43 protein-coding genes (1 of these 43 cut by a window edge) are annotated in these 56633 nt (G+C 71.6%); 12 read left to right on the top strand and 31 right to left on the bottom strand.

Annotation, left to right across the window (positions count from 1 at the left end):
- Window positions 1-122 precede the first annotated feature (122 nt).
- From ACFYW3_RS01095 to ACFYW3_RS01070, 6 genes are all read right to left on the bottom strand, one after another.
- Entirely contained in the window at window positions 123-1640 is a 1518-nt protein-coding gene (locus ACFYW3_RS01095; RefSeq protein WP_351753360.1) for an amino acid permease, read from the bottom strand.
- A gap of 116 nt (window positions 1641-1756) precedes the next feature.
- The gene (dxs, locus tag ACFYW3_RS01090; protein WP_053684695.1) at window positions 1757-3673 is read right to left on the bottom strand and encodes a 1-deoxy-D-xylulose-5-phosphate synthase; all 1917 of its coding nucleotides are present in this window, start codon (window positions 3671-3673) and stop codon (window positions 1757-1759) included.
- 250 nt (window positions 3674-3923) lie between these two features.
- A complete protein-coding gene (locus tag ACFYW3_RS01085; protein ID WP_384614580.1) occupies window positions 3924-5213 on the bottom strand; it encodes a sugar ABC transporter permease in 1290 nt (429 codons plus the stop codon).
- Window positions 5214-5239: 26 nt separating this feature from the next.
- Window positions 5240-6028 (bottom strand): ATP-binding cassette domain-containing protein, encoded by a 789-nt coding sequence (locus tag ACFYW3_RS01080; protein WP_053684862.1) that lies wholly within the window; start codon window positions 6026-6028, stop codon window positions 5240-5242.
- Window positions 6029-6234: 206 nt separating this feature from the next.
- Entirely contained in the window at window positions 6235-7347 is a 1113-nt protein-coding gene (locus tag ACFYW3_RS01075; RefSeq protein ID WP_389385167.1) for a sugar ABC transporter substrate-binding protein, read from the bottom strand.
- A gap of 117 nt (window positions 7348-7464) precedes the next feature.
- Window positions 7465-8679: an ROK family transcriptional regulator gene (locus ACFYW3_RS01070; RefSeq protein ID WP_351753365.1), complete on the bottom strand. Its 1215-nt coding sequence runs from the start codon at window positions 8677-8679 to the stop codon at window positions 7465-7467.
- A 590-nt stretch (window positions 8680-9269) separates the two neighbouring features.
- Between ACFYW3_RS01070 and mgtA the strand changes: the two genes are divergently transcribed.
- Together mgtA and ACFYW3_RS01060 are read left to right on the top strand one after the other, a co-directional pair.
- A complete protein-coding gene (mgtA, locus tag ACFYW3_RS01065) occupies window positions 9270-11987 on the top strand; it encodes a magnesium-translocating P-type ATPase (protein WP_389385166.1) in 2718 nt (905 codons plus the stop codon).
- 82 nt (window positions 11988-12069) lie between these two features.
- Entirely contained in the window at window positions 12070-12792 is a 723-nt protein-coding gene (locus ACFYW3_RS01060) for an MgtC/SapB family protein (RefSeq protein WP_351753370.1), read from the top strand.
- Between the two features lie 8 nt (window positions 12793-12800).
- Here the strand turns inward: ACFYW3_RS01060 and ACFYW3_RS01055 are convergent, their stop codons facing one another.
- The 5 genes from ACFYW3_RS01055 to ACFYW3_RS01035 all read right to left on the bottom strand — a co-directional run bounded on the left by ACFYW3_RS01055 (window position 12801) and on the right by ACFYW3_RS01035 (window position 20393).
- Window positions 12801-13730: a carbohydrate ABC transporter permease gene (locus tag ACFYW3_RS01055; protein WP_389385165.1), complete on the bottom strand. Its 930-nt coding sequence runs from the start codon at window positions 13728-13730 to the stop codon at window positions 12801-12803.
- A 12-nt stretch (window positions 13731-13742) separates the two neighbouring features.
- Window positions 13743-14687 (bottom strand): sugar ABC transporter permease, encoded by a 945-nt coding sequence (locus tag ACFYW3_RS01050; protein ID WP_351753373.1) that lies wholly within the window; start codon window positions 14685-14687, stop codon window positions 13743-13745.
- Window positions 14688-14730: 43 nt separating this feature from the next.
- Window positions 14731-16182: an N-acetylglucosamine/diacetylchitobiose ABC transporter substrate-binding protein gene (ngcE, locus tag ACFYW3_RS01045; protein ID WP_351753376.1), complete on the bottom strand. Its 1452-nt coding sequence runs from the start codon at window positions 16180-16182 to the stop codon at window positions 14731-14733.
- Between the two features lie 339 nt (window positions 16183-16521).
- A complete protein-coding gene (gene acnA / locus ACFYW3_RS01040; RefSeq protein WP_389385164.1) occupies window positions 16522-19236 on the bottom strand; it encodes an aconitate hydratase AcnA in 2715 nt (904 codons plus the stop codon).
- Between the two features lie 155 nt (window positions 19237-19391).
- A complete protein-coding gene (locus ACFYW3_RS01035) occupies window positions 19392-20393 on the bottom strand; it encodes a LacI family DNA-binding transcriptional regulator (protein WP_389385163.1) in 1002 nt (333 codons plus the stop codon).
- A 318-nt stretch (window positions 20394-20711) separates the two neighbouring features.
- Here ACFYW3_RS01035 and ACFYW3_RS01030 point away from each other — a divergent pair, with 318 nt between their 5' ends.
- From ACFYW3_RS01030 to ACFYW3_RS01015, 4 genes are all read left to right on the top strand, one after another.
- Window positions 20712-22604, top strand: a complete 1893-nt coding sequence (locus ACFYW3_RS01030; RefSeq protein WP_351753383.1) for an amidohydrolase — start codon at window positions 20712-20714, stop codon at window positions 22602-22604.
- Between the two features lie 309 nt (window positions 22605-22913).
- Window positions 22914-24443, top strand: coding sequence for a UDP-N-acetylglucosamine 1-carboxyvinyltransferase (locus tag ACFYW3_RS01025; protein WP_053684679.1), 1530 nt, complete (start codon window positions 22914-22916; stop codon window positions 24441-24443).
- 191 nt (window positions 24444-24634) lie between these two features.
- Window positions 24635-25123, top strand: coding sequence for an NUDIX domain-containing protein (locus ACFYW3_RS01020; RefSeq protein ID WP_351758833.1), 489 nt, complete (start codon window positions 24635-24637; stop codon window positions 25121-25123).
- Window positions 25124-25405: 282 nt separating this feature from the next.
- Window positions 25406-26818, top strand: a complete 1413-nt coding sequence (locus ACFYW3_RS01015) for a cytochrome P450 (RefSeq protein ID WP_389385162.1) — start codon at window positions 25406-25408, stop codon at window positions 26816-26818.
- A 44-nt stretch (window positions 26819-26862) separates the two neighbouring features.
- Here the strand turns inward: ACFYW3_RS01015 and ACFYW3_RS01010 are convergent, their stop codons facing one another.
- The gene (locus ACFYW3_RS01010) at window positions 26863-28410 is read right to left on the bottom strand and encodes an MFS transporter (protein ID WP_389385161.1); all 1548 of its coding nucleotides are present in this window, start codon (window positions 28408-28410) and stop codon (window positions 26863-26865) included.
- Between the two features lie 83 nt (window positions 28411-28493).
- Between ACFYW3_RS01010 and ACFYW3_RS01005 the strand changes: the two genes are divergently transcribed.
- Window positions 28494-30632 carry a prolyl oligopeptidase family serine peptidase gene (locus ACFYW3_RS01005; RefSeq protein ID WP_389385160.1) on the top strand — a complete coding sequence of 713 codons (2139 nt, stop codon included), beginning with the start codon at window positions 28494-28496 and terminating at the stop codon, window positions 30630-30632.
- A 99-nt stretch (window positions 30633-30731) separates the two neighbouring features.
- Here the strand turns inward: ACFYW3_RS01005 and ACFYW3_RS01000 are convergent, their stop codons facing one another.
- The 5 genes from ACFYW3_RS01000 to ACFYW3_RS00980 are packed head-to-tail and all read right to left on the bottom strand — an operon-like array spanning window position 30732 to window position 36604.
- The gene (locus ACFYW3_RS01000; RefSeq protein ID WP_389385159.1) at window positions 30732-31778 is read right to left on the bottom strand and encodes an ABC transporter ATP-binding protein; all 1047 of its coding nucleotides are present in this window, start codon (window positions 31776-31778) and stop codon (window positions 30732-30734) included.
- Window positions 31778-32779, bottom strand: coding sequence for an ABC transporter ATP-binding protein (locus ACFYW3_RS00995; RefSeq protein WP_389385158.1), 1002 nt, complete (start codon window positions 32777-32779; stop codon window positions 31778-31780). Before ACFYW3_RS00995 ends, ACFYW3_RS01000 begins: the two co-directional genes overlap by 1 nt.
- Complete coding sequence (locus ACFYW3_RS00990) at window positions 32779-33765, bottom strand: ABC transporter permease (protein WP_351758823.1); 987 nt, start codon at window positions 33763-33765, stop codon at window positions 32779-32781. The genes ACFYW3_RS00995 and ACFYW3_RS00990 overlap by 1 nt, the downstream gene beginning before the upstream one ends.
- Complete coding sequence (locus tag ACFYW3_RS00985) at window positions 33762-34826, bottom strand: ABC transporter permease (RefSeq protein WP_389385157.1); 1065 nt, start codon at window positions 34824-34826, stop codon at window positions 33762-33764. Before ACFYW3_RS00985 ends, ACFYW3_RS00990 begins: the two co-directional genes overlap by 4 nt.
- A 32-nt stretch (window positions 34827-34858) precedes the next feature.
- A complete protein-coding gene (locus ACFYW3_RS00980; RefSeq protein WP_389385156.1) occupies window positions 34859-36604 on the bottom strand; it encodes an ABC transporter substrate-binding protein in 1746 nt (581 codons plus the stop codon).
- Window positions 36605-36842: 238 nt separating this feature from the next.
- Here ACFYW3_RS00980 and ACFYW3_RS00975 point away from each other — a divergent pair, with 238 nt between their 5' ends.
- Window positions 36843-37115: a DUF6400 family protein gene (locus ACFYW3_RS00975; RefSeq protein ID WP_351758815.1), complete on the top strand. Its 273-nt coding sequence runs from the start codon at window positions 36843-36845 to the stop codon at window positions 37113-37115.
- Window positions 37102-37359 (top strand): hypothetical protein, encoded by a 258-nt coding sequence (locus ACFYW3_RS00970; protein ID WP_351373781.1) that lies wholly within the window; start codon window positions 37102-37104, stop codon window positions 37357-37359. The genes ACFYW3_RS00975 and ACFYW3_RS00970 overlap by 14 nt, the downstream gene beginning before the upstream one ends.
- Window positions 37360-37463: 104 nt before the next feature.
- Here the strand turns inward: ACFYW3_RS00970 and ACFYW3_RS00965 are convergent, their stop codons facing one another.
- The 9 genes from ACFYW3_RS00965 to ACFYW3_RS00925 all read right to left on the bottom strand — a co-directional run bounded on the left by ACFYW3_RS00965 (window position 37464) and on the right by ACFYW3_RS00925 (window position 47671).
- Window positions 37464-38174, bottom strand: coding sequence for a GntR family transcriptional regulator (locus ACFYW3_RS00965; protein ID WP_351758812.1), 711 nt, complete (start codon window positions 38172-38174; stop codon window positions 37464-37466).
- A 55-nt stretch (window positions 38175-38229) separates the two neighbouring features.
- Window positions 38230-39147, bottom strand: coding sequence for an ornithine cyclodeaminase family protein (locus ACFYW3_RS00960; protein ID WP_389385604.1), 918 nt, complete (start codon window positions 39145-39147; stop codon window positions 38230-38232).
- A 23-nt stretch (window positions 39148-39170) separates the two neighbouring features.
- Window positions 39171-40208: a proline racemase family protein gene (locus ACFYW3_RS00955; protein WP_389385155.1), complete on the bottom strand. Its 1038-nt coding sequence runs from the start codon at window positions 40206-40208 to the stop codon at window positions 39171-39173.
- Window positions 40205-41209 carry a proline racemase family protein gene (locus tag ACFYW3_RS00950; RefSeq protein ID WP_351758803.1) on the bottom strand — a complete coding sequence of 335 codons (1005 nt, stop codon included), beginning with the start codon at window positions 41207-41209 and terminating at the stop codon, window positions 40205-40207. The genes ACFYW3_RS00955 and ACFYW3_RS00950 overlap by 4 nt, the downstream gene beginning before the upstream one ends.
- Before the next feature lie 17 nt (window positions 41210-41226).
- Entirely contained in the window at window positions 41227-42144 is a 918-nt protein-coding gene (locus ACFYW3_RS00945; RefSeq protein ID WP_351758801.1) for a dihydrodipicolinate synthase family protein, read from the bottom strand.
- 83 nt (window positions 42145-42227) lie between these two features.
- On the bottom strand, window positions 42228-43628 hold the full coding sequence (locus ACFYW3_RS00940; protein ID WP_389385154.1) for an NAD(P)/FAD-dependent oxidoreductase: 1401 nt from the start codon (window positions 43626-43628) through the stop codon (window positions 42228-42230).
- A complete protein-coding gene (locus ACFYW3_RS00935; protein ID WP_389385153.1) occupies window positions 43609-43986 on the bottom strand; it encodes a (2Fe-2S)-binding protein in 378 nt (125 codons plus the stop codon). The genes ACFYW3_RS00940 and ACFYW3_RS00935 overlap by 20 nt, the downstream gene beginning before the upstream one ends.
- On the bottom strand, window positions 43983-45155 hold the full coding sequence (locus ACFYW3_RS00930) for an FAD-binding oxidoreductase (protein ID WP_351758793.1): 1173 nt from the start codon (window positions 45153-45155) through the stop codon (window positions 43983-43985). The genes ACFYW3_RS00935 and ACFYW3_RS00930 overlap by 4 nt, the downstream gene beginning before the upstream one ends.
- A 92-nt stretch (window positions 45156-45247) precedes the next feature.
- Window positions 45248-47671: a collagenase gene (locus ACFYW3_RS00925; protein WP_389385152.1), complete on the bottom strand. Its 2424-nt coding sequence runs from the start codon at window positions 47669-47671 to the stop codon at window positions 45248-45250.
- Between the two features lie 187 nt (window positions 47672-47858).
- Here ACFYW3_RS00925 and ACFYW3_RS00920 point away from each other — a divergent pair, with 187 nt between their 5' ends.
- Window positions 47859-49229 (top strand): aminopeptidase P family protein, encoded by a 1371-nt coding sequence (locus ACFYW3_RS00920; protein ID WP_389385151.1) that lies wholly within the window; start codon window positions 47859-47861, stop codon window positions 49227-49229.
- A 37-nt stretch (window positions 49230-49266) separates the two neighbouring features.
- On the opposite strand, the gene ACFYW3_RS00915 is transcribed toward ACFYW3_RS00920, so the two are convergent.
- From ACFYW3_RS00915 to ACFYW3_RS00905, 3 genes are all read right to left on the bottom strand, one after another.
- Window positions 49267-49626 carry a hypothetical protein gene (locus tag ACFYW3_RS00915; RefSeq protein WP_389385150.1) on the bottom strand — a complete coding sequence of 120 codons (360 nt, stop codon included), beginning with the start codon at window positions 49624-49626 and terminating at the stop codon, window positions 49267-49269.
- Between the two features lie 143 nt (window positions 49627-49769).
- Entirely contained in the window at window positions 49770-50168 is a 399-nt protein-coding gene (locus ACFYW3_RS00910) for a RidA family protein (RefSeq protein WP_351758782.1), read from the bottom strand.
- On the bottom strand, window positions 50165-51286 hold the full coding sequence (locus ACFYW3_RS00905) for an acyl-CoA dehydrogenase family protein (RefSeq protein ID WP_389385149.1): 1122 nt from the start codon (window positions 51284-51286) through the stop codon (window positions 50165-50167). Before ACFYW3_RS00905 ends, ACFYW3_RS00910 begins: the two co-directional genes overlap by 4 nt.
- 180 nt (window positions 51287-51466) lie before the next feature.
- On the opposite strand from ACFYW3_RS00905, the gene ACFYW3_RS00900 reads away from it, so the two are divergent.
- Together ACFYW3_RS00900 and ACFYW3_RS00895 are read left to right on the top strand one after the other, a co-directional pair.
- Window positions 51467-53080 carry an AMP-binding protein gene (locus ACFYW3_RS00900; protein WP_389385148.1) on the top strand — a complete coding sequence of 538 codons (1614 nt, stop codon included), beginning with the start codon at window positions 51467-51469 and terminating at the stop codon, window positions 53078-53080.
- Between the two features lie 162 nt (window positions 53081-53242).
- Window positions 53243-54043 (top strand): PaaX family transcriptional regulator C-terminal domain-containing protein, encoded by an 801-nt coding sequence (locus tag ACFYW3_RS00895; protein WP_389385147.1) that lies wholly within the window; start codon window positions 53243-53245, stop codon window positions 54041-54043.
- Between the two features lie 63 nt (window positions 54044-54106).
- On the opposite strand, the gene ACFYW3_RS00890 is transcribed toward ACFYW3_RS00895, so the two are convergent.
- A complete protein-coding gene (locus tag ACFYW3_RS00890) occupies window positions 54107-54874 on the bottom strand; it encodes a hypothetical protein (RefSeq protein ID WP_389385146.1) in 768 nt (255 codons plus the stop codon).
- A 70-nt stretch (window positions 54875-54944) separates the two neighbouring features.
- Window positions 54945-56633, bottom strand: the 3' portion of a protein-coding gene (locus ACFYW3_RS00885) for a bifunctional salicylyl-CoA 5-hydroxylase/oxidoreductase (RefSeq protein ID WP_389385145.1). The gene runs 570 nt beyond the window's last position; 1689 of the gene's 2259 nt are visible here — the last part of the coding sequence; its start codon lies beyond the right edge, outside the window; it ends in the stop codon at window positions 54945-54947.

The raw sequence follows: 56633 nt of genomic DNA, 5'->3' as shown, positions 1-56633 counted from the left end.
TTCCATAGGTGCTCTCCGCGGCCCCTGGCAGACGGGGGCGCCGCGCCCCGGCCCTCACCGGGGGGCGCCCGCCCGTCGGGGCCGGGGCGGGGCGGGCCCCGCGGGGCCCCGTCCGTACGTCGCTAGTGCTGCTCCTCGTGGTGCGGGTCGAGGCCCACGCCCTCGCCCCGGCCCAGTCGGCTGTGCTTGCGCCCGTACAGGTAGTACACGGCGATGCCGATGAGCATCCATACGACGAACCGCAGCCAGGTCTCGGCCGGGAGGTTGAGCATCAGCCACACCGAGGCGGCGATCGACACGATCGGCACGAACGGCACCCATGGGGTCCGGAAGGCCCGGTGCAGGTCCGGGCGGGTCCGGCGCAGGATGATCACACCGAGGGCGACGACCACGAAGGCGAACAGAGTGCCGATGTTCACCAGGGTGGCGAGTTCGTTGATGCTGGTGAAGCCGGCGACGATCGCGATGATCACACCCAGCAGGATCGTCGGCCGGTACGGGGTGCGGAACCTCGGGTGCGTGCGCGAGAAGAAGCGCGGCAGCAGGCCGTCGCGGCTCATCGCGAAGAACACGCGGGTCTGCCCCAGCAACAGGATCATGCAGACCGTGGTCAGGCCCACCGCGGCGCCGAAGCTGATGATGCCTCCGTAGACCGGGTGTCCGGCGGATTTGAAGGCGTCGGCCAGCGGCGCGCTCACCGACAGCTCGGTGTAGTGCTGCATGCCGGTCACCACGAGGGAGACCGCCACGTACAGCACCGTGCAGATCAGCAGGGAGCCGAGGATGCCGCGCGGCATGTCGCGCTGCGGCACCTTGGTCTCCTCGGCGGCGGTGGCGACCACGTCGAAGCCGATGAAGGCGAAGAACACGACGGACGCCGCGGTGAAGATGCCCATGACGCCGAAGTTGGTCGGCTCGTACCCGAAGATCAGTTGGACCAGTGGCGCGTCGAATCCCGCGCCGCCCTCCTGGGGCACCGCCTCGGGGATGAACGGCTTGTAGTTGCTGCCCGTGATGAAGAACAGGCCCGCGATGATCACGATGAGCACCACCGTGACCTTGATCGCGACGACGATCGCGGTGATGCGGGCCGACAGCTTCACGCCGATGACGAGGACCACGGTCAGGACCAGGACCAGCAGGAAGGCGAGCAGGTCGAAGGTGCCGCCCGGCACGTCCGGCCCCTCCAGGGCCGCGGGTAGATGGATGCCGGCGTTGTCCATCAACGAACGGACGTACCCGGACCAGCCGACCGCGACGACCGCGGTGCCCAGCGCGAATTCCAGCACCAGGTCCCAGCCGATGATCCACGCGGGAAGCTCGCCGATCGAGGCGTACGAGAAGGTGTACGCCGAACCGGCGACCGGGACGGTCGAGGCGAACTCGGCGTAGCACAGGGCGGCGAGCCCACACACGATGCCGGCGGCCACGAACGCCAGGGCGGTGGCCGGGCCGGCGTTCTCCTTGGCGACCTTGCCGGTGAGGACGAAGATGCCGGTGCCGATGATGACACCGACGCCGAAGACCATCAGGTCCCAGGAGGAGAGCGACTTGCGGAGGGCGTGTTCGGGCTCCTCCGTGTCGCGGATGGACTGTTCCACCGACTTGGTGCGGAAAGGACTGTTGCGATCCGTGCTCACCGACGCACCTCCGAAAGGTGACGCGTACGCGAAACGGGCCGGGAGGCCCACCCTTCAAGGGTGATCTCCCGGCCCGTGGGACGCAACCGCGCGTCGGGGGCCCGATGCCCCGTCGGCTAGTCGACGGTGGCGGCCGGCTCGCTGTCGTAGCGCCCGTCCAGCTTGGCGACCAGGCCGGTCACCTGCCGGGCGATGTCCGGGGCGGTCAGGCCGATCTCGGCCAGGATCTCCTTGCGCAGCGCGTGGTCGAGGAAGCGCTGCGGAATGCCGAAGTCCCGCAGCGGTACGTCGACGCCCGCGTCCCGCAGGGCCTGCGATACGGCGGCGCCCACGCCACCGGTGCGGCCGTTGTCCTCGACGGTGACGACCACCCGGTGCCGCTCCGCGAGCGGGGCCAGGGCCTCGTCCACGGGCTTGACCCAGCGGGGGTCCACCACGGTCGTGGAGATGCCCTGCTTGTCGAGCAGATCGGCGATCTCCAGGCACATCGGGGCCAGGGCGCCGACGGAGACGAGCAGTACGTCCGGACGGGTGACCTCGGGGGCCGGGGTGCGCAGCACGTCCATGCCGCCGATCCTGCCGACGGCCGGCACGGCCGGGCCGACGACTCCCTTGGAGTAGCGCACGACGGTCGGCGCGTCCTTGACCTCGACCGCCTCGCGCAGTTGGGCGCGCAACTGCTCGGCGTCGCGCGGGGCGGCGAGCCGCAGGCCGGGCACGACCTGGAGGATCGACATGTCCCACATGCCGTTGTGGGAGGCGCCGTCGTCACCGGTGACGCCCGCGCGGTCCAGGACGAAGGTGACCCCGCACTTGTGCAGGGCGACGTCCATCAGGACCTGGTCGAAGGCGCGGTTGAGGAAGGTCGCGTACACGGCGAAGACCGGGTGGACCCCGCCGGTGGCCAGTCCGGCGGCCGAGGTGGCGCCGTGCTGCTCGGCGATGCCCACGTCGAAGATGCGCTCCGGGAAGGCGTCCGCGAACTTCTTCAGGCCGACGGGCTGGAGCATGGCCGCGGTGATCGCGACGATGTCCGCGCGCTCCCGGCCGAGCTTGACCATCTCGTCGGCGAAGACGGAGGTCCAACTGGCGGCCGCCGTCTTCACCGGGAGGCCGGTGTCCGGGTGGATGACGCCGACCGCGTGGAAGCGGTCGGCCTCGTCCTGGACGGCCGGCTGGTAGCCGCGGCCCTTCTGGGTGAGGCAGTGCACGATGACCGGGCCGCCGAAGCGCTTGGCGCGCTGGAGCGCGGACTCCAGGGCCTCGATGTCGTGGCCGTCGATGGGTCCGACGTACTTCAGGCCGAGGTCCTCGAACATGCCCTGCGGGGCGATGAAGTCCTTGAGGCCCTTCTTGGCACCGTGCAGGGTCTCGTAGAGCGGCTTGCCGACGACCGGCGTACGCTCCAGGAGGTCCTTGCCGCGGGCCAGGAAGCGCTCGTATCCGTCCGTGGTGCGCAGGGTGGCCAGGTGGTTGGCGAGGCCGCCGATGGTGGGACCGTACGAGCGCTCGTTGTCGTTCACCACGATGACCAGCGGGCGGTCCTTGGCGGCGGCGATGTTGTTCAGCGCCTCCCAGGCCATGCCTCCGGTCAGCGCGCCGTCGCCGATGACGGCGGCGACGTGGTGGTCCTCTCGGCCCAGCACCTCGTTGGCCTTGGCCAGGCCGTCGGCCCAGCCCAGCACGGTGGAGGCGTGGGAGTTCTCGATGACGTCGTGCTCGGACTCGGCGCGCGAGGGGTAGCCGGACAGGCCGCCCTTGGTGCGCAGGCCGCCGAAGTCCTGGCGGCCCGTGAGCAGCTTGTGGACGTAGGCCTGGTGGCCCGTGTCGAAGAGGACCTTGTCCTTGGGCGAGTCGAAGACCCGGTGCAGGGCGATCGTCAGCTCGACGACACCGAGGTTGGGGCCGAGGTGCCCGCCGGTCTTGGAGACGGCGTCGACGAGGAAGGACCTGATCTCGGCGGCGAGCTGTTCGAGCTCCTCCTGGCTGAGCCGGTCCAGATCGCGCGGTCCCTTGATGCGGGTCAGCAGCACCCGTGCCTCCTTGCAGTTGCTTGCTGGTCTGTCGAGTCTAATGTTCCGCTCGCGACGAGCGTCATCGGGCGGTACCCGGAGGGTCACGCCTTTGTCATACCTGTACACCTGATCGCCAAATCACACATCCCAAACGGGTGTATACCCGCACAGTTGTACCCACGAATGTACGCACGAGCGCCCGGCACCACTGGAAGTGGCACCGGGCACTGTGACGGGTCTTACCGCCGGGTACTGCCTGGGACGGAGGTCAGGCGCGGCCGGCCGTCTTCTGGGTCTTGCGGGTGACCGAGTCGATCACGACCGTGGCCAGCAGGACCGCACCCGTGATCATGTACTGGATCGGCGTGGCGATGCCCTCCAGGGCCAGACCGTACTGGATGGAGGTGATGACCATGACGCCCAGGAGGGCGTTCCAGGTCCGGCCCCGGCCACCGAAGAGGCTGGTGCCGCCGATGACGGCCGCCGCGATCACGTTCATCAGCAGGTCGCCGGCGCCGGCGCTCTGGTTGGCGGCGGCGATCTTGGAGGCCCAGAAGAGCCCGCCGACGGCGGCGAAGGTGCCGGCGATGGCGAAGACCGTGATCCGCACCCGGTTCACGTTGATGCCGGCGCGCCGGGAGGCCTCGACGCTGCCGCCGAGCGCGAACACCTGACGGCCGAAGGAGGTGCGGCGCAGGAGGAAGTCCGTGCCGACGAGGGCCAGCAGGAAGAGCACCACCGCGAGCGGCAGACCCTTGTACTGGTTGAACACCACGGCGGGGCCGAAGGTGAACACCGCGAGCACGCCGGTGCGCAGCAGGATCTCGGTGAGCGGCCGGGCGGGGACGCCCGCGGCCTGCCGGCGCCGGTTGTCGAAGTAGGTGGCCAGGAAGTATCCGGCCACGGCCAGGGCCGCGAGGCCGTAGCCGACCGCCACGTCCGAGAAGAAGTACGTGGTCAGTTGGCCGACCACGCCCTCGGAGTCGAGGTTGATGGTGCCGTTGCTGCCGAGGATCTGCAGCATGGCGCCGGACCAGAACAGCAGGCCCGACAGGGTGACGGCGAAGGCCGGGGCGCCGATCCGGGCGAAGAAGAAGCCGTGGATCGCGCCGATGAGGGCGCCGCCCGCGACGGCGGCGAGGATCGCGAGCCACTCGTTCACGCCGTGGGTGACGGCGAGGACGGCGACGATCGCTCCCGACACACCGCTGACCGAGCCGACCGAGAGGTCGATCTCGCCGAGCAGCAGCACGAAGATGATGCCGACGGCCATCATGCCGGTGGCGACCATCGTGATCGCGATGTTGGTCAGGTTCTCGGGGCCGAGGAAGTTCGAGTTCAGGCTCTGGAAGATGCTCCAGATGACGATCAGGCCGACGACGACCGGGAGGGATCCCAGGTCGCCCGCCTTCATCTTGCGGCCGAACTCGCTCAGGTAGCCGGCGAAGCCCTGCTCGCGCACGAGCAGACGGGGGTCGACGGCCGGGATGGCGTCGGCCGCCGCCGCCGGGTTGACCGGGTCCACGTGCCCGACGCGGTCGGCCGGGCCCTTGTCCAGCGGTCCGGCGGCAGGGTTCTGGGTGCTCACTTGCGGGCCTCCCCGGTGCGGGCCGCCCGGCGGGTCACGGCGTTGTCCGTGGCACCGGTGATGGCGGAGATGATCTCTTCCTGCGAGGTGTCGGCGACACTGAAGACGCCGTTGTTGCGGCCGAGCCGCAGGACCGCCACCTTGTCGGCGACGGCCTTCACATCGGCCATGTTGTGGCTGATGAGGATGACGGCGTGACCGCGTTCGCGCAGCCGCTCCACCAGGTCGAGGACCTGTGCGGTCTGCTCGACGCCGAGGGCTGCGGTGGGCTCGTCGAGGATGACCAGTTTGGGCTCGCCGAGCATCGAGCGGGCGATGGCCACCGTCTGGCGCTGACCGCCGGAGAGCGAGGCGATCGGGATACGGACACTGGGGATCCGGATCGACAGGGTGGTCAGGAGCTCGCGGGCACGCCGCTCCATCTCCACCTCGTCGAGGATGCCGCGGCGCTTGAGCTCGCGGCCCAGGAAGAGGTTGCCGACGACATCGATGTTGTCGCACAGCGCGAGGTCCTGGTAGACCGTCGCGATGCCCAGGTTCTGGGCGTCGTGGGGCTTGCCGATGGAGACCGGGCGGCCCTCCCACTCGATGACCCCGTCATCGATGGGGTGCACGCCGGCGATGGTCTTGACCAGCGTGGACTTGCCGGCGCCGTTGTCGCCGACGAGGGCGACCACCTCGCCGGAGTGGATCTCGAGTTCTACGTCGGTCAGGGCCTGAACGGCGCCGAACCGCTTCGAGACCCCTCGCAACGCCAGCACGGGCGCAGCGGACACATGAACCATCTCCTTCGCCGCCTGACCGGCGGGGATGTCGTGCAAAAGAGCAGGAACGCGAATGGGGGGTGGAACGTGGGGGTGGAGCGTGGGGTGGAGCCTTGGGGAAACGTTTCTGCCCGGCGCCCCGCGGTGGCGGGGAAGAGAGGGGCGGGGCGCCGGACAGGCGTGGGGGTCGGCTCGCCTCGACGGCTCGAAGAGGGAGCGACGGGGCCTTACTTCAGGCCGAGGGTGCTGCAGTTGGCCGCGTACTTGTCGGTGCAGATCTCGTCGGCCGTGTAGACGCCGTCCTTGATGACGGTGTCCTTGATGTTGTTCTTGGTGAGCGAGACGACCGGGATCAGCACGGACGGAACACCCTTGGTGGTCGGGCTGTCGACCTTCTGGTTGATGATTCCGTCGATCTTCTCGCCCTTGGCGAGGGCGACGGCCATCTCGGCCGCGGCGGCGGCCTCGGGGGCGTACGGCTTGTACACGCTCATGAACTGCTCACCGGCGACGATGCGCTGCACACCGGCGAGTTCGGCGTCCTGACCGGTGACCGGGGGCAGGGGGGACAGGCCGGCCGCCTTGAGGGCGGTGATGATGCCGCCGGCCATGCCGTCGTTGGCGGAGTAGACGCCGACGACCTTGTCCTTGCCGATCGCGGAGAGCGCGCCCGCCATGTTGGTGTTGGCGTTCTCCGGCTTCCACTCCTTGGTGTCGTACTCCTTGCCGACGTTCACCTTGCCGTCGAGGACGGAGTGCGCGCCCTTCTTGAACAGGGCGGCGTTCGGGTCGGTGACGGAGCCGTTCATCATGACGATCTGGCCGTCCTTGGCCTTGTCGCCCAGCGCCTCCAGGAGCGCCTTGCCCTGGACCTTGCCGACCTCTTCGTTGTCGAAGGAGGTGTACGCGTCGATCGGGCCCTCGGCGAGGCGGTCGTAGGCCACGACCGGGATGCCGGCGTCCTTGGCCCGCTTGACCGAACCGGCGATCGCCTTGGCGTCCACGGCGTCGATGATCAGGACGTTCACCTTGTTGGTGATCATCGTGTCGACCTGCGAGTTCTGCGTGGTCGCGTCCTGCTTGGCGTTCGCGTAGACGACCTCGGCCTTGCCGCCCGTGAGGTCGGCGACCTTCTTCTCGATCAGCGGCTTGTCGAACTTCTCGTAGCGCGCGGTCTGGTTCTCCGGGAGGAGGAGACCGATCTTTATCGCGTCGCCCTTGGCGGCGCCCGAGTCCTTCGGCTTGTCGCCGGCCTCCTTCGCACTGCCACAAGCGGCAAGCGATACGGCCATGGCACCGGCGGCGACGGCTACGGCGGCTCTACGCATACGAGTGTTCATTACTTGAACCTCCCTGACGAGGCCGCAACACTGCGGCCGAGGTGGATGTGAGTCAACCCCGGCCGCGATTTGCCGTCAAGGAGTGAATCCTTAACGAGATGACAACGGTGCCATCCGTTATCTAACTGAAGACATGGTCGTCAGCGTGCGCAGGCCTACCCCGTTCTCCGCCAAAAGCGTCGAATCGCCCATCTCGCTGAGGACGAGGGCCAACGCCCCCAGCACCTCCGCCCGCCCGCCGAGCGACCCCGTGAGGACCGACAACTGCCGGGCGGCGCTGGGGATCGCGTACCTCCCCACTGATTCACGGATGGGGGCCAGCACCAGTTCACCGGCGTCGGCGAGGGAGCCGCCGAGGACCACCCGGCTCGGGTTCAGGAGGTTGCACAGGCTCGCCACGCCGCTGCCGATGTGCCGACCCACGTCGGTGATGACCCGACGGCAGCCCGGGTCGCCCTCGCGGGCCAGCTCCACCACCCGCTCCATCGTCAGCTCCGGGCCGTGGGTGCCCTGGAGGAGGGGCAGCACGTACCGGGCCGCGGCGAAGGTCTCCAGGCAGCCCCGGTTGCCGCAGCGGCAGACCGGGCCCGACTCGTCGAGGGTGATGTGCCCGATCTCGCCGGCCGTGCCGCCGGGGCCCCGGTAGATCTGACCGTTGATCACCAGGCCCGCGCCGACGCCGCTCGCGACCTTGATGTACGCGAGGTCCTTGACCCCGCGGCCACTCCCCCAGACCAGTTCCCCGAGGGCGCCGAGGTTCGCGTCGTTGTCCACGTACACGGGTACGCCCAGCCGCTGCGAGAGCTCCCGGCGGGGGTTGATGCCCGCCCAGCCCGGCAGGATCGCGGTGGAGCCCAGGGTTCCGGACTCGACGTCGATCGGGCCGGGCACGCCGAGCCCGACGCCGATGACCTTGTCCCGACCCACCCCGATGCCCTCGATCAGCCGCCCGACCAGCGCCTCGGCCCGGTCGAAGCCGTCCACCCAGGACGCGTCCACGTCCAGCGGCTCGGATTCCTCGGCCAGTACCTGGTGCGCGAGGTTCCCGACGGCCACCCGCAGGTGGGTGTGGCCGAAGTCCACGCCGATCACGATGCCCGCGTCACCGCTGAGCGAGACGCTGCGCGCCCGCCGGCCACCGGCCGAGGTGTCGGTGACCTCGACGGTCCCGGCCTCCTTCAGCTCGCGGACGATGTTGGAGACCGTGGCCGCCGACAGTCCGGTGGTACGGGCGATCTCCGCCTGGGTCAGTGAACCCGCGAGGCGCACCGCCCGCACGACCCGTTCAAGATTCGCGCGATGCAGCGAGGACTGCGATCCGGGAGTCTGCACGACTCATCCACTCCTGCCCTTTAGCGACGGCGAGCCGTCGCCCCCCGGCCGGCATTCGCGGCTGCGTGCTCCGAGACACCGGCGTCTCTCCAACTTGTGAACCTTAAGTCGAGCCTTTGGCCCTCCACACGTCAAGAGGCTGACGCGGCACGAAACGGCCGCTACCGGTCATAAGTATGAAAGAACCCCCTCAACATCGTGCTACGGTCGCTGAGGCGCCGATCCTCTGCGGCCTTTCCGGCCGGACCGGGCGCCTCATGTGACGGCGCTACGCGAGGAGGTGTTCGGGATGAGTCCCGATCGAAGTCCTTGCCGCGCCCTCGCCGGCTGACCAGTCCATCGACTGATCCACTTCCTCGCGTACGCACCGTCACGGCCTCACGCCGTCACCGTGCGTCCGGCGGTCCCTCGGGCCCGCCGCCCCTTTCCCTCCGCACGTCCCGGATCCCCCGATCCCTCGACGGATGTGCGTCATCCATGCCCCTCGGCGCACCCGTGGCCGCTTCGCGCCGCCTCGCGCCGACCTGTGATCACTCCACGTGACCGCGCGGCTTCGCGCTGCCCGGACGCCGTGGAGGGAGGTATTTGCCATGACCATGCTCACCCCGCGCACCCCGACGAAGCTCGCACCGCCGGGCCGGGCCCGCCGCGAACGCAGGACCGCCGAGTTGGAGGCGCGCACCCGGCTCGTCGGCGAGCGGCTCGCCGACCTCAGCGCCCGCCCCGGCGACCAGGTCCTGCGGGACCTGTCCGCCGGCCGCCACGGCCTCACCCACGACGAGGCCTCCCTGCGCCTGGAACGGCACGGCCCCAACGTGGTCGCCCGGGAGCGCGCCCCGCGCTGGTACGCGCAGTTGGCGAAGGCGTACGCCAACCCCTTCATCGCCGTCCTGGTCTTCCTGGCCGGGATCATGTACTGGCAGGACCCGGCCGACCCGGGCGTCGTCATCCTCTCCGTGATGATCGGAATCAGCGGACTGCTGCGGTTCTGGCAGGAGTTCCGCTCGGGCCGGGCCGCCGACGCGCTGAAGAGGCTCGTCACCACCACCTGCGCGGTGCAGCGCCGCGCCGGCGCGGGCTCGGGCCCGACCACCTTCGAGGTGCCCATGGACCGGGTGGTCCCGGGCGACCTGGTCAGGCTGGCCGCCGGCGACCTCATCCCGGCCGATCTGCGGATCCTCACCTCCAAGGACCTGATGGTCTCCCAGGCCGCCCTGTCCGGGGAGTCGTTGCCGGTGGCGAAGGCCGACACCCGCGCGGACGACCCCGGTCAGACGCTGACGCGCGACCCCGTCGAGGCCGACAACCTGGTCCTGACGGGCACCTCGGTCACCTCCGGCACCGCCACCGGGGTCGTCGTCGCCACCGGCGCCGACACGTGGTTCGGCTCGATGGCGGGCTCGCTCGTCGGCGAGCGCCCGCAGACCAACTTCGACACCGGGGTGCGCAAGGTCAGCTTCCTGCTGATCCGCTTCATGCTGGTCATGGTCCCCGTGGTCTTCATGATCAACGGCCTGACCAAGGGCGACTGGGACGAGGCGTTCCTGTTCGGCATCGCCGTCGCGGTGGGCCTGACCCCCGAGATGCTGCCGATGGTCGTCTCCGCCAACCTGGCGCGCGGCGCGGTCGCCATGTCCCGGCGCAAGGTGGTCGTCAAGCGGCTCAACGCGATCCAGAACCTGGGCGCGATGGACGTGCTCTGCACGGACAAGACCGGCACCCTCACCGAGGACCGGATCGTCCTGGACCGCTACCTCGACGTGCACGGCGACGAGGACGGCGAGGTACTGAAGTACGGCTACCTCAACGCGCACTTCCAGACGGGCCTGCGCAACCTCATGGACCGGGCGGTCATCGACCGCGTCGACGAGGCCGAGGAGGTTGTCGTCGACGCACGGTTCTCGATGGTCGACGAGATCCCCTTCGACTTCGCCAGGCGCCGGATGTCCGTGGTGCTGAACCGGAACGGCATCGTGGGCGGCGGCCGCTCCGAGCACGTCATGGTCACCAAGGGCGCGGTCGAGGAGGTCCTCTCCCTGTGCACCCACATGACGGACCGCGGCGAGAGGGTGGAGCTGACCGAGCGGCTGCGCGGTCACGTCACCCGGATCGCCGAGGACAACAACAGTCGGGGCCTGCGCGTCCTGGCCGTCGCCACCCGTACGTTCGCCGACCCGCGCGACACCTACACGGTCGCCGACGAGGACGGGTTGACCCTGGTCGGCTTCCTCGCCTTCCTCGACCCGCCGAAGGCCGACGCGGCCCGGGCCCTGCGGGCCCTCGCCGACAAGGGCATCGAGGTCAAGGTGGTCACCGGCGACAACGACCTCGTCGCGGCGCGGGTCTGCGCGGACGTCGGCCTCGACGTCGGGCGCGTGGTGCTCGGAACCGAGATCGACGCCCTCGACGACGCCGGCCTGCGCGCGACGGCCGCCCGTACGACCGTCTTCGCGAAGGTCAACCCGGTCCAGAAGGCACGGATCGTACGGGCCCTGCAGACGGACGGTCACACCGTCGGCTTCCTCGGGGACGGCATCAACGACGCCGCCGCGCTGCGCGACGCCGACGTCGGCATCTCGGTGGACACCGCCGTCGACATCGCGAAGGAGTCGGCGGACATCATCCTGCTGGAGAAGGACCTGACCGTCCTGGAGCAGGGCGTGATCCAGGGCCGGACCACCTTCGGCAACACGATCAAGTACATCAAGATGACCGCGTCCTCGAACTTCGGCAACGTCTTCTCGGTGCTGGTCGCGAGCGCGTTCATCCCGTTCCAGCCGATGCTCGCGATCATGCTGCTGGTGCAGAACCTGGTCTACGACATCTCGCAGCTCGCGACGCCGTGGGACCGGATGGACGAGGAGTACCTGCGCGAGCCCCGCAACTGGGACGCCAAGGGCATCGGCCGCTTCATGGTGACCATCGGACCCGTCAGCTCGATCTTCGACATCTCGATGTTCCTGATCATGTGGCACGTCTTCGGCGCGAACAGCGAGGCCGGGCAGGCGCTCTTCCAGTCCGGCTGGTTCATCGAGGGACTGTTGTCACAGACCCTGATCGTCCACATGATCCGCACCCGGAAGATCCCCTTCATCCAGTCCCGCGCCTCGTGGCCGGTGATGGTGATGACCGTCCTCGCGGTGCTGACCGGGCTCTGGCTGCCCTTCTCGCCGCTCGCCGGCTCGCTGGGCTTCGTCGCCCTGCCGGCGGGGTACTTCCCTTGGCTGATCGGCGTACTCCTCGCGTACTGCACGCTCACCCAGGTCGTGAAGACCTGGTACATCCGCCGGTTCGGCACCTGGCTCTGATCGACACGATCACGGGATTCGACATGACCGCGGGGATCCGCGCGACCGCGGGAATCAGCGCGACCGAGAGAGGGGAGGGCACATGGCGCTCGACGAATGGGAGATGGCCGGGCACCTGGCCGCCGCGCTCGGTTTCGGGGCGGCGATCGGCCTGGAACGTCAGTGGCGGGCCCGGATGGCGGGCCTGCGGACCAACGCCCTCGTGGCGGGCGGGGCCGCGCTCTTCGTGCTGCTCTCGCAGTACGGGTTCATGGGCACCGTCTCCGAGGTGCAGTACGACGGCTCGCGGGTCGCGGCCCAGATCGTGTCGGGGATCGGCTTCCTCGGTGCCGGCGTGATCATGCGCGACGGGTTGAGCGTTCGGGGCTTGAACACGGCCGCCACCCTGTGGTGTTCGGCGGCGGTGGGCTGCCTGGCCGGGACCGGGATGTTCGTCCTGGCCGCCTTCGGCACGGTGGGCGTGGTGGGGGCCAACCTCTTGCTGCGCCCGCTGGGCCGGCGCCTGGACCGGGAGCCGCGCGGCGGGGCGGAGGTGGCCACCGACTTCCACTTCGAGGCCGTGTGCCTGGAGGAGGAAGAGGCCCACATCCGGCGCCGGGTGGTCGACGCCCTGGCCCGGCCCGGCTACCAGTTGCGCTCGATCCGCAGCCAGGACGGCCCGGTGCCGGGTCGGGTGACGGTGTCGGCGCTGCTGACCGCCGAGGGCGAAGGTGGCCGGGCGTTGGAGGACGCGGTCAGCACCCTCTCGCTCGACCCCTCGGTCTCGGCGGCCGGCTGGTCGGTGGTGCCGACCTCTTCCTGCTGAGCCCGGCGCTACTTGAGGGTGGCGGAGGTCAGGCCGGCCTGGATCTGTCGCTGGAAGGACAGGTAGACCACCAGCATCGGGATCATCGCGATGGTCACGCCGGCGAACAGCACCGGCAGGTCCGTCTCGTAGCCCATCTGGTACTGGAGTTGGATCAGACCCTGGGTGAGCATGTAGCGCTCGGGGTCCGATCCGCTCTGGGGCTGCATGAGCACCGAGGGCAGGATGTACTGGTTCCACTGACCCAGGACATTGAATATCCCGACGCTGATCAGGCCGGGCTTGGCCATCGGCAGCATCACCTGGAAGAAGATCCGGGTGTCGGAGGCCCCGTCGATGACCGCCGCCTCGTGCACCGCCGTCGGCAGCGTGCGGAAGAACGAGTACATGAAGAAGACGGTGAAGGGCATCGAGTAGGCGACGTACACCATGATCAGGCCCTGGTAGGTGTTCAGCATGTCCAGGCGCTTGACCATGAAGAACAGCGGAACCAGCGCCAGGAACACCGGGAACATCGCCCCGGACACGAAGAAGTAGTAGATGATCCGGTTCCCCCGGAAGGGGTACCGGGCCAGTACGTACGCCGCCATCGAGCCGAGCAGCATGGTCAGCGGGACCGAGAACACCATCACGATCACCGTGTTGGCGAAGTAGTCGCCGATGCCCTTGTCCCAGGCGCGGGAGAAGGCGTCGAGGTGCCAGTTGGAGGGCCAGCCGAGTGCCGAGCCGCCGATCTGGGAGTCGGTCTTGAAGGAGCCGAGCATCAGCCAGCCCAGGGGCAGGACGATCAGCACCGCCCAGACGGCGAGGAAGCCGTGCGAGAAGACGTTGAGCGCCACGCCTTCGGACGTGGGGCTCCCGCCGTCCTTCTTGACGCGTCGGCCTCCGCCGGACCGCTCGGCCCCGGTCGTGCCGGCGGTCTTGGTCACTGTGGTCATCGTGTCTCCCGCTCAGAACTCGATGCGCTCGCGGCGGGTGGCGCGCAGCGTGACAAGGGAAAGGACCATGGTCAGGATCAGCATGACCACGCCCATGGCGCAGGCGTATCCGCTCTTGCCGAAGTAGAGGAAGTTGCGCATCAGCACCGTGGCCATGACCTCGCTGTGATGGTCGGGTCCGCCGCCGAACTGGCCGGAGGTCATGGTGGACACGAGGACGAACATGTCCATGGCGGCGATGCCCAGGTAGACCGCGGAGGTCTGCACGGAGTCCCACAGCAGGGGCAGGGTGACCTTGAAGAAGGTCTGGGCGCGTCCCGCGCCGTCGAGCAGCGCGGCCTCGTAGATGTCCTTCGGCACGGACTGCATGGCCGCGGAGAAGAGCACCAGGTAGAAGCCCACGCCGTGCCAGACGACCACCATCAGCAGGCACCAGAGCACCAGGTCGGGTTCGTTCAGCCACTCGACGGGGTGGGCCGCGTCGACGAGGCCGATCTTGGTGAGGAAGCCGTTGAGCAGGCCCCCCTCGTCACTTCGGTACACGGCGCCGAAGAGCACCGCGAGGATGGCGAGGGAGAGGACCTGCGGGAAGAAGTAGACCACCTTGTAGAGGGCCGACCCGCGGACGCCCTTGACCCCGCCGGCCCCGCCGCGTCCGCCCGCGTTCAGCATGAAGGCGAAGAACAGGGACAGCAGGATGGTGATCGTGGGGACGAACACCAGGAGCAGCAGGTTGTGCCACAGGGCGCCTCGGAAGACCTCGTCCTTCATCAGGGCCGTGTAGTTGTCGACGCCGACGAACCGGAACGTCGGCGACTGGCCCGACCAGTCGGTGAAGGAGTAGCCGAACGTCTGGATGTACGGCCAGATGACGAAGGTCAGGTACAGCGCGAGAGGCAGGACGAGGAAGCCGGTGATGAAACCGAGTCTTCCCCTGCTCTGGGCTACTTGGCTCATGGTGTCCGTCCCTGGAGGTGCCGGGTGACCGGTGGACGCGGTGTCAGCTGCGCTTGTTGTTCTTGGCGTTCGGGCTCTTGGCGGCCTTGTCGACCGCGGCCTGGGCCCGCTTGATCCATTCCTTGGGCTGGATGCGCTTGGCCATCAGCTCGTTGGACGCGTTCTGGATGTCGGCGTCCATCTCGCTGTACCAGTCGGGGTACAGGTAGTTGAACGTGTTCGTGCCGGCTCCCTTGAGGGCGGCGACGGCCGACTGGGTGCCCGGACGCAGCTTGACGTTCGGGTCCACGCCGTCCTTGACGACGGTGAGGGAGTTGGCCTGCTGGGCGAAGAGGGTGGACCACTCGCGGGACAGCATCGAGCGGAGGAACTCCAGGCCGCCGGCCTTGTTGGCGGCCTTCTCCGGGACGATGAACGGTTCGCCGGCGCCGGCGCGGATCGCCTCGAAGGGCAGCTTGCTGTCCGCGAGGACAGGGACCGGGAGGAACTTCATGTCGAAGTCCTCGGGGGTCTGCTTGAGCTGCTCGTTCTCCAGCCAGGAGCCGGAGGGGATGAAGGCGGCCTTGTACTGGTTCCAGGCCGTCTGGGACTCCGTGTGGGTGAGGCCGTTGGTGCCCGGCATCAGGAGGCCCTTCTCCACCACCTCGTACACCGCCTCGACCGCGGCGAGGGCGGCCGGGTTGCCCTCGAAGGCGTTCGGTTCGAGGTTGTCGATCGCCTTCATGGCGTCCAGGCCGCCCTTCTTGGCGATCAGGTCCATGATGACGACGTTGATGTAGTAGGGGAACTTGCCCTGGTGGGCGAGGCCGCCGATGCCGGCCTCCTTGGCCTTGGCGCAGACCGCGAGGAACTCGTCCCAGGTCTTGGGCTCGGTCCAGCCCTTCTCCTTGAAGAGCTTGCCGGAGTACCAGAGGCCGAACACGGTGTAGACGTAGTTGAGGGCGACGAACTTGCCGCCCTGGGTGCCCTGTTCGACGGTGCCGGCGATGAGGACGTCGCGCACCTTCTTGCCCGGGTCGTCGAGTGAGGGCGAGTCGAGCACCTGGGTGAGGTCGGCGAGCTGACCGCCCTTCGCGAGCACATCGATCTTGATCTGCTGGGCGCCGGAGTCGTCGACGACGTCCGGGGGGGTGCCGCCGTTGAAGCGCGGCTGGAGCTTGGCGGTGATCTCCTGGGTGCCGAGGTGGGTGCTGGTGGTGCCCCACTTCTTGTCGAAGGCCGCTTCCCAGGCCTTCGCGTAGTCGTCACCGAATCCGCCCTTGAAGACGACGACGTCCATCTTGGTGCCCTTGGCCACGCCGAAGGGGTTCTCCTTGGTGACCGCGCCCTTGGGGGCGCCGCCCTTGGGGGCCTCCTCACCGCCGGAGGCGCAGGCGGACAGGAAGCTCATCGTCGGTACGGCGATCAGGCCGAGTGCCGCGGAGCGCTTGATCAGGTCCCGGCGGCCGACGCCGTCACCGGTGTCGTTCTCGCCGTGGGCGGAGGTGGATCCCATGCTCAAGTCCTCGCCTTCGTCAGGAGTGTGAAGGAGGAAGGGAAAACGACAGCCGCAAGCGGTAGCCGTGCATGCGGACATCGCCGCAGGTCCCCGCCGTCCCCCGGTCCGGGGCCGCTTCTCTCGCGGTGGTCCGGACGGCCACAGGTATAGTCCACTTCCGCTCGGGTGAGCAAGATCGTGCACAAGTATCTGCCCCGGCTTTTCCGAGTTGAGACCTCACCGTCACCTGCCTGGCCGATACCCGACCGCCCGGACAAGCGGAAGGGCCGCACCCCCTTGACGGGGGTACGGCCCTATGGTGCCGACTGCCGACGGATCCCTCCGCCGGACGCGCCATCAGCCTCGGATGAGGTTCCGGAGCACGTACTGCATGATGCCGCCGTTGCGGTAGTAATCCGCCTCGCCCGGCGTGTCGATGCGGACGACCGCGTCGAACTCCACACCGGTGTCGGTGGTCACCTTGACGGTGCGCGGGGTGGTGCCGTTGTTCAGCTCCTCCACACCGGTGAAGGCGAAGGTCTCCTCGCCGGTGAGGCCCAGCGAGGCGGCCGTGGCGCCCTCGGGGAACTGCAGGGGCAGGACGCCCATGCCGATCAGGTTCGAGCGGTGGATGCGCTCGTAGGACTCGGCGATGACGGCCTTGACGCCGAGCAGCGCGGTGCCCTTGGCCGCCCAGTCGCGGGACGAGCCGGAGCCGTACTCCTTGCCCGCCAGGATGACCAGCGGGATGCCGGCGGCCTGGTAGTTCTGCGAGGCGTCGTAGATGAAGGCGACCGGCGCGCCGTCGACGGTGAAGTCGCGGGTGAAGCCGCCCTCGGTGCCCGCGGCGATCTGGTTGCGCAGGCGAATGTTCGCGAACGTGCCGCGGATCATGACCTCGTGGTTGCCTCGGCGGGAACCGTACGAGTTGAAGTCGCGGCGCTCGACGCCGTGCTCCGTGAGGTACTTGCCGGCCGGGGTGTCGGCCTTGATGGCACCGGCCGGGGAGATGTGGTCGGTGGTGACCGAGTCGCCCAGCTTCGCCAGCACGCGGGCGCCGGCGATGTCGGAGACCGGGGTGGTCTCCATGGTCATGCCCTCGAAGTAAGGGGGCTTGCGCACGTAGGTGGACTGCGGGTCCCACTCGAACGTGTTGCCGGTCGGGATCGACAGCGCCTGCCACTGGGCGTCGCCCGCGAAGACGTCCTGGTAGGACTTGCTGAACATGTCCTCGCCGATGGCGTTCGCCACGACGTCGTTGACCTCGGCCTCCGACGGCCAGATGTCGGCCAGGAAGACCGGCTTGCCGTCGGTGTCGGTGCCCAGGGCGTCCTTGGTGATGTCCACCTTCATGGAGCCCGCGATGGCGTACGCGACGACCAGCGGCGGGGAGGCCAGGTAGTTCATCTTGACGTCGGGGTTGATGCGACCCTCGAAGTTGCGGTTGCCCGAGAGCACCGAGGTGACCGCGAGGTCGGCCTCGTTGATCGCCTTCGAGATCTCCTCGTCCAGCGGACCGGAGTTTCCGATGCAGGTGGTGCAGCCGTACCCGACGAGGTTGAAGCCCATCTTGTCGAGGTACGGGGTCAGGCCGGCCTTGTCGAAGTAGTCGGTGACGACCTTCGAGCCCGGGGCCAGGGTGGTCTTGACCCACGGCTTGCGGGTCAGGCCCTTCTCGGACGCCTTCTTGGCCACGAGCGCCGCGGCGACCATGACGTAGGGGTTCGAGGTGTTGGTGCAGGAGGTGATCGCGGCGACGGTGACGGCGCCGTGGTCGATCTCGAAGGAGGTGCCGTCGGCCAGGGTCACCGGGGTGGGCTTGGTGGGCACACCGTTGGAGGACGCCGGGGCGTCGGACGCCGGGAAGGACTCCTTGCCGGCCTCCTCGTCGTCGCTGACGTAGTTGCGCACGTCCGCGGCGAACTGCTCGGCGGCGTTCGCGAGGACGATGCGGTCCTGCGGGCGCTTCGGGCCGGCGATGGAGGGGACGACCGTGGAGAGGTCGAGCTCCAGCTTCTCGGAGAAGTCGGGCTCGGCGGCCGGGTCCAGCCACAGGCCCTGGGCCTTGGCGTACGCCTCGACGAGGGCGACCTGCTGGGCGTCACGGCCGGTCAGGCGCAGGTACTTCAGCGTCTCGTCGTCGATCGGGAAGATCGCGGCGGTGGAGCCGAACTCCGGCGACATGTTGCCGATGGTGGCGCGGTTGGCGAGCGAGGTGGCGGCGACGCCCTCGCCGTAGAACTCGACGAACTTGCCGACGACGCCGTGCTTGCGCAGCATCTCGGTGATCGTGAGGACCAGGTCGGTGGCGGTGGTGCCGGTGGGCAGCTCGCCGGTCAGCTTGAAGCCGACGACGCGCGGGATCAGCATGGAGACCGGCTGGCCGAGCATCGCGGCCTCGGCCTCGATGCCGCCGACGCCCCAGCCCAGCACGCCCAGGCCGTTGACCATGGTGGTGTGCGAGTCGGTGCCGACGAGGGTGTCGGGGTACGCCTGGCCGCCCCGCACCATGACCGTGCGGGCCAGGTGCTCGATGTTGACCTGGTGGACGATGCCGGTGCCCGGGGGGACGACCTTGAAGTCGTCGAAGGCGGTCTGGCCCCAGCGCAGGAACTGGTAGCGCTCCTTGTTGCGGCCGTACTCCAGCTCGACGTTCTGCGCGAAGGCGTCCTTCGTGCCGAACTTGTCGGCGATGACCGAGTGGTCGATGACCATCTCGGCGGGCGAGAGCGGGTTGATCTTCGCCGGGTCGCCACCGAGGGCCTTGACGGCTTCGCGCATGGTGGCGAGGTCGACGACACAGGGCACACCGGTGAAGTCCTGCATGATCACGCGGGCCGGCGTGAACTGGATCTCCTCGCTGGGCTGGGCCTGCGAGTCCCAGTTGCCGAGCGACCGGATGTGGTCGGCGGTGATGTTCGCGCCGTCCTCGGTACGGAGCAGGTTCTCCAGCAGGACCTTCAGGCTGTAGGGAAGGCGGGCGGAGCCCTCGACCTTGTCCAGCTTGAAGATCTCGTACGACTCGTCGCCCACCTGCAGCGTGCTGCGGGCGTCGAAGCTGTTCGCCGACACGACAGTCTCCTTCATGCATGAATTCGCGCGTATTACCGCAATCCTGCCGCCACGCCCCTTGGCCAATCCGCTAAGGTAAGGCTAAGTTAGGTAACCCTTACCAGCGGGGGCGGCTGCGGTACGCCTTTGGCAGATATCTCGATGTCGAGATAACTCTAGTACATGTCCGGGGGAAGGGACGAGGCGCGCACCCGCATGCCCGCCGGGACGGTCAGTTGGCCGGGAGATTCCGCATGCCCGGATTCCACCAGCTTGACCAGCAAGGACACCGCACATGCGGCGATCCGTTCGGGATTCAGCGTGACGGTGGTCACGGAGAGTTCTTTCTCCTCGTACACCGGATCCTCACTCGCGCAGACCAGCAACAGGTCTCCGGGGGTGCGCAGGCCGTGGCGCGCGGCCGCCCCGAGCACCTGTCTGCCGCCCGGGTCGTACACCGTGTAGACCGCGTCCGGCCGCTCGCGCGCCGCGAAGGCGGCGTCGAAGGCGTGGCCGGGCGCGTCCTCGGGATCGAAGGGGACGACCAGTTCGGGGGCGCCCCGCTCGGCGCACCACCGGGCGTAGGCGGCGGTGACGGCCCCGGTGTAGAACTCCCGGCCGTACCCGGCGTGCAGGGCGATCCGGCGTGCCCCCGATGCCGCGAGGTGGTCCAGCACCTCGCGGGTGGTGGCGGCGTGGTCGTTGTCCACCCACGCGTCCCCGGGCCACGGGTCGGCGGGCCGGCCGTCGAAGACCACGGGCAGGCCGCGCGCCCGCAGGGCCCGGAGCACCGGGTCCCCGGCCGGGCTGTCCAGCAGCAGCATCCCGTCGACGGCGAGGGTGTGCCAGAGGGGATCGCCGCCCCTGGCGGCGGGAAGGGTGGTCAGGGCGTAGCCGCGGGTGTGCGCGGCCGAGGTGGCGGCGGTGAGCAGCCGGGAGAAGTAGGCGACCCCGGCGAAGTCCCAGGGCGAGCCGGCGTACGTGGTGACGGCGATGCCGAGGGTGCGGGTGAGCGGCCCGCGCCGGGTGCCGTAGCCGAGGGCTGCCGCGACCTCGCGGACCCGGCGGCGGGTGCCCTCGCCGAGCCGGCCGGTGCCGCCGAGCGCGTGGGAGACGGTCGCGGTGGAGACCTCCGCGGCGCGCGCGATGTCGGCGAGGGTCGGTCCGGGGCCTGGCACGCGGACATCGTACGGAGCGGGGCGCGGCGGGTACAGGCACGGACGCCGGGTCGAGGCACCGGGGACGGATGTCGGGGACGCGGGCGCCGGGGACGGGCGCCGGGCACGCGGGCGCCGGAGACGGGCACCGGGCACGCGGGCGCCGGAGACGGGCACCGGGCACGCGGGCGCCGGAGACGGGCGCCGGGCACGCGGGCGCCGGAGACGGGCCTCGGCTGCGGAGACTGGCCTCGGCTGCGGATTCCGTCGTCCGGGGCGGGTTCCGGTTAAGGGGTTAACCATCGAGTCTCCAGCCACCTACCGACTCTGGGAGTGGCCATGACCTCTTCACCCCTGTCCCGCCGGGGACTCCTCTCCGCCGTGGGGGCCGCCGGCGCCGCGGGCCTGCTGGGGGCCGGCCCGGCCTCGGCCGCCGTCGCCCCGTCCGCCCGGCGCGGCTCGGCGGCCCTGGTGTTCCACAACGCCCGGGTGTTCACCGGCCTGCCCGGCGGGCGGCCGGTGGAGGCGGTGGCCGTCGGACGGGACGGGCGGATCCTGGCCACCGGCAGCGGTTCGGTGGTGCGGCGTCACGTGGGCCGGGACACCGAGGTCGTCGACGCCCGCGGGAACACCGTGATGAGCGGCATCCACGACGGGCACACCCACCCGCTGGGCGCCGGGGAACGGTCGCTGCGGCCCTCGCTGGAGGGGGCCGAGACCACCGTGGCCGAACTCTCGGAGATCCTGCGCGGCTTCCTCGCCGACACCGGCGGCCCGGGCGCGGAGCCCGACGGGTGGCTGGTCGTGGAGGACTGGAACCCGGTCGGGCTGCTGCCCGTCGGCACCGCCCCGCACCACTCGCTGCTGGACGCGTTGCCCACCCGCCGGCCGATCGCGCTGGTCGGCGGCGACGGACACAACCTGTGGGCCAACAAGCGGGCCCTGGAGATCGCGGGGATCACGGCGGCCACCCCCGACCCGGTGGGCGGCAGGATCGTCAAGGGCCCGGACGGGCAGCCGACGGGCGTCCTCAAGGACGACGCCCAGGTGCTGGTGAAACGACACGTGCCGGAGCCCTCCCGCGCGGAACTGGTGGCGGCCTGCGCCGAGGTGCTGGGGCTGGCGGCGGCCTCCGGGGTGACGACGATGATGGACGCCCTGGTCGGGCGGCACGAGCTGGAGCTGTACCGGGCCCTGTCCGCTGCGGGAAGGCTGCCGCAGCGCGTCGTGCCGGCCATCCGCCTGGAGGTGGGGCACACCAAGGATCCCGCGGCGGCCCTGGCGTACGCGCGCGGGCTGCGACGGGAGTTCGAGGGCGTGCCGGGCCTGCGGTTCGGGATGGTCAAGGTGTTCCTGGACGGGGTCATCGAGCACCCGGCGCAGACCGCCGCGCTGTTGGAGCCGTACCTGGACGGCAACGGCCGGCCGACGACGAACCGGGGCGAGCTGTACACCTCCGCGGCCGAGTACGGACGACTGACCGCGGCCTTCAACACCGCCGGGTGGCAGATGCACGCCCACGGCCTCGGGGACCGGGCGGTGCGCACCGCGTTGGACGGGTACGAGTACGCCCTCAAGGCGACCGGGCGGCGGGACCCGCGGAACGCGATCGCGCACCTCCAACTCGTCGACCCGGCGGACCTGCGGCGCTTCGCGCGGCTCGGCGTGGCCGCCTGCATGCAACTCCAGTGGGCCGCTAAGGACACCTGGACCATGGAGGCCCTGTTGCCGTACATCGGGCCGCGGCGGCACCGGTGGATGTACCCGGCGCGCAGCCTGGAGAAGGCGGGGGCCCGCCTGACGGGCGGCTCCGACTGGCCCGTGGACGCGCTCCAGGTGTGGAACCAGCTACGGACGGCGATCGACCGGCAGGGCGCCCACGGCTCGGGCGAGCTGTACCGGAAGCTGGAGGGCCTCGGTCGGGACACGGTCCTGCGGATGCACACCTCGGGGACGGCGTGGCAACTGCGCCAGGAGGCCCTGACGGGCACGGTGGAAGCGGGCAGGGCGGCGGACCTGGTACTGCTGGACCGTGACGTGACCCGCTGCCCGGTGGCCGACATCAGCGGAACGGGCGTACGGATGACCCTGGTCGGGGGGCGCGTCGTACACGACGCGGACTCCTCGTCGGGCCGGGCGGCCTCGGCGCGGGCCTCGCGTGCGCGGACCGCGCCGCGCCCGGCCTCGTACGCGGCGGTGCACGGCGGCCGACACCACGCCTGCGGGCACTGACGACGCTCGCCCGGGCCCCGATCCCGACCCCTGCCTCGGTGGGCGCGCGAGGTCGGGGCCGGGTGGCCGGCCGCGCCGGGCCGGCGCAGACCACTCGAAAAGGAACAACTCCCCCATACGGCGCAGGAGGAACACACGGGGCCCCCGTCCGCGACCGGGCGGGAGCGGCACGCACGGCTTCCCGGTCGGATCGTCGGACACCACGCGCACCACGCGCATCCCCACGCGGGGCCGCGATCTGACGGTCGGTGACACCCGTCTGCCACACCCGGCGCGATCACCATCTCATATCTGAGATACCGTGCACCCATGGCAGACGACTACCTCGTACGCATCGGCAAGCTCATCCGTGACGCCCGGCAGCACCGTGGCTGGACACAGAGTCAGCTCGCCGATGCCCTCGGCACCAGCCAGAGCGCCGTGAATCGGATCGAACGCGGCAATCAAAACATCAGCCTTGAGATGATCGCCCGAATCGGTGAAGCTCTCGACAGCGAGATCGTCTCTCTGGGCTACGCGGGACCGATGCACCTGCGGGTCGTCGGCGGCCGACGGCTGTCCGGCGCCATCGACGTCAAGACGAGCAAGAACGCGTGCGTCGCGCTGCTGTGCGCCACGCTGCTCAACAAGGGTCGTACCGTGCTGCGGCGCGTGGCCCGCATCGAGGAGGTCTACCGCCTCCTGGAGGTGCTGAACTCCATCGGTGTGCGCACCCGCTGGATCAACGACGGCGTGGACCTGGAGATCGTCCCGCCGGCCCGCCTCGACATGGACGCCATGGACGCGGACGCGGCCCGCCGGACCCGGAGCATCATCATGTTCCTAGGCCCGCTGCTGCACCGGATGGACCACTTCAAGCTGCCCTACGCCGGCGGCTGCGACCTCGGCACCCGCACCATCGAGCCGCACATGATCGCCCTGCGCCGGTTCGGCCTGGACATCACCGCGACCGAGGGCATCTACCACGCGCAGGTCGAGGCCGGGGTCTCCCCCGACCGCCCGATCGTGCTGACCGAGCGCGGGGACACGGTCACCGAGAACGCGCTGCTGGCCGCCGCGCGCCACGACGGCGTGAGCGTCATCCGCAACGCCTCCTCCAACTACATGGTCCAGGACCTGTGCTTCTTCCTGGAGGCGCTCGGCGTCAAGGTCGAGGGCGTCGGCACGACCACCCTGACCGTGCACGGCGTGCCGAACATCGACGTGGACGTGGACTACTCCCCCTCCGAGGACCCGGTCGAGGCGATGAGCCTTCTGGCCGCCGCCGTGGTCACGGAGTCCGAGCTGACCATCCGCCGGGTTCCGATCGAGTTCATGGAGATCGAGCTCGCGGTCCTGGAGGAGATGGGCCTGGACCACGACCGCTCCGCCGAGTACACCGCCGACAACGGCCGCACCCGCCTGGTGGACCTGACGGTCCGCCCGTCGAAGCTCGAAGCCCCGATCGACAAGATCCACCCGATGCCGTTCCCCGGGCTGAACATCGACAACGTCCCGTTCTTCGCGGCCATCGCCGCCGTCGCGCAGGGCCAGACCCTGATCCACGACTGGGTGTACGACAACCGGGCGATCTACCTGACCGACCTCAACCGCCTCGGTGGCCGCCTCCAGTTGCTGGACCCGCACCGCGTCCTGGTGGAGGGCCCCACCCGCTGGCGGGCGGCGGAGATGATGTGCCCGCCGGCCCTGCGCCCGGCGGTGGTCGTCCTGCTGGCGATGATGGCCGCCGAGGGCACCTCGGTGCTGCGCAACGTCTACGTCATCAACCGCGGATACGAGGAACTGGCCGAGCGCCTCAACTCGGTCGGCGCCCAGATCGAGATCTTCCGGGACATTTAAGGCGTTCCGCCCGGCGAGCCGGGCGCCGGCGGCCCGGGGCCCCCGTTCCTCCTTCGTCGGAGGAACGGGGGCCTCGGTCGTTCTTGCGCCGTTGTCCCCCGAACCGGTGGCCGGTTTCGCGAGAGGCGCCGACGCGGCGGGCGGTGGCGGGACAATCGGGGTCCACGCCGCAAGCCGTGAAAGGGGTCCGCATGGCGAACGTCTGGCTTCCGCCCGCGGAGTACATCGAGACCATCGCCCGGGCGACCAGTTACGCCTGTCTCTACTTCACCGACACCGCCGGCCGCCCGGTCCAGTTGCGGGCCACGTACGCGACGGAGACCTGGCAGTGGCCCGGCGGGAACATGGATCCCGGCGAGACGCCCTGGCAGTGCGCGGTGCGCGAATGCCTGGAGGAGACCGGCATGGCCTTCGCGGGCGAGCCGCGTCTGTTGGCCGCGCACTTCATCTCCCATCAGGGTGCGACCTGGCCGGCGAACCACATCGGTTTCGTCTTCGACGGGGGAACGCTCACAGACGAGCAGATCGGCGCCTTCGTCCTCGATCCCTCGGAGCACACCGAGGTGAGCGTACGGACGATGGAGGAGTGGCGGGCGACCATGGCCCCCGTCAACTTCGACCGCCTGCGGGAGATCGACGCGGCCCGGCGGGCGGGCACCGTGGTCTACATGGAGCGCTAGTGCTGTGACCGGAATGGTTTGCCGGGTCGCGGTGTCCGGTGCGGTGCATCGCAAGGCGGAGGACTGCCTCTTGTACTGGACGTACTTGAGCGGTCCGACAACGCGGCGAGGTGCCGTGCCGGGCGCCGTGACACGGTGAACCTTTCCGGTCACAGCACTAGGCCGTCCAGGCCCTCTCGTCGAGGCTTCTCCCGGCCTGATGACGCGCGGGCCCTCGCCGTGGCGGCCGGGGCCCGGCAGAATCGGGTGATCGTGAAGTCGTCGAGGGGGCGGGGGCCGACCATGGCTACGGACAGGATCGCGGACACCGGTGCGGACGCGGGAGCGGGAACGGCGCCTCCGACGCTCTCCGGGGTCCCGCTGCTGGGGTCGCTGCCGGCCCTCAAGGCGGACTCGCTGGGCACCTACCTGCGCGCCCACCGCGAACAGGGCGACGTCGTACGGATCACCGCCGGTCCCCCAGGGCTGCGCGCCGAGCTGTACTGCGTCTTCTCCGCGGAGGGCGCCCAGCAGGTCCTGGCATCGGAATCGGCCAACTTCCGCAAGGACAACTCCTTCTACCAGGAGGTCCGGGAATCCTTCGGCAACGGCCTGCTGACCAGTCAGGACGAGGACTACCTGCGACAGCGCCGGCTGGTCCAACCGCTGTTCACCCGGCGTCGGGTGGACGGCTACGCGCACGCGGTAGCCGCCGAGACCCTCTCGACGCTGGCCTCCTGGGAGGAGGCCGCCGACGGGATCGTGGACGTCTGTGACGAGATGACGCACCTGGCCCTGCGCGCGGTGGCCCGGATCCTGTTCGGCGCGGACGTGGACGCCACCGTCGACGTGGTCGACAGGAGCTTCCCGATCATCACGGAGTACGTGCTGCGGCGCGGCTACTCCCCCGCCAACATCCCGCGCGCCTGGCCGACTCCGGGCAACCGGAGGGCCGCCTCCGCGATGGACGAGCTGTACGGGGTCTGCGACCGGATCATCGCGGAGCGGCGGCGCGCCGGCCTGGCGGGGGACGGGAGCGGGGAGGGGGAGGACCTGCTGACCCTGCTCGCCGCGGCGCAGAGTTCGGACGACGGGGCCTTCGACGCCGGCGAACTGCGGGACCAGGTACTGATCTTCCTGCTCGCGGGGCACGAGACGACCGCCACCTCCCTCGCCTTCGCCCTGCACCTGCTGGCCCTCCACCCCGACCTGCAGGCGCGGGCCCGCGAGGAGATCTCCCGCGTGCTCGGCGACCGTACGCCGGAGGCCGCCGACCTGGACCGGCTCCCGTACCTCACCCGGGTGCTCAAGGAAGCCATGCGGCTCTACCCCGCCGCCCCGGTGATCGGCCGCCGGGCCGTCGCCGCCACCGAGGTCGCGGGCCATGCGGTGCCGGCGGGCGCCGACGTGATCCTGGCGCCGTGGGTGACGCACCGGCACCCCGCCTACTGGCCCGACCCGGACCGCTTCGACCCCGAGCGTTTCACCGCGGAGGCGGAGGCGAGCCGGCCGCGCTACGCCTGGTTCCCCTTCGGCGGCGGCCCGCGCGCCTGTATCGGACAGCACTTCTCGATGCTGGAATCGGTGCTCGCGCTGGCGATGGTCCTGCGGGAGTACAGCTTCGAGGCCGTGGACGAGGAGGTGGCGGTGAGCGCCGGGATCACGCTCCGCACGCGGGGGCCCATGCGTTGCCGGATCCGCGGGGTGGCCGGGTAGCGGGTTCGGGCCAGGGGCGTTCGGCGGCCGGGTGGGCGGCGCCCTCAGACGGCCGTCTGGGTGTGTTTGCCCTGGAGCCGCTCCAGGTCCGAGGGGCGGACCTGGATGACGAAGAGCGCGATCAGAGCGGTGAGCAGGGTGAAGGCCGCCGCGGCCACGAACGCCGCGCTCACGCCCGAGGTGAGGACCTGGTCGCTCCAGGGTTTCGGGAACTGCCTCGTCCGCGCGAAGAACGCCTTCTGTTCCGGGGTGGACGTGCGGAGGAAGGAACCCACCTGGTCCTTGGCCTCGTTGCGGCTGGCCGTTCCGAAGACCGTGACCAGGATCGACAGGCCCAGGGAGCCACCCACCTGCTGCATGGCGTTCAGCAGCCCGGAGGCCGCGCCGGACTCCCGGTTGGGGACGTTGGAGAGCGCCATCAGCGTCAGGGAGACGAACTGCATGCCCATGCCCGCGCTGAACAGGAGCATCGGACCCAGGATGCTGCCCAGGTACGTCGAGCCGACGTCGATCTGCGTCAGCCACGCCAGCCCGCCGGCCGCGCACAGCGAGCCGGTGACCATGAACGGCTTCGGCCCGTACCTGGGCAGGAGTTGGGAGGTGGTCCCCGCCATCACCGCGATCATCGCGCTGACCGGCAGGAAGGCGAGGCCGGCCCGCAGGGGGCTGAAGCCCAGCACGTTCTGTACGAAGAGCGTCAGGAAGAAGAACATGCCGAAGATCGCGCAGGCGAAGAAGAGCATGATCGCGTAGGTTCCGGCCCGGTTGCGGTCGGCGAACATGTGCAGCGGGGTGATCGGCTGTGGCGAGCGGCGCTCGTTGGCGATGAACAGGGTCAACAGGACGACGGCCGCGCCGAAGGAGCCCAGCGTCACCGGGTCGGACCAGCCCTCCTGGGACGCGCTGATGAACCCGTAGACGAGCGCGACCATGCCGAAGGTCGACAGCAGGGCGCCGGCCAGGTCGAAGTGCCCGGAGTGGCGTTCGGACTCGCGGATGACCCGGGGCGTCACGACGGCGATGATCAGGGCGATGGGGACGTTGACGAAGAGCACCCAGCGCCAGTTGAGCCATTCGACGAGGATGCCGCCGGCCAGCAGGCCGATGGCGCCGCCGCCGGCCGAGACGCCGGCGAACACGCCGAAGGCCCGGTTGCGTTCGGGGCCTTCGCGGAAGGTGCTGGTGATCAGCGCCAGGGCGGTCGGGGAGGCGATGGCAGCGCCGACGCCCTGGATGGCCCGGGCGCCCATCAACTGCCCGGCGTTCTGCGCGAATCCGCCCAACAGCGAGGCAAGTCCGAAGAGCAGCACGCCGAACATGAACACGCGTCGGCGTCCGAGGATGTCGCCCGCGCGTCCGCCGAGGAGCAGCAGTCCGCCGAAGGTCAGCGTGTAGGCGTTGACGACCCACGAGAGGCTCTCGGTGGAGAAGCCGAGCGCGGTCTGGATGTGCGGCAGCGCGATGTTCACGATGGTGATGTCGAGAACCACCATGAGTTGGCACGAGGCGATCACGAGCAGCGCGAGCGTGTGCCCCCCGCTTCGGAGCCTGCCGTCGGTCCCGGCGTCGCCGGGCTGTTGGTTCGGGTCCACCTTTTCGACGCTAAGCCCGGGTGCCCGGGGCTACCACTCGAACGGTCTAGCGGGTGTGATATTTCACATGTCACACTACGGAGATGGATGATCCTTCCCCCGCGCTCGATCCCTTCCCCGCGCTCGATCCTTCCCCCGCCCTCGATCCCTTCCTCGCGCGCTCCGCGGCCACCGCCCGGTACACCCACGGCGCCCCGCGCGCGTTCTCCTTCGGGGACGACGGCCGGATCCTGTGGTTCCTCCGCTCGACGGGCCCCACCGACCCCCTCGACGGCCTGTGGGTCCTCGACGCCACCACCGGCGCCGAGACCCTCATGGCCGACCCGCGCGCCCTGTCCCCCGAGGGCTCCGCGGGATCGGGGGAACTCCCCCTCGCCGAGCGTCGGCTCCGCGAACGCACCCGGCTCGTCGCCGCGGGCATCGGCTCGTTCGCGCTCTCCGGGGACGGCCTGCGCGCGGTCTTCGCCCTGTACGGACGGCTGTACGAGGTCGGGTACGGGGACGCCGGGGAGCCCGGCGTCCCGCGGGAGCTCCCCGCGGCCGGACCCGCCTGGGACCCGCGCCCGAACACGGACGCCTCCCGGACCGCGTACGTCACCGGGGACGCCCTGTACGTCACCCCCGGCGGCCGGGTCAGCCCCGACGACGGCGCCCGCTGGGGGGTGGCCGAGTTCGCCGCCGCCGAGGAACTCGGCCGGTCCCGGGGGCACTGGTGGTCACCCGACGGGGTCACCCTGCTCGCCGCCCGGGTCGACGAGTCCGCGCTCCCGAGGCGCTGGTTCACCGACCCGGAGCACCCGGAGCTGCCGCCCGAGGACTTCGCGTACCCCGAGGCAGGCGGCCCCAACGCGGACGTCGGGCTGTGGGTGCTCCGGCCGGACGGCGGGCGCGTCCGGCTCGACTGGGACGCCGCCGCGTACCCGTACGTCTCGGACGCCGACTGGGAGTCGCCCGAGGAGATCCTGCTGACGGTCCACGACCGGCTCCAGCGCGAGGTCCTGCTCCTCGGCGCGGACCCGGTGACCGGCCGTACCCGCGAGCTGTCCCGCACCACTCACCCGCTGTGGGTGGACCCCATGCTGCCCGGCACGCCCGGGCGGCTGCCCGACGGGCGGATGCTGACCGCAACCGACACCCCCGACGGGAGCGCCCGCGGGCTCGCCGTCGACGGAAGGCTCCTCACCGGCGACGACCTCCAGGTCCGCCGGGTGGCCGGGATCCACCGGGACCGGCTGCTGATCGAGGCCGGCGGGCAGGACCCCGCCGACCAGCGGGTGCTGCTGCTCGATCCCGCGACGGGCGAGGTGAGCGCGGTCACCGACGGGCCCGGGGTGCACGACGTCCAGGCGTCCGCCGGCGCCCTGTTGCTCACGTCCGCCGACGCCGACGGGATCCGGCGGACCCTGCGCGCCCCGGACGGGCGGGAGTTCACCCCCGGCGACCTGTCCGCGCCGCTGCCGTACCGGGTGGTCCCGCTGTGGGAACGGGTCACCGAGCACGGCATCCCCACCGCGCTGGTCCTGCCGCGCGGCCATGTGCCCGGCACCCGACTGCCGGTGCTCGTGGACGGCTACGGCGGCCCCGGGATGCAGGACGTCAGCGCGGAGCCGCGGCGCTGGCAGCACCGCCAGTGGTGGGCCGACCAGGGGTTCGCCGTGGTGACCATCGACAACAGGGGCACCGCGTACGTCTCGCCCGCCCACACCCACGCCGTGTGCGGCGGGTTCTCCCGGGTCGTCCTGGACGACCAGGTCGCGGCCCTGCGGGCCCTCGGCGCACGCCACCGCGACCTCGACCTGACCCGGGTCGGGATCCGCGGCTGGTCCTTCGGCGGCTACCTCTCCGCCCTCGCGGTGCTGCGCCGCCCGGACGTCTTCCACGCGGCCGCCGCCGGGGCCGCCCCCACCGACTTCCGGCACTACGACACGGCGTACACCGAGCGCTACCTGGGACTCCCCCGGGACCACCCAGAGGCGTACGAGCGCGATGCGCTGATCGCGGACGCCCCCGGGCTGAGGCGTTCGTTGCTGCTGATCACCGGCCTGGCCGACGACAACGTCCACCCGTCCCACACGCTGCGCCTGTCCCGGGCCCTGACGGACGCGGGGCGCCCGCACCGGCTGCTCGCGCTGCCGGGAGTCACCCACATGACCCCCGGGGGCGTCAGGGAAAAGGTGATGGCGCAGGAACTGGCTTTCTTCCGGGCCGAGTTGCGGCCGTGACGACCGGGCCGGCGGCTGCGGGACCGTGACGGGCGAAGGGCCCCGGAGTCGATCGTGTCGACTCCGGGGCCCTTCGTTCTCCCTTCCCTGGGATCCCCGTCAGTCACCCGGGAAGTGACAGGCCACCTCTCGCGAGGCGGCGGACCGGAGCACGGGCCGCTCCGCCCGGCAGATCTCCCGCGCCTTCGGGCACCTCGGATGGAAGGCGCACCCGGGTGGCGGGGCGGCCGGGCTCGGGGGGTCGCCGAGCAGCACGATCCGCTCGCGCCGCCGCTCGGCGGCCGGGTCCGGCAGTGGCACCGCGGACAGCAGGGCCCGGGTGTAGGGGTGTTGGGGGTTCTCGTACAGGGCGCGTTTGTCGCCGATCTCCACGATCCGGCCCAGGTACATGACGGCCACCCGGTCGCTGATCCGCTTGACGACGGACAGGTCGTGGGCGATGAACACGTACGCCAGGCCCAGTTCCGCGCGCAGCCGCTCCAACAGGTTGACGATCTGGGCCTGTACGGAGACGTCCAGGGCGGAGACGGGCTCGTCCGCGATGACCAGTCGGGGTCCGGTGGCCAACGAGCGTGCGATCCCGACGCGTTGGGCCTGACCGCCGGAGAACTCGTGGGGGTAGCGGTCGACGTGTTCGGGGACCAGGCCGACGAGTTCCATCAACTCGACCGCCCTGCGCCGGGCGTCGGCCGCCGACCAGCCCTGCACGAGCAGCGGGTCGGAGATGATCCGGGCCACCGTCTGGCGCGGGTTGAGGGAGGAGTGCGGATCCTGGAACACCATCTGGAGGTCGCGCCGCAGGGGCCGAAGGGCGCCCTGGGAGAGCCGGCTGATGTCCCGGCCGTCGAAGGTGACACTGCCGGAGGTGGGCTCCAGCAGCCGTACGAGCATCCGACCGGTGGTGGACTTCCCGCAGCCCGACTCCCCGACCAGCCCGAGGGTCTCGCCCGCCGCGAGGTCGAAGGAGACCCCGTCGACGGCGCGCACGGGCGCCCCCCGGCGCCCGGTCACCGACCGCCTGCCGGGAAAGGTCATGGTCAGGTCGCGTACGGACAACAGGGTGTCCGCGACGGCGTCCGCCGAGGTGGGCCCGGTGGTGGGCCCGGTGGTGGGCGTGGTGGTGAGCCCGGTGGTGGGCGTGGCCATCAGGCCACCTCCTTCGCGTACCGGGTCCCGGCGTGGTGGCAGGCCACCGTCCGCCCGACGGCATGGGCCGCGAGTTCCGGTCGTACGTCCGTGCACAGCGCGGTGGCCATCGGGCAGCGCGGGGCGAAGGCGCAGCCCGGCGCGGGGGTCCCCGGCGAGGGCGGGGAGCCGGCGATGGCCCGCAGCGGGGCGTCGTCCGGGTCGTCGAGCCGGGGCAGCGAGTCCAGCAGCCCACGGGTGTAGGGGTGGGCGGGGTCCGCGAACAGCGCGTCCACGTCCGCTCGTTCGGCGACCCGGCCGCCGTACATGACGAGCACCTCGTGGGCGACGCGGGCCACCACCCCGAGGTCGTGGGTGATCATCACGACGCCGAGGCCCCGGTCCTGCTGGAGGCGGGCGATCAGCTCCAGGATCTGGGCCTGCACCGTGACGTCGAGCGCGGTCGTCGGCTCGTCGGCGATCAGCAGGTCCGGTTCGCAGGCCAGGGCCATCGCGATCATGGCGCGCTGACGCATGCCCCCGGAGAACTGGTGCGGGTACTCCCCCGCCCGCCGGGCCGGTTCGGGGATGCCGACCTCGCCGAGCATGTCGACCGCCCGCTTGCGGGCGGCGGCCCGCCCGGACCGCAGGTGCACGCGGACGTGCTCGGCGATCTGCTCGCCGACGGTGTAGTAGGGGTGCAGGCTGCTCAGCGGATCCTGGAAGATCATGGCCATCCGACGGCCGCGGATCCGGGACAGCCGCTTCTCGGACATCCCGGTGAGTTCCTGCCCCTCGAGGGCGACGGAACCGCCGACCTCGGCGCCGCGGTGCAGGCCCATGACGGCGAGCGAGGTGACGGACTTGCCCGAGCCCGACTCCCCGACGATGCCGAGCGTGCGGCCCGCCTCGACGGTGAAGCCGAGCGAGTCGACGGCCCGGACCACCCCGCGCGGGGTGGTGAACGTGACGCGCAGGTCGCGGACTTCGAGCAGTGGCGGCGGTGGTGCGGGGGCGTCCATCAGTACCTCACCCTCGGGTCGACGACGGCGTACAGGAGGTCCACGGCGAGATTGGCGAGGACGATGAAGAAGGCGGCGAGCAGGGTGACTCCGAGGACCACGGGCTGGTCGGAGCTGACGAGCGCCCCGTAGAACAACCGCCCGACGCCGGGGAGTCCGAAGATGGACTCGGTGATGACGGCGCCGGCCAGCAGTCCGCCGAGGTCCATGCCGAAGATGGTGAGGATGGGGGTCATGCCGGAGCGCAGCCCGTGTTTGACCACGACGGTGCGTTCGGGCATCCCCTTGGCGCGGGCGGTGCGGATGTACGGCTCGGCCATCGCCTCGATCATCGAACCCCGGCTCTGGCGGGCGTACATGGCGGCGTAGAGCAGGGCGAGCGCGGTCCAGGGCAGGAGCAGGTTGGAGGCCCAGCCGAGCGGGTCGTCGGCGAGGGCCCGGTAGGTCGGGTAGGGCAGCAGTCCCGCGACGCGGATGACCCCGAAGATCAGCATGACCGAGGTGAAGTAGACGGGCAGTGAGGCGGCGGCGACGGCGCCGACCATGAGCGTCCTGTCGGTGGCGGTGTCCTTGCGCAGGGCGGCGGTGACCCCGGCGCCGAGACCGAGGACCAGCCACAGGACGGCCGCGCCGACGGCGAGGGAGGCGGAGACGGGGAGCCGGTCCATCAGCAGGTCCCAGACGGGCAGGGAGTTCTCGTACGAGTAGCCCAGGCAGGGGAAGTCGCACCGGACGGCGTACTGGCCGGTGCCGAGGGTGCGGCCGGTGAAGATGCCGGTGAGGAAGTGGCCGAACCGGCTCCAGAGGGGCTGGTCGAGGCCGAGGTACGCGCGGACGTCGGCGAGTCGTTCGGGGCCGCAGGTCTTGCCGCAGGCGGCGGCGGCCGGGTCGGAGGGCAGGACCTGGAAGATGACGAAGGTGACGGCGGCGATGGCGAGGAGCACGCCCGCGAGGGCGAGCAGCCGGCGGGCCAGGTAGAGGATCACGTCCGTCCGCCCCTCGGGTCGAGGATGTCGCGCAGGGCGTCGCCGAGCAGGGTGAAGGCGAGGACCGCGAGGAAGAGGAAGACGCTCGGGATGACGAAGTACACGGGGTCGGTCTCGTAGTAGGCCACGGACTCGGCGATCATCTGGCCCCAGGACGGGGTGGGCGGGCGGACCCCGACACCGAGGTAGCCGAGAGCGGCCTCGGTGCTGATCATTCCGGGGATCAGCAGGGTGGTGTAGGCGATGACCGGCCCGGCGACGCCCGGGAGGACGTCGCGGGTCAGGATGCGCCAGGAGCCGGCGCCGGCGACGCGGGCGGCGTCCACGTACTCGCGGTGTTTGAGGGAGAGGGTCTGGCCCCGGACCACGCGGGCGACGCCGGGCCAGCCGAAGAGGCCGATGACGGCGGTCATGAGCACGATCCGGTTGACGTCCTTGGCCACCGAGAGCATGGCGATCATGAAGATCAGGGACGGGAAGGACATGGTGAGGTCCATCAGGCGGGAGAGCACCGCGTCGACGCGGCCGCCGAAGTAGCCGGCGGCGATCCCGGCGGCCGTGCCGACGGCCACCACGATGGCGGTGGCGGCGAAGGCGATCAGCAGGGAGACCTGGGCGCCGGCCACGACGCGGGCGAACAGGTCGCGGCCGGTGACGGGTTCGACGCCCAGCCAGTGCGCGGAGCCGATCCCGCCGAAGGATCCGAGGGGTTGGCCCGCGAGGTAGGGGTCGATGGCGGACTTGTCGAACTCGTTCGGGGACCAGCCGCCGAGGGAACCCAGCCAGGGGGCTCCGACGGCCATCAGGACGAAGAGGAGGACGACGCAGAGGCTGACGCGGACGGTGGGGCGGCGGCGGAGTTCGCGCCGGGCGAGCTGCCAGGGGCTGCTGCCCGGGGGAACGGCCTTGCCCGGGGCCGCGGCGGGTTGGGATGCGGCGGACTGGGATGCGGCGGACTGGTGGTGGGCGCGTTGATGGTCGGCGGGCCGGTGGTCGGCAGGCTGGTGGTCGGCGGGCCGGTGGTCGGCGGGCTGGGATGCGGCGACTCGGTTGTCGGTCATGGCTCGACGGGCTTCCGGGTGTCCGTCGGGCCTCAACCCCGGCTCTTCGAGGGGTCCTTGAGGCCGATCGCGGCGTAGTCGACGGTGCCGGTCCACACCGGGTGGCCGAAGGCGCCCGCGATGTTGGTGCCGATGAGCAGGGGCTTGCGTTCCAGCAGGACCGGGACGGAGGGGGACTTCTTCATGATCTCCGCGTCGAGTGCGATCCAGGCCCGTTCGGCCTGCCCTGCGTCGGACATGGCGTTGATCTCGTCGATCCGCTTGGTCGTCGCCTCGTCGCGGAACTGGCTGTAGTTGCCCTGGTTGCCCTTCTCCTTGACGGTGCGCCCGTCGAAGACGAAGGGGATCCAGGTGGAACCGGAGGGGTAGTCGGGGCACCAGCCCGCGAGGGTCATGTCGGGGGTGGTGGAGAGATCGCCGATGACGTCGTAGTACGCACCGGGGTCGATGGTGTCGATGACGACCTCGACGCCCGCGCGGGACAGGCCCTGTTGGATGGCCTCGGCCTTGCCCTTGTCGCCGGTGGAGACGGCGAGGGACACCTTCAGCTTCTCCTTGCCCGCGGCCTTGAGGAGTTCCTTGGCCTTGGTCGGGTCGCCGGCGGGCGGGATCTTGAGGGTGTCGGCCTGCCGGCCGCCGGAGAGGGCCGGGGGCAGGTAGGCGGTGGCTGGCTCGTTGAGGGCGGGGCCGCCTCCGGCCGTGACCACGGCTTCCTTGTCGACCGCGTACTGCATGGCCTCGCGAACCCGGGGATCGTCGAAGGGGGCACGGGAGTTGTTGAGGTGGAGCATCTCCGTGCAGCCCTGGGACTCGGCGAGCAGTCGGGCCTTGACGTCCGCCTTGGGCAGGACCTTCGGCGCGCTCTCGGGCCGCATGTCGGAGTACTGGACGGCGGAGGCGTCCGCCCCCTCACCGGCGATGATGCGGTCGTCGATCTGGCCGCCCTTGAGGCCCATCACGACGACGAAGCGGTCGGGATAGGCCTTGCGGACGGTGTCGGTGCGGGCGTCCCAGTGCTCGTTGCGGACCAGGACCAGTTTCTTGTCACGGTCGTACGACTCGATCTTGTAGGGACCGGAGGAGAAGGGGCGGGCGTCGTAGCGGGTGCCCGTCTCCTTGGACTGCGGGACCGGTGCGAAGGTCGGCAGGGTGGCGGTGGCGGAGAAGTCGGCGACCGGGCGCCTCAGTTGGAAGACGATCGTGCGGTCGTCGGGCGTCTTGATCGAGTCGAGGTGTTGCCCTTGGAGCGGGCCCTTGTAGCTCTCGCCGCCGGCCAGGTACTGGGCGGCGTAGTCGGGTCCGCCGGTCAGGTCGGGTGCGAAGGAGCGCTCGACGTTGTACTTGACGTCCTGGGCGCGGACGGGGGTTCCGTCCTCGTACTTGACGCCCTCCTTGAGGGTGAAGGTCCAGGTTCTGCCGCCGTCGGACGGGGTGCCGAGGTCGGTCGCGAGGTCGGGCACCAACTCGCTGCCGGCCTTGCCGGGTTCGGCCTTGAAGGTGACGAGCGTGCGGTAGAGCAGGCGGGTCCCGAAGTCCATGGTCGGCATGGTCCAGTTACGGGCCGGGTCGAGGTGGGAGAAGTCCTGGTTGGACAGGACGGTCAGGGTGCCGCCCTTGGTCGGGGTGCCGCCGAGCGTCTTGCCGTCGTTGGCCGCGGCGGGGTTGGCGGCGGGGCCGCCGGCGGAGCCCTTGCCGCCGGCGTCGGAGCAACCCGAGGCGCCGACGGCGAGTGCCGCCACCAGAGCGGTGGCGAGGGCGAGTTGGATGCGCTTGGTCATGGGTCACTCCAGGGAGGGGCACTCTCTACGATGTGACCGGTAACATAGTAATGTGAAATTGCACTGACAAGGGTTCGGTCGCGCCGTTACCCAGCCGTGTTCAAAGGTCGGCGACGTTCGGGCGACATCCACCGGGCGTCGACGATCACGACAGGCCCTCCGAGGGGGCCGCCGACCCGCTGTGACATGCCCCACCCCCTCTTGCCGCGAGAAGGAAGGGTTACCTAAGTTCGACCGTATGCCCCCACATGACCCCACCCCCACCACCGGCCCGGACGACCCGGCGCTCGTCGGCTTCGACGTCGATCTCACCGCGCACGAGGTGCTCCGGCGGGCCCACGTCCTGGACGCCCTCGGCGACGACTGGGATCCCGTCGAGGTGCTCCGCGGCGAGGAGGCCGCGTACGACCTGCTGTACTCCGGCCTCGACGAGGAGCAGCAGCGCGTGCACGACCGGCTCGTCGCCGCCGGCGTGCTCTCCCCGCGCGGGGGCGGCCGTGCTGCCGCTTGACCCGCAGGCGGATCCCGGACGCCGCGCCTGGGTGCCCTGCCCGAGCTGCGCGGACGACCGCGACTGCGCGCCGTGCGGGCAGGGGCGGACCTGTTCCGCCCACTGGCGCTACCTGCTCTCCAACAACGGGAGCCTGCTCCACCTCCAGTGCCCGGCCTGCACCCACGTCTGGGCGCACGAGAGCGGCTTCGGCGCCACCCGCTCCCTGTGGAGCCGGGTCACCGGCGGCGGCTCACGCCTCTGATCCCGCGCGGGCCCGGAGCACCGGCCCGCGCGGGGGTCGACCGGAGGCGGCCGGACCGTACGGCGCCGGGCCGCTCAGGGCCGGGCGGCCCGCACGGGGCCGTCTCAGACGCCGGAGCCGAGCCGGCCCGGCGTGCGTCCCACCGGCTCGTCGCGGCCCTGCGCCCAGAGGGAACGCACGTGGCCGAGGTGGCGGACCATGCACGCCTGGGCGCCCTCGGCGTCACCGCTGATCATGAGGTCGAGCAGCTCGATGTGCTCCTCGGCGGAGGAGACCAGCTTCCCGGCCTCGTCGAGGCCGGTCAGGCCGTAGAGCCGGGAGCGCTTGCGCAGGTCGCCGACCGTCTCGACGAGGCGGTCGTTGCCGGAGAGGGCCAGCAGGCCCAGGTGGAAGCGGCGGTCCGCCTCCAGGTAGCCGATGAGGTTGTGCTCCCGGGCGCTGGTGACGATCTCCAACGCGACGGGGCGCAGCGCCTCCAACTGCTCGGTGGTGGCGATCTCGGTGATCCGGCCGATGGTCGGAACCTCGATCATCGTGCGGAGTTCGGTGTACTGGTCGAGGTCGCGTTCGCTGACCTCGGTGATCCGGAAGCCCTTGTTGCGGACCGGTTCCACCAGCCCCTCGCGGGCCAGGTCCAGCATGGCCTCGCGCACGGGGGTGGCCGAGACGCCCAGCTCGGCGGCGAGGCCGGGGGCGGAGTACACGCTCCCGGGGCGCAGTTCACCCGCTATCAGGGCTGCTCGCAGGGCATGGCCGACCTGGTCCCGAAGTCGTTCCTGGGCCTTGATGAGACTGTGCTGCTTCAGGTCACCCATTGCGTTTTCCTCCGAGACCACTACACCAGCGGCGAGCAGAGGCCAGCGTACAATGTCACGTTGCGCGGCTTGCCCCGGCGGCCCGGAACAGGGCGACCGCCACGGCGAGATCCTCCCAGGCCATGCCCACACTCTTGAAGAGTCGCGGGGCATCCGCCCGCCCCGGCGGCGGGACGCGTCCGGCGACCAGGTCGGCCAGGGTGCCCGCGACGTGGCCTGGCCCCAGGAGGCCTTCCGCCTCCGGGATCAGCAGGTCCCCCGCCTCACGCAGGGCCGCCGCACGCGCCTCCACGTACACGACCGCGCGCCGTACCAGGGCGCTGTCGGTCTCCCGGGCGTCCGGCTCGTGGGAGCCCACGGCGACGACGGTGGCGCCCGGGGCGACGAGCCGGCCGTCGAAGAGGGGTGCGCGGGCCGTGGTGCAGCAGACGATCAGGTCGGCCTCCGCCACCGCGGACGCCGTGCCCGTGCGGGCCGCGGCGCCGAGGGCGCGGGCGTGCGCGACCAGTTTCCCGGCGCCGGCCGGGTCGCGGGCCACCACCACGACGTCCGCCGTCCCCCGTTCGGCGAGGACGGCTTCGAGGTGTCCGTACGCCTGCGGCCCCGACCCGAAGAGGACCATGCGCGATGGATTCTCCCCCCGGGCCAGGTGGCGCAGCGCGAGCGCCGACACCGCCGGGGTGCGCAGGGCGGTCAGGGCGGCGCCGTCGAAGAGGGCGAGCGGGCTCAGCGTGGGCCCGTCGAGGAGCAGGTACGAGCCGGTGATCCGGGGCAGGCCGCGGGCGGGGTTCCCGGGGGCCACCCCGGCGACCTTCACGCCGGCGTACCCCCCGAACGCGGCCGGCATCAGCAGCAGTTCCCCGCCGGGCACGGGCAGGGCGGTGCGGGGCGGGCAGGTCTCGGGGTCGAGCCCGGCCCGCAGCGCGTCGGCGAGGGCGTCCGCCGCCTCGGTCGGGGTGAGGAGCGCGGCCATCCGCGCGGCGGGCCACTGGGGGATCACAGCAGGAACCCGGTGCCCAGGTCGTCGTGCGGGTCGAGGGTGAAGGTGTGCTCGCCGGTGCGGTGGGCGGTGCCGGTGACCTCGGTGACCGGCGCGTCGGGTGCGGTCCCGGGCAGCAGCCGGCCGGTGAACCGCGTTCCCAGGACCGATTCGTGGAGCAGTTCCTCCCCCGGGCGCAGCCGCCCGTCCTCGGCCAGCAGCGCGAGCCGGGCGGAGGTCCCGGAGCCGCAGGGCGAGCGGTCGACCTGCCCGTCTGCGAAGACGGTGACGTTGCGCTGGTGCGGTCCGCGGGGGGTGTCCGGCAGCTCCTCGTGGAGGATCACCCCGTACACCCCGGAGAGCAGCGGTCCGTCGGGGTGCCAGGTACCGGGGTGGCCGGCGAGGGCGGCTCTGATCTCCCTTCCGGCGCGGACCAGTTCGGGCAGCGCCGCGCGGGAGACGTCCAGCCCGAGGTCGCGTGCCCGGACGGTGGCGTAGCAGGCGCCGGCGTGCGCGAGGTCCACCTCGACCGGGCCCAGGGTGGTGGCCACCGGGACCTTGCGGGCGCCGATCCGGGCCGGGACGTTGCGGAAGGTGATCCCGGTGGTGCGGGCCGCCTCGCGGTGCACGGTGACGGCGACCCGTCCGGAGGGCACGTCGATGCGGACGTGCGCGTCACCGGTGTCCGGGGCGGGGACCCGGCCGCTGTCCACGGCCCAGGCGCCGAGGGCCATGGCGCCGTGCCCGCAGGCCGTGGAGTAGCCGTCCTTGTGCCAGAACAGCACCCCGAAGTGGGCGCCGTCGTCGTCCGGGGGCACCACGAACCCGCCGTACATGCCCGCGTGGCCGCGCGGTTCGCGCACCAGCAGACGCCGTACCTCGTCCAGCGGGCCCCGGCGTGGGGCCGTCCCGGAGCCGCCGGGCCCGATGGCGGTGGCGCAGCGCTCGGCGACGGTGTCCCCGGGGATCGGGGGGAGGCCGTCACAGACGACGCGGAAGGGTTCGCCGGCGGTGTGGTAGTCGACGGCGTGGACCGGGCGGGGCGCGGTGGTCACAGGAGGAACCCTCCGGGGAAGGGGTCGGACGGGTCGAGGAAGTACTGGGCGGTGCCCGTGATCCACGCCCTGCCGGTGACGGTGGGGACGACCGCCGGGAGTCCGCCGACGGTGGTCTCCCCGATCAGCCGGCCGGTGAACTCGGTGCCGATGAAGGACTCGTTGACGAAGTCCGCGCCCTGTTCCAGCAGGCCGCGGGCGTGCAGTTGGGCCATGCGCGCGCTGGTGCCCGTACCGCAGGGCGAGCGGTCGAACCAGCCGGGGTGGATGGCCATGGCGTGCCGGGAGCGGCGGGCGTCGGATCCGGGGGCGGCGAGGTAGACGTGTTTGACGCCGGCGATGGAGGGGTCCTCGGGGTGGACGGGCCGGTCGTCCGAGGCGTTGACGGCGTCCATGACGGCGAGTCCGGCGGCGAGCAGTTCGTCGCCGCGGGCACGGTCGAAGGGCAGTCCGAGGGCGTCGAGTTCGACGAAGGCGTAGAAGTTGCCGCCGTAGGCGAGGTCGTGGGTGACGGTGCCGAAGCCGGGGACCTCGACCTTGCGGTCGAGGGCGACGGCGAAGGCGGGGACGTTGGTGAAGGTGGCGGACAGGGCGGCGCCGTCCTCGACCCGGACGTCCACGCTCACCAGCCCGGCCGGGGTGTCGAGGCGGACGGTGGTGACCGGTTCGACGACCGGCACCATGCCGGTCTCGACGAGCACCGTGGCCACCCCGATGGTGCCGTGTCCGCACATGGGGAGCAGGCCCGACACCTCGATGTAGAGCACGCCGAAGTCGGCGTCGGGTCGGGTGGGGGGTTGCAGGATGGCGCCGCTCATCGCGGAGTGTCCGCGCGGCTCGTACATGAGCAGCGTGCGGACGTGGTCGAGGTGCTCGATGAAGTGCAGTCGCTTCTGCGCCATGGTGGCTCCGGGGATCACCCCGACACCGCCGGTGATCACCCGGGTCGGCATGCCCTCGGTGTGCGAATCGACCGCGTGGTAGATGTGTCGTGTACGCATGTGGACTCCCGGCGGGGCTAGTTGAGGCCTTCGGCGAGGGCCTTCTCGGTGGCGGCCCGGACCGCCGCCTCGGTCTCGCCGGTCAGCGGGAAGCGGGGCGGGCGGGTGGCTCCGCCGGGGCGGCCGGCCAGGTCCATGGAGAGTTTGATGGCCTGGACGAACTCGGTCTTGGAGTCCCAGCGCAGCAGACTGTGCAGGGACTTGTAGAGGGGCAGTGCGGTGTCGAGGTCGCCCGCGACGGCGGCCCGGTAGAGGGTGGCGCAGGAGCGGGGCAGGGCGTTGGGGTAGCCGGCGATCCAGCCGACGGCTCCGGCGAGGGCGAGTTCGAGGAGCACGTCGTCGGCTCCGACGAGGAGGTCGAGTCCGGGGGCGAGTTCCGCGATCTCGTAGGCGCGGCGGACGTCGCCGGAGAACTCCTTGACGGCGACGATGCTGCCGTCGGCGTGCAGCCGGGCCAGCAGGGCCGGGGTCAGGTCCACCTTGGTGTCGATGGGGTTGTTGTAGGCCACGACGGGCAGGCCCGCGCGGGCGACCTGGGCGTAGTGCTCCCGTACGGCCCGCTCGTCGGCGCGGTAGGCGTTGGGGGGCAGCAGCAGGACGGAGCCCGCGCCCGCCTCGGCGGCCTGGTCGGCCCAGCGGCGGGCCTCGGCGCTGCCGTAGGCGGCGACGCCGGGCATGACCCGCTCGCCGTCGCCGGCCGCCTCGACGGCCGTACGGACGACCCGGGCCCGCTCCTCGTCGGTGAGGGTCTGGTACTCCCCGAGGGAGCCGTTGGGGACGACGCCGTCACAGCCGTTGGCGATCAGCCAGGCCACGTGTTCGGCGTAGGCGTCGTGGTCGACGGTCAGGTCCTCGCGCAGGGGCAGTGCGGTGGCGACCATGATTCCGTGCCAGGGGCGGGTGCGGGCGGGCGCGGGGGTGTGCGCGTGGGTCATGAGAGCTCCCTAGAGTGGTGTGTGACATTTTACTAGTGGGCGCAGGAAGCCCACAAGGGTCCGGGATCGCGGATCGGGGTCGATCACCCTTCCTTGTCGGGCAGTTCGGCGAGCCGGCGCAGCGGGACCGGACAGGACAGCGGCCTGCGGTCCGGGTCCGGGTCCCGCCCCGCGAGGGCGGCGACGGCCGGGCCGCACATCCGGCCCTGACACCAGCCCATCCCCGCCCGGGTGAGCAGTTTGACGGTTCGGGCGTCCCGCGCACCGAGGTCGCGGACCGCCTCGCGGATCGGGCCGACGGGGACCTCCTCGCAGCGGCACACCTCGGTGTCCTCCCGCAGCCATCCGGTCCACCCCGCCCCCGGACGGTGGGCGGCGCCCATCGCCTCGGCGAACGCGCGCAGCCGCGCACGCCGGCGGCCGAGGGCGCCGGGGACGGGCCGGCCGGCGATCGCGTGGGCCGCGATCTCCCCTTCCACCAGGGCCAGTCGGGCTCCGCCGACGCCACCGGTCTCCCCCGCCGACCAGACGCCCGGCACGGAGGTCCGCTGACGCGCGTCCACCTCCAGGGCGACAACGCCGTCCGCCCCGAGTCGGGTGGCGCAGCCCAGAGCGGTGGCCAGTTCCAGTTGCGGCACCAGCCCGTGGCCCACGGCGAGGGCGTCGCAGGGGACGCGCCGGGCGGTGCCGGGCACGGGCCGCCACTGCCGGTCGAGTCGGGCCACGGTCACCGCCTCGACCCGGTCGGCGCCGTGGGCCTCGGTGACGGCGTGCCGGGTGAGCAGGCGGATCCCGTGCCGCATCAGGGCCCCGCCGTACGTGGCGGCCTCGCCGAGCTTGCCGGGGTTGCGCAGCAGCGCGGGGAGCCGGCCGGCGTACCCGGTGTACGCGGCGGCCTCCACCACCGCCGGGACGGTGGCGCCGGCCGCCGCGAGGGAACCGGCCACGGCGAGCAGCAGCGGCCCGCTCCCGGCGACGACGATCCGCCGGCCCGGCAGCACGAGCCCGCCCTTGAGCATGGCCTGCGCACCGCCGGCCCCGATCACCCCGGGCAGCGTCCAGCCGGGGAAGGGCAGTTGACGCTCGAAGGCGCCGGTGGCCAGGAGCACGGCGCGGGCCCGTACGGCGACGGCCTCTTCCTCGGGTCCGGCGACGGCGTGCAGCAGCAGCTCGGCGCCGTCCGGGACGACGGTCCACACGTGGTGGAGCGGGAGGTGGGTGATCCGGCCCGCCGACACGTGGGCGCTCAGGGCGGCCTCGCGGGTGGCGAACGCGGCCCAGTCGTGGTGCAGGACCTCGGGGCGGGCCGCGCCGAGCGCGGGCGCGGGACGCCGGTAGTACTGGCCGCCCGGCCGCTCCCCCGCGTCCAACAGGGTGACGCGCAGCCCGAGGTCGGCTGCCGCGACGGCGGCGGCGAGCCCGGCGGGGCCCGCGCCGACGACGGCGAGGTCGCGGGGCGCGCCGTCAGACGCCGAGTTCGCCACGGCCGGTCCCTTCCTGGGTGGTGACGGTGTCCCCGGGGCGGGCCGGGGTCAGGCATGCGCGCCGGTTCGGGCTCCCGTTGACGGTGACGAGGCAGTCGTGGCAGCTCCCGATCCCGCAGAACACCCCGCGCGGCGCACCGTTCTCGCGGGTGGTGCGCCAGGCGAGGACGCCCGCGCCCCAGAGGGCGGCGGCGATGCTCTGGCCCGCGCTCGCGGGCAGTTCGCGGCCGTCGAAGCGCAGGACGTACGTGGCCCGGGGCGCGCCGCCGACCAGGTCGCGGGGCGACCGGGCGGGTCCGCGAAGCAGCCGGCGCAGGGGGCCGCGCGGTGGGCGCTCGGGGTCGGTGGGGCCGGTCATCGCCTGGTCTCCTTCGGTTCGCCGGTGGCCGGGGGGCCGAACCGGTCCGGGCGGAACGGACGCGGGTCCAGCGGGGGTTCGGTCCCGGTGAGGGCCGCGGCGATCAGCAGCCCGGTGGCCGGCGCCAGGCCGATGCCGGCGCCCTCGTGGCCGCAGGCGTGCAGCAGCCCGGGGGCCCGGGGGTCGGGGCCGATCGCCGGGAGGTGGTCGGGCAGGTAGGGCCGGAAGCCGTGGTAGGTGCGCAGCACCCGTACGTCGGCCAGTACCGGGAACAGCACGGCCGCCTGCGCGGCGAGCCGGCGCAGCGCCCGCGTGGACAGGCCCCGTTCGAAGCCGACCCGTTCCCGGGTCGCCCCGATGAGCACCGGCCCCGAGGGGGTGCCCTCGACGACCGCCGAGGACTGGAGGGCCGCGGAGCCGCTGGCCACGTCCGCGATGTAGTCGGCGGCGTACACCTTGTGCCGGACCACCCTCGGCAGCGGCTCCGTCACCAGGACGAAACCGCGGCGCGGCAGCACCGGCAGGGTGGTTCCGGCGAGTTCGGCGATCCTCCCGCCCCAGGTCCCGGCGGCGTTGACGACGGCCGGCGCCCGCAGCTCCCGGCGACCGGTGCGCACCCCGCACACCCGGCCGCCCTCGGTGAGGAGCCCGGTGACCTCTTCCCCGAGGTGGACCCGGGCGCCGGAGGCGGCGAGCAGTCGCGCCGCCGCCTGCGCGGGGTGGACCTGGGCGTCCTGCGGGTAGTGGAAGCCGCCCGCCTGCCCCGGGGCCAGATGGGGTTCCAGCTCGCGCAGCTCCCCCGGTCCCACCTCGACGGCGTCGACGCCCGCGCCGCGCTGGCCCCGGGCGAAGGCGCGCAGGGCCTTCATCGTGGTGTCGTCCGGTGCGACGACCAGTCCGCCCTTGGCCTCGTACTCCACGGCCTGCGGGAGGACCTCGGCGAGTTCGCGCCACAGCCTCGCCGACAGCAGGGCCAGGTCGAGTTCGGGCCCGGCCTCCTTGTCGGAGACGAGCAGGTTGCCCTCGCCGGCGCCGGTGGTGCCCCCGGCCACGGGGCCGCGGTCCACGACGGCCACGGAGAGTCCGGCGCGGCCGGCGTGGTACGCGCACGCGGCGCCGACGACGCCGGCGCCGATGACGACGACGTCCAGGGAGTGTCTCTGGGGCACGGCAGTAATATGTCACATTCTTTATAGGGTGCCTAGGCACTCCGGGGCCGGTCCCGCCCCCCGTTCACGACGGGACCGGCCACCGGCGTCGGTCAGTCGCGCAGCGGTCCCTCACAGCTGTAGGGGGAGGTCCCCGCCACCTTGTTGGTCCAGATCTCCACCGGGCCGAAGGAGCAGTTCATGTCGGCCAGGTTGTTGGAGGCCGCGCCCGCCCGGTCGAGGAGGAAGTAGTCCACCGTCTCGGACATGTCCTTGAAGTTCTGGTCGTCGTTGCGCCAGTTCTTCAGGTTCGCGGTGATCCGGCCGGTGCACGTGAACCGGCGCTTGCCGGGCTCGCCGTTCTCCACGCAGTCCGGGGTGTTGTACGTGGCCGTCGCGAAGGTGGACTTCACCGAGGCGAGCGCGGAGTCGCGCAGCCGGTCGTTGGCGGTGAAGGTGGTGTTCGGCACGTACAGCCGGTCCACCTTGGCGATCTGCGCGTCCAGGAAGCGGTTGTAGTCGCGCTGGAGGTAGGTGTCGGCGCCGGTGCGGTGGCGCCAGGCGTCGTACGCGGCGACGTCGTCGCCCCGAAGGTGGGTGTACATCTCGCGCAGCAGCATGGGCTTCTCGGTCCACAGGAACTCGAAGAAGGTGCCGGCGTAGCTGTAGAAGCGGAAGCCGTCGCCGTCGTAGGTGGCGTTGAGGAGTTGCTCCACGGTCATCCGGGGGCCGCCGCCCGCCGTGTCGGCGATGACGCTCTTGACCAGGGACTTGCGCACGGCGATGCCGTTGTCCCGGGTGGCTCCGTCGAAGAACTCGGCCGTGCCCTCGTCCATGGCGGTCGTGCGGTCGCCCTCGTACCAGGGGCCCTCGCCGAAGAACCCGGGGACGGCGTAGCGGCCGTTGAGGTAGTGGGTGTACTCGTGGCGGAACAGCTCCTCCAGCGTGAGGGAGGAGTCCTGGGGGACGCGGCGCTGGTAGGTGTAGAAGGTGGCGCCGTTCTCGATGTAGATGCCGCCGTTGTTGGTGCCGTAGCCGGTGAGGATGGGGTGGTAGTTCTCGTAGTCGGCGCGGGAGGCGTACAGCACGATGTTCAGCGTGGTGTTGGGGTCGCCGGCGAGCGGCTGCTCGGTGCCGAGCACCCGGTGGTACTGGGACTTGACCTGCTTGCTCGCGTAGTAGAGCTGGTCGACCGTGGCCCGGTCGAGGGCGGTGCGGACCTTGATGGCGCCGTTGTCGTAGGAGTACGTGTAGGGGAAGAGCTGCTTCTCGATGTCCTCCTTGCACACCCCGTACGGCTTGCACGCCTCGTAGAAGTTGAGCCAGGAGACGATCTTGGCCCACTGCTCGCTGCCGTTGCCGAAGCCGGACCGGACCGGTTCCAGCAGGGCGCCGAGGTCGGCGACGACCTGGCTCCTGAGGGCGTCGATCTGGCCGAAGCGGCCGTACTCGCCGAGCGCGTCGCGGGCCACCCACGCGTTGCCGCCGCCCTTGAGGTGGACGTGGCCGCCGAAGGCCTTGAACGCGGCGCGGTAGGCCGGGTCGGCGGAGACTGCGGCCTGGAAGGCGGCGTCCTGGTTGCCCGGGTAGACGCCGAGGTAGTTGACGGAGAGCGCCGCGAGGGCCGCGCCGCCCCATGAGGCGTCCTGGTTGGTCGCGGGGTGGGCCGCGTCCATGGTGGCGAGCACCTTCTTGATCAGGCCGAGTTGGTGCTGTCGCAGGCCGGGGGCGCTCGCCGCGTAGAGGGCCTCGCGCAGGGTGCGGGCGTTGGTCTGCGTGGCGTCGAAGGTGTGGGCGGCGGCGCCGAAGTCCGCGACGGCGCGGCGCATGGCGTCGACGGTCGGGGCGTCGGTGACGTCGATCTCGTCGCGGGAGTAGTCGTGGTAGGCGACGGCGTGCAGGTAGGTGAACATCTCCTCCAGGTGCGAGGAGTTGCGGCCGTCGTGGGCGGCGGCCGCCGCGGATATCCGGCGGGAGACGGCCTGGACGTGGGCGTCCGACATGACGGGCGCGAGGCGGGCGTCCCAGGTCCAGATGAGGCCGCGCAGACAGCCGTCGGCGAGGACGGCCGGGTCGCCGAGGAAGTCGGCGAAACGTTCCGGCGAGAGGCCGGTGATCCCGTCGAGGGTGCAGGGAACGGCCACGGCCTGGTTCCGGGTGGTGGGCGCGGCCTGGGCGGTGGCCGCCTTGCGGTTCTTCTCCGAGCGCTCGCCGGCCGAGGCCGAGGCCGCGTCGAGGGCCTTCGCGACGGGGCGCGCGACCCCGGGGATCGCGCCCTTGTCGACGGCGAGGCCGCCGGGGGCGGTGGCGGGGGCCGGTACGGGCTCCCGGGCATCGGCGAGGCGGTCGACCTCGTCGAAGGGGTTCGGCGCGCCGACGCCGGGGGCGCCTGCGGCGGGGGCGCCGGCCGCGAAGGTCGCGGGAACCGTCGCGCCGTTCTCGGCCGCCCGGGTCACGGCCTGCCCGGCCGAGGCGAGGAGCGTGACCGCGACGGCGGCCGAGAGGAGGGACGTACGCACAGCTCTGTGCTGGGACACCGAGAACTCCTGGTGGGGAGGGGAGGTGGGGGAAGTGGTGCGCGAACTGCCTGCGGTGAACTGCCCTGCGTCACACGGCGTTTGACGGGGATTAACGTGCCGCGGTGTGAGCTGTAACATAGTAATGTGAAATTGCACTGACAAGACCTGTGCGACCACCAGTTCGCTTCTTCTTCAGGGAGCCCCCGTGACCGACACCCCCTCCGGCCTCCACATCGGCAGCCACGACCTGCCCGTCTCGCCGGAGTTGTCCCGCTTCATGGCCGCCGACTGGACCGCCACCCCGCTCCCCGACCGGGGCCCGGCGCCGGCGTCCGCCGTCACCCCGGCCCGTCGCGCCCGCCTCTCCGCGCGCTTCCCGGGCGAGCGACTGATCGTCCCGGCGGGCGAGTTGAAGGTCCGCTCCAACGACTGCGACCACCGCTTCCGGCCGCACAGCGCGTACGCCTGGCTGACCGGCCTGACCGGCGAGGACCAGGTGGGTCACGTCCTGGTGCTGGAACCCTCCGGTGCGCACGGGCACGAGGCCGTGCTGTACCTGCGGCCCCGATCGCCGCGGGCCGACGGAAACGAGGAGTTCTACCGGGACCGCCGGTACGGGGAGTTCTGGGTGGGGCGCCGCCCGGACCTGACGGAGACCGAGCGACTCACCGGCCTGCGCTGCGCCCACCTGGACACGCTCGGCTCACCGCCGGCCCGCAACGCCTCCTCCGACCCCGAACTCGCCGCCGCGCTGTCGGAGTTGCGCCTGGTCAAGGACGCCTGGGAGGTCGAGCAGTTGCAACGGGCGGTGGACCACACCACGGCCGGGTTCGAGGACGTCGTACGGGCACTGCCGCGCGCGCTGGCCCATCCGCGCGGGGAACGCTGGATCGAGGGGGTCTTCGGCCTGCGCGCCCGGGCCGAGGGGAACGGCACCGGCTACGAGACGATCGCCGCGTCCGGCGCCCACGCCTGCGTCCTGCACTGGATCCGCAACGACGGCCGCTTGAACCGCGACGAACTGCTGCTGCTGGACGCGGGCGTCGAGACGGACACCCTCTACACGGCGGACATCACCCGCACCCTCCCCCTGTCGGGACGGTTCTCGCCGGTGCAGCGGCAGGTGTACGAACTGGTCCTGGCCGCGCAGGACGCCGGGATGGCGGCGCTGCGCCCCGGCGCGGGCTTCCGCGACTTCCACCGGGCCGCGATGCGGGTGATCGCGGAGGGGCTCGCCGAGTGGGGCGTCCTGAAGAACGCGGCGGGCGACCTGCACCGGCGCTACACCCTGTGCGGCAGCGGGCACATGCTGGGGCTGGACGTCCACGACTGCGCGAAGGCGCGGGCCGAGACCTACCTGGACGGCACGCTGGAGGAGGGGCAGGTGCTCACGGTGGAGCCGGGGCTGTACTTCCAGCCCGACGACGAGACCCTGCCGGCGGAGCTGCGCGGCATCGGCGTGCGCATCGAGGACGACCTGGTGGTCACGGCGAAGGGCGCCCGACTCATGTCGGGCGCCCTGCCGAGGTCCGTGGCGGACGTCGAGGAGTGGATGGGCCGCCTTCTGGCGGGGTGAGCGGGGGCCCGGTCACCGGGCGGGGGACGGGCGGCGGTCAGTGGTTCCAGTCGTTCCGGTAGCCGCCGTCGTGCCAGTTGCCCTGGTAGCCGTCGTACCCGTGGCCGCCGTCGTGCCAGTCGTCGTTCCAGCCGCCGTCGCGCCAGCCGCCGTCGTTCCAGTTGCCGTCGTTCCAGTTGCTCCAGTTGTTCCAGTTGTTCCAGTTCGGGTCGTTCCAACTGGCATCGCGCCAGTTGGAATCGTTGCGCCCGCCGTTGTCCCAGCACCAGCCCGGCCGGTAGTTGCCGCGCGCGGGGTCGCAGCAGGCGGACCACTCGCCGTAGCGCGAGTCGGAACACCAGTCGGCCTGCGGAAGACTTGTCGGAAGACCTGTAGCGAAGGCGCCACTGACGGGCATCAGACCGAGCGTGAGCCCGGCCGCCCCTGTCACGGCTGCCGCAACGAACCCACGGCGCATGTCCATGCACCTCCGAGTGTTGGTGGCGAAGCATGCCAAAACGGTCTTAACCACACTCCCCCGGCTTCGGGCCGCTGTCAAAATCACGGCAGGACGGCGATGCCGTCGAGTTCGACCAGCGCCTCCTCGTCCCAGAGCCGGACCACGCCGACGACGGCCATCGCCGGATAGTCCCGCCCGGCCAACCGGCGCCAGATGCGGCCCAGTTCACCGGCGTGCTCCCGGTACGAGGCCACGTCCACCGCGTAGACGGTGACCCGGGCCAACCCCCCGGGGGTACCGCCGGTCGCGGCCAGGGCCGCCAACAGGTTGGACAGCGCCCGCTCGAACTGTTCCGGCAGGCTCTCGCCCACGACCTTGCCGGAACCGTCCAGCGCGGTCTGGCCCGCCAGGAAGACGAGGCGGCCGCCCGTCATGGCCACGGCGTGCGAGAAGCCGGTCGCCGGGGAAAGCTCATGCGGGTTGTGGCGTTCCAGGCTCATCCCGCCACCTCCCGGTAGAGCTCCTTCGCGATGATCGTGCGCTGCACCTCGCTCGCCCCCTCGTAGATCCGCGGCGCCCGCACCTCCCGGTACAGGTGTTCCAACAGGTGCCCCCGCTGGAGGGCGACGGCCCCGTGCAGTTGGACCGCGTGGTCCACCACGTACTGGGCGGTCTCGGTGGCCAGCAGCTTCGCCATGGCCGCCCGTCGCGGGACCTCGGGCGAGCCGCTGTCGTAGGCGCCGGCGGCCGCGTAGACCAGCAGGCGGGCCGCCTCCACGCGGGTCGCCATCTCCGCCACCCGGTGCGCGACCGCCTGGAGGTCGGCGAGGACCCCGCCGAAGGCGGTCCGGCCCGCCGTGTGCGCCAGCGTCGCGTCGAGCGCCGCCCGCGCCATGCCGACGGCGAAGGCGCCGACGCTCGGCCGGAACCGGTTCAAGGTGTCCATCGCGACCCGGAAGCCGCGCCCCGGCTCCCCCAGCACGTCTTGCGGCCCGACCGGCACCCCGTCGAAGGCCAGCGCGCCGATCGGGTGCGGGGACAGCATCTCCAGGGCCTCGCCCGTCAGGCCGGGCCGGTCGGCGGGCACCAGGAAGGCCGTGATCCCCCTGGAACCCGAACCCTCACCCGTTCGGGCGAAGACGGTGTAGAAATCCGCCTCCGGGGCGTTGGAGATCCAGCGCTTCTCCCCGCGCAGCCGCCATCCCTCGCCGTCCCGATCGGCGGCCAGGGTCAGCGCGGCCGCGTCCGAGCCGGCCCCCGGCTCGCTGAGCGCGAACGCCGCCACGAGCCGGCCCTCCCGCACTCCGGGCAGCCAGCGCTCCCGCTGGGACGGGCTGCCGGCGCTCAGCACCGGGTGTGCGCCCAGCCCCTGGAGGGCGAGCGCCGTCTCCGCCTCCGTACAGCCGTAGGCGAGGGATTCCCGCAACAGGCACAGGTGGAGGGCGCCGGAGGTGAACACCCGCTCCAGCAGGCCCTCTTCGCCCAGTGCCGCGAGCAGCGGGCGGTTCACCCGGCCCGCCTCCCCCTTCTCGGCCAACGGCCTCAGCCGCTCGGTCGACAGTGCGCGCAACCGCCCGCACCATTGCTCGTCTTCCGCTTCGAGCGCGAATCCGGTCATCCGAATGTCCCCGCATCTATCGCGTCCTGTTGACTGTCGTCACCATCACGATACGCTCGTGTTGCCCACGCACGGACAGCTCCACCCCGTTCGGTTCCATACATTCGGTTCCATACAGCAGGGGCCGGCCCCCACACCGGGGCCGGACCGTCGCAAGGGGGCGAACCCGCCTTGGAGCTCATGCCTTCCGCTCACGTCGACACCTTTGCCCGTGACCATCTGCCGGCCGCGGACGCCTGGCCGCACCTGCTCTTCGAGTTGCCCGAGCTGGCCTACCCGGACCGGCTGAACTGCGGCGCCGAACTGCTCGACGCCACGATCGCCCGGTTCGGGCCGGACCGCCCGGCCTTCCGTGACGGAGCCGGCGCGGTGTGGTCGTACGGGGAACTGCGCGAGCGCGTCGACCGGATCGCCCACGTCCTCACGGCCGACCTCGGGGTGGTGCCCGGCAACCGGGTGCTGCTGCGCGGACCCACCGGGCCGTGGCTCGCCGCCTGCTGGCTGGCGGTGATGCGGGCGGGCGCGGTGGCCGTGACCGTACTGGCCGGGCAGCGGTCCCAGGAACTGGCCACGGTGTGCGCGATGGCCCGGGTCGGACACGCGCTGTGCCACGTGGACGCGCTGGACGACCTGGTGAAGGCCGAGGTGCCCGGGCTGCGCGTCACCCCGTACGGCGGTGAGGCCCCCGACGACCTGCTGCGGCTCGCCCAGGGACATCCGGAGCCCTTCGAGCCCGTCGAGACCTCCGCGGACGACGTGGCCCTGATCGCCTTCACCTCCGGCACCACCGGGCGCCCCAAGGGCTGCATGCACTTCCACCGGGACCTGCTCGCCGTGGCGGACACCTTCTCCCGCCATGTGCTGCGTCCCCGACCCGACGACGTGTTCGCGGGCAGTCCGCCGCTCGGGTTCACCTTCGGCCTCGGCGGGCTCGTGGTCTTCCCGCTGCGCGCGGGGGCCAGCGCACTGCTGCTGGAGCGGGCGGCCCCGCGGGCGCTGCTGCCCGCGCTCGCCGAGCACCGGGTCACCGTCCTGTTCACCGCGCCCACCGCCTACCGGTCGATGCTGGACACCCTGGGTCCGTACGACACCGGCGCGTACGACCTCTCCGCGCTGCGCCGCTGCGTCTCCGCGGGCGAGAACCTGCCCGCCGCCACCTGGCGGGCGTGGCACGAGCGGACCGGGTTGCGGATCATCAACGGGATCGGTGCCACGGAGCTGCTGCACATCTTCATCTCGGCCGCCGACGAGGACGTCCGGCCCGGTGCGACCGGCCGGGTGGTGCCCGGCTGGCAGGCCCGGGTGGTGGACGCGGCCAACCGGCCGGTGCCGGACGGCGTGCCGGGGCTGCTGGCCGTCCGCGGCCCGGTGGGCTGCCGGTACCTGGCCGACCCCCGGCAGCGGGACTACGTACGGGACGGCTGGAACCTGACCGGCGACACCTACGTACGCGACGCGGACGGCTACTTCCGTTACGTCGCCCGCGCCGACGACATGATCATCTCCTCGGGCTACAACATCGCCGGCCCGGAGGTCGAGGAGGCCCTGCTGCGCCACCCCGACGTGGCCGAGGCGGCCGTGGTCGGCCGGCCGGACGAACGCCGCGGGCAGATCGTCGTGGCGTACATCGTCCCCCGGGACGGCGCGGTCCTCACCGAGGACGCGCTGCGGGCCTTCATGCGCGAGGAACTGGCCCCGCACAAGTGCCCGCGCTCGTTCGTCTTCCTGCCCGCCCTCCCGCGGACCGCGACCGGGAAACTTCAGCGGTTCCGGCTGCGCGATCCAGCGCTGTGACCGGAATGGTTCACCGTGTCACGGCGCCCGGCACGGCACCGCGGCGCGTTGTCGGACCGCCCGAGTACGTCCAGTACGAGCGGCGGTGCTCCGCCTTGCGATGCACCGCACCGGACACCGCGCCCCGGCAAGCCTTTCCGGCCACAGCACTAGAGTGAACCCGTGGTCGAGCAGCACACTCCGCGATCCCTGATCGTCACGTTCTACGGTGCCTACGGGCGGGCCTTCGAGGGCGCCGTCCCGGTGTCCGCGCTGATCCGCCTGCTGGGCGCGGCCGGCGTGGACGCGCCGTCCGTCCGCTCGTCGGTGTCCCGGCTGAAGCGGCGCGGCTTCCTGCTGCCCGCGCGCGCCGCCGACGGGTCGGCCGGGTACGAGCTGTCCCCGGAGGCCCACCTGCTCCTCGAGGACGGCGACCGGCGGATCTACGGATCCCCGCGCCTGTCCGAGGAGTGGCTGGTCGCGGTGTTCTCCGTGCCGGAGCAGGAGCGGCACAAACGTCACCTGCTGCGCTCCCGGCTGGCCCGGCTGGGCTTCGGTTCGGTCGCGCCCGGCGTGTGGATCGCGCCCGCGCACCTGCACGGGGAGACCGGGCGGACGCTGGAGCGGCTGCACCTGACGACGTACGTGGAACTGTTCCGCGGCGCGCACCTGGGTTTCGCCCCGACCTCCGAGGCGGTGGCCCGATGGTGGGACCTGGCCGCCCTCGCCAAGCAGCACGAGGAGTTCCTGGACCTCCACGAGCCGGTCCTGCGGGCCCTCCAGTCGGGCCCGGCCCCCACCGCCGAGGAGGCCTACCGGGGCTACCTGCTCGCGCTGGACACCTGGCGGCGGCTCCCGTACGCCGACCCGGGGCTGCCCCGCGAGCTGCTCCCGGCGGACTGGCCCGGAGACCGGGCGGCGGCGGTCTTCGCCGAGCTGCACGCCCGGCTGCGGGACGTCGGCGCGGGATTCGTGCAGCACTAGGCCGTCTCTATTCGGATCTTGCCGGACGACGCGGGCTTGACCGGCAGGATCCGAAAGAGACGGCTAACTGCAATCCCACATGAACCGGCCTTCGAGATGGTCGGAGCTGAGGAAGAGGAAGCCGCTTCCGTAGCCGAAGTTGAGGAAGAACGGGTCCTCCTCCATCTCGCCCCGGTCCTCGAACTGGCAGAGGAACAGCCAGGAGTCGTCGATACCGGAAGCCTGGTGGTTGGGGTAGATGGCCTCGCCCCCCAGAAAGTCCCTCGGCCATTCCCCCTCGGGGAACTCGGCTCTTGGCCCCCCGTTCTGCCGAGGACGGAAGCAGGCGGCGGCTTGGTTCGCCGCCTCGTCGAGTTCTGGCGGCACCGGAGTCAGGTCTGTCAGCCATTCGACGGGAACCTCTTCGTCGTCCGGACCCCACCGCCACAGGGTCCTGCCCCGTGTGTCGGGGGAGCCGATCGACGCGAAGGTCGGTATCCGCCCACCCGGCTGCACCAGGACGACGGCCTCACCGTCCTCGGGGGTGTCGCCGCCCATGACCACGCCCTCCTCATGCAGAAACAGGTACGCGAGGCGCACCTCGTCTCCCGGCACCCGGAACTGGCCGATGAACACCAGGGGCTCGCCCGTACGCGGATGCACCGGCCAGGCCGGCGCATCCAGCCAGACCGGCTGCCCGCCGAACTTCGACACCGGTTCCATGACCGGCTCGGGCGCGGCCCGGAAGGACATCCGCAGCCGCGGCAGGAAGGCTGCATCGTAGGGGCCCGCGGCGCGGCCCGTCGGCTCGGAGATCATGTCTGCGACGCTACGGCACCCCGCCGACAGCACCCACCTGGGCCGACTTCTTCGGATCCTGCTCGACCTGCAAGATCCAGAAGAGCCGGGCCTGGGCCCCCGGTCAGCCGCGGCCCGTCGGGGGGGTGCGGCTGCCGGCGCGGTAGGGGGCCGGCCAGGGCGCGGCCGGGCCCTGGTACGCCTGGTCGGCGGCCGCGTGCAGGGTCCAGTGCGGGTCGTACAGGTGGGGGCGGCCGACCGCGCAGAGGTCGGCGCGGCCCGCGAGGAGCAGGGAGTTGACGTCGTCCCAGGAGGAGATCGCGCCGACGGCGATGACGGGGACGCCGAGGGCGTTGCGGATCCGGTCGGCGTAGGGGGTCTGGTAGGAGCGCCCGTACTCCGGGGCCTCGTCCGCCACGACCTGGCCGGTCGAGACGTCGATGGCGTCCGCCCCGCGGGCGACGAAGGCGGCGGCGATCCGTTCGGCGTGCTCGGCGGTGGTGCCTCCGGGGGCCCAGTCGGTGGCCGAGAGCCGGACCGTCATGGGGCGGTCGTCGGGCCAGACCGCGCGGACCGCGTCGAAGACCTCCAGCGGGAAGCGGAGCCGGTTCTCCAGCGGCCCGCCGTAGGCGTCGGTGCGGTGGTTGGTGAGCGGGGAGAGGAACCCGGAGAGCAGGTAGCCGTGCGCGCAGTGCAGTTCCAGCAGGTCGAAGCCGCAGTCGGCGGCCCGGACGGCGGCCGCCGCGAAGTCGGAGCGGATCGCCGGCAGGTCGGCGGCGTCCAGGGCGCGCGGAACCGCGGAGATCCCCGGCCGGTAGGGCAGGGCGGAGGCCGCGACCAGGGGCCAGTTGCCCTCGGGGAGGGGGTCGTCCATGCCCTCCCACATCAGGCGGGTCGATCCCTTGCGGCCGGAGTGGCCGAGTTGGACGCCGAGGGCGACGCCGGGCGCGGAGGTGTGCACGAAGTCCGTGATCCGCCGCCAGCCGGCCGCCTGTTCGGCGGTGTACAGGCCGGTGCAGCCGGGGGTGATGCGGCCCTCGGCGTTCACGCACACCATCTCGGTCATGACCAGACCGGCGCCGCCCAGGGCGCGGGAGCCGAGGTGCACCAGGTGGAAGTCGCCGGGCACGCCGGTCCCGTCGGGCGCCGAGTACATGTCCATCGGCGAGACCACGACCCGGTTGCGCAGGGTGAGTCCGCGCAGGGTGAACGGGGTGAACATCGGCGGGGTGTGCGCGTCCGGGCAGCCGAATTCCCGTTCCACGGCGCCGGTGAACCGCGCGTCGCGCAGCCGCAGGTTGTCGTGGGTCACCCGTCGGCTGCGGGTCAGCAGGTTGAAGGCGAACTGTCGGGCGGGCTGGTCGACGTACCCGGCGATCTCCTCGAACCAGCGCATGCTGGCGGCCGCGGCGCGTTGGGTGCTGGCCACCGCGGGCCGCCGGGCCGCCTCGTACGCGGCGAGCGCGGCCGGTACGTCCGGTTCGGCCGCCACGGCCTCCGCGAGGGCCAGCGCGTCCTCGACGGCGAGTTTGGTACCGGATCCGATGGAGAAGTGCGCGGTGTGCGCCGCGTCGCCGAGGAGGGCCACGTTGCCCTGGGACCAGCGCGCGTTGACGACGGTGTGGAAGCGGGTCCAGGTCGAGCGGTTCCCGCGCAGGGGTCGGCCGCGCAGGGCCTCGCTGAAGATCTTGGCGCAGCGGGCCGCCGACTCGTCCTCGTCGCAGAGGTCGAGGCCCGCCGCCCGCCACACCTCCTCCCGCATCTCGACGATCACGGTGGAGGCGTCGGCGGCGTAGGGGTAGGCGTGCAGTTG

The organism is Streptomyces sp. NPDC002602 (assembly GCF_042889445.1).
In the GTDB taxonomy this organism is placed as follows: domain Bacteria; phylum Actinomycetota; class Actinomycetes; order Streptomycetales; family Streptomycetaceae; genus Streptomyces.
This window is presented reverse-complemented; position numbering and strand designations above follow the sequence as displayed.

What these genes read in the sequence shown, in the direction of transcription:
- ACFYW3_RS01080 (WP_053684862.1), bottom strand. Translation starts at nt 6,028, where the DNA reads ATGGTTCATGTGTCCGCTGCGCCCGTGCTGGCGTTGCGAGGGGTCTCG.
- ACFYW3_RS01075 (WP_389385167.1), bottom strand. Translation starts at nt 7,347, where the DNA reads ATGAACACTCGTATGCGTAGAGCCGCCGTAGCCGTCGCCGCCGGTGCC.
- mgtA (WP_389385166.1), top strand. Translation starts at nt 9,270, where the DNA reads ATGACCATGCTCACCCCGCGCACCCCGACGAAGCTCGCACCGCCGGGC.
- ACFYW3_RS01060 (WP_351753370.1), top strand. Translation starts at nt 12,070, where the DNA reads ATGGCGCTCGACGAATGGGAGATGGCCGGGCACCTGGCCGCCGCGCTC.
- ACFYW3_RS01055 (WP_389385165.1), bottom strand. Translation starts at nt 13,730, where the DNA reads ATGACCACAGTGACCAAGACCGCCGGCACGACCGGGGCCGAGCGGTCC.
- ACFYW3_RS01050 (WP_351753373.1), bottom strand. Translation starts at nt 14,687, where the DNA reads ATGAGCCAAGTAGCCCAGAGCAGGGGAAGACTCGGTTTCATCACCGGC.
- ngcE (WP_351753376.1), bottom strand. Translation starts at nt 16,182, where the DNA reads ATGGGATCCACCTCCGCCCACGGCGAGAACGACACCGGTGACGGCGTC.
- ACFYW3_RS01030 (WP_351753383.1), top strand. Translation starts at nt 20,712, where the DNA reads ATGACCTCTTCACCCCTGTCCCGCCGGGGACTCCTCTCCGCCGTGGGG.
- ACFYW3_RS01025 (WP_053684679.1), top strand. Translation starts at nt 22,914, where the DNA reads ATGGCAGACGACTACCTCGTACGCATCGGCAAGCTCATCCGTGACGCC.
- ACFYW3_RS01020 (WP_351758833.1), top strand. Translation starts at nt 24,635, where the DNA reads ATGGCGAACGTCTGGCTTCCGCCCGCGGAGTACATCGAGACCATCGCC.
- ACFYW3_RS01015 (WP_389385162.1), top strand. Translation starts at nt 25,406, where the DNA reads ATGGCTACGGACAGGATCGCGGACACCGGTGCGGACGCGGGAGCGGGA.
- ACFYW3_RS01005 (WP_389385160.1), top strand. Translation starts at nt 28,494, where the DNA reads ATGGATGATCCTTCCCCCGCGCTCGATCCCTTCCCCGCGCTCGATCCT.
- ACFYW3_RS01000 (WP_389385159.1), bottom strand. Translation starts at nt 31,778, where the DNA reads ATGGCCACGCCCACCACCGGGCTCACCACCACGCCCACCACCGGGCCC.
- ACFYW3_RS00995 (WP_389385158.1), bottom strand. Translation starts at nt 32,779, where the DNA reads ATGGACGCCCCCGCACCACCGCCGCCACTGCTCGAAGTCCGCGACCTG.
- ACFYW3_RS00985 (WP_389385157.1), bottom strand. Translation starts at nt 34,826, where the DNA reads ATGACCGACAACCGAGTCGCCGCATCCCAGCCCGCCGACCACCGGCCC.
- ACFYW3_RS00980 (WP_389385156.1), bottom strand. Translation starts at nt 36,604, where the DNA reads ATGACCAAGCGCATCCAACTCGCCCTCGCCACCGCTCTGGTGGCGGCA.
- ACFYW3_RS00975 (WP_351758815.1), top strand. Translation starts at nt 36,843, where the DNA reads ATGCCCCCACATGACCCCACCCCCACCACCGGCCCGGACGACCCGGCG.
- ACFYW3_RS00965 (WP_351758812.1), bottom strand. Translation starts at nt 38,174, where the DNA reads ATGGGTGACCTGAAGCAGCACAGTCTCATCAAGGCCCAGGAACGACTT.
- ACFYW3_RS00960 (WP_389385604.1), bottom strand. Translation starts at nt 39,147, where the DNA reads ATGGCCGCGCTCCTCACCCCGACCGAGGCGGCGGACGCCCTCGCCGAC.
- ACFYW3_RS00950 (WP_351758803.1), bottom strand. Translation starts at nt 41,209, where the DNA reads ATGCGTACACGACACATCTACCACGCGGTCGATTCGCACACCGAGGGC.
- ACFYW3_RS00945 (WP_351758801.1), bottom strand. Translation starts at nt 42,144, where the DNA reads ATGACCCACGCGCACACCCCCGCGCCCGCCCGCACCCGCCCCTGGCAC.
- ACFYW3_RS00935 (WP_389385153.1), bottom strand. Translation starts at nt 43,986, where the DNA reads ATGACCGGCCCCACCGACCCCGAGCGCCCACCGCGCGGCCCCCTGCGC.
- ACFYW3_RS00915 (WP_389385150.1), bottom strand. Translation starts at nt 49,626, where the DNA reads ATGCCCGTCAGTGGCGCCTTCGCTACAGGTCTTCCGACAAGTCTTCCG.
- ACFYW3_RS00910 (WP_351758782.1), bottom strand. Translation starts at nt 50,168, where the DNA reads ATGAGCCTGGAACGCCACAACCCGCATGAGCTTTCCCCGGCGACCGGC.
- ACFYW3_RS00905 (WP_389385149.1), bottom strand. Translation starts at nt 51,286, where the DNA reads ATGACCGGATTCGCGCTCGAAGCGGAAGACGAGCAATGGTGCGGGCGG.
- ACFYW3_RS00900 (WP_389385148.1), top strand. Translation starts at nt 51,467, where the DNA reads ATGCCTTCCGCTCACGTCGACACCTTTGCCCGTGACCATCTGCCGGCC.